General features: G+C 63.3%; 52 protein-coding genes (2 of these 52 running past the window's edge). 35 read left to right on the top strand and 17 right to left on the bottom strand.

The window, feature by feature from the left end; genetic code table 11:
• The 4 genes from ACWPM1_RS01710 to wecC form a co-directional block, all read left to right on the top strand.
• On the top strand, positions 1-280 hold the 3' portion of the coding sequence (locus ACWPM1_RS01710) for a demethoxyubiquinone hydroxylase family protein (protein WP_455695102.1). The gene continues 218 nt to the left of window position 1, outside the view; 280 of the gene's 498 nt are visible here — the last part of the coding sequence; the start codon falls outside the window, past its left edge; it ends in the stop codon at positions 278-280.
• 109 nt (positions 281-389) lie between these two features.
• A complete protein-coding gene (locus ACWPM1_RS01715; protein WP_455693115.1) occupies positions 390-968 on the top strand; it encodes a hypothetical protein in 579 nt (192 codons plus the stop codon).
• Between the two features lie 36 nt (positions 969-1,004).
• Positions 1,005-2,126, top strand: coding sequence for a non-hydrolyzing UDP-N-acetylglucosamine 2-epimerase (wecB, locus tag ACWPM1_RS01720; RefSeq protein ID WP_455693116.1), 1,122 nt, complete (start codon positions 1,005-1,007; stop codon positions 2,124-2,126).
• A 69-nt stretch (positions 2,127-2,195) separates the two neighbouring features.
• Positions 2,196-3,497 carry a UDP-N-acetyl-D-mannosamine dehydrogenase gene (wecC, locus tag ACWPM1_RS01725; RefSeq protein WP_455693117.1) on the top strand — a complete coding sequence of 434 codons (1,302 nt, stop codon included), beginning with the start codon at positions 2,196-2,198 and terminating at the stop codon, positions 3,495-3,497.
• On the opposite strand, the gene ACWPM1_RS01730 is transcribed toward wecC, so the two are convergent.
• Positions 3,494-4,507, bottom strand: coding sequence for an NAD-dependent epimerase/dehydratase family protein (locus tag ACWPM1_RS01730; protein ID WP_455693118.1), 1,014 nt, complete (start codon positions 4,505-4,507; stop codon positions 3,494-3,496). The two genes, wecC and ACWPM1_RS01730, sit on opposite strands and share 4 nt — an antisense overlap.
• A gap of 88 nt (positions 4,508-4,595) precedes the next feature.
• Positions 4,596-6,002, bottom strand: coding sequence for a hypothetical protein (locus tag ACWPM1_RS01735; RefSeq protein ID WP_455693119.1), 1,407 nt, complete (start codon positions 6,000-6,002; stop codon positions 4,596-4,598).
• 503 nt (positions 6,003-6,505) lie between these two features.
• Here ACWPM1_RS01735 and ACWPM1_RS01740 point away from each other — a divergent pair.
• From ACWPM1_RS01740 to ACWPM1_RS01845, 22 genes are all read left to right on the top strand, one after another.
• Positions 6,506-8,302, top strand: coding sequence for a polysaccharide biosynthesis protein (locus ACWPM1_RS01740; RefSeq protein WP_455693120.1), 1,797 nt, complete (start codon positions 6,506-6,508; stop codon positions 8,300-8,302).
• Positions 8,299-9,696 carry an O-antigen ligase family protein gene (locus ACWPM1_RS01745; RefSeq protein ID WP_455693121.1) on the top strand — a complete coding sequence of 466 codons (1,398 nt, stop codon included), beginning with the start codon at positions 8,299-8,301 and terminating at the stop codon, positions 9,694-9,696. Before ACWPM1_RS01740 ends, ACWPM1_RS01745 begins: the two co-directional genes overlap by 4 nt.
• Before the next feature lie 48 nt (positions 9,697-9,744).
• Entirely contained in the window at positions 9,745-10,479 is a 735-nt protein-coding gene (locus ACWPM1_RS01750; RefSeq protein ID WP_455693122.1) for a polysaccharide biosynthesis/export family protein, read from the top strand.
• A gap of 99 nt (positions 10,480-10,578) precedes the next feature.
• The gene (locus ACWPM1_RS01755; protein ID WP_455695103.1) at positions 10,579-12,693 is read left to right on the top strand and encodes a GumC family protein; all 2,115 of its coding nucleotides are present in this window, start codon (positions 10,579-10,581) and stop codon (positions 12,691-12,693) included.
• A gap of 229 nt (positions 12,694-12,922) precedes the next feature.
• The gene (locus ACWPM1_RS01760) at positions 12,923-13,942 is read left to right on the top strand and encodes a tetratricopeptide repeat protein (protein ID WP_455693123.1); all 1,020 of its coding nucleotides are present in this window, start codon (positions 12,923-12,925) and stop codon (positions 13,940-13,942) included.
• Positions 13,943-14,013: 71 nt separating this feature from the next.
• Positions 14,014-15,438 (top strand): DegT/DnrJ/EryC1/StrS family aminotransferase, encoded by a 1,425-nt coding sequence (locus ACWPM1_RS01765; RefSeq protein ID WP_455693124.1) that lies wholly within the window; start codon positions 14,014-14,016, stop codon positions 15,436-15,438.
• A 6-nt stretch (positions 15,439-15,444) separates the two neighbouring features.
• Entirely contained in the window at positions 15,445-17,277 is a 1,833-nt protein-coding gene (gene asnB / locus ACWPM1_RS01770; RefSeq protein ID WP_455693125.1) for an asparagine synthase (glutamine-hydrolyzing), read from the top strand.
• Entirely contained in the window at positions 17,277-18,599 is a 1,323-nt protein-coding gene (locus ACWPM1_RS01775) for an N-acetyl sugar amidotransferase (protein WP_455693126.1), read from the top strand. The genes asnB (ACWPM1_RS01770) and ACWPM1_RS01775 overlap by 1 nt, the downstream gene beginning before the upstream one ends.
• Positions 18,600-18,604: 5 nt before the next feature.
• Complete coding sequence (hisF, locus tag ACWPM1_RS01780) at positions 18,605-19,372, top strand: imidazole glycerol phosphate synthase subunit HisF (protein WP_455693127.1); 768 nt, start codon at positions 18,605-18,607, stop codon at positions 19,370-19,372.
• A complete protein-coding gene (locus ACWPM1_RS01785) occupies positions 19,369-20,202 on the top strand; it encodes an aldolase/citrate lyase family protein (protein WP_455693128.1) in 834 nt (277 codons plus the stop codon). Before hisF ends, ACWPM1_RS01785 begins: the two co-directional genes overlap by 4 nt.
• A 92-nt stretch (positions 20,203-20,294) precedes the next feature.
• On the top strand, positions 20,295-21,269 hold the full coding sequence (locus ACWPM1_RS01790) for an N-acetylneuraminate synthase family protein (RefSeq protein WP_455693129.1): 975 nt from the start codon (positions 20,295-20,297) through the stop codon (positions 21,267-21,269).
• Positions 21,259-21,876: an acetyltransferase gene (locus tag ACWPM1_RS01795; RefSeq protein WP_455693130.1), complete on the top strand. Its 618-nt coding sequence runs from the start codon at positions 21,259-21,261 to the stop codon at positions 21,874-21,876. Before ACWPM1_RS01790 ends, ACWPM1_RS01795 begins: the two co-directional genes overlap by 11 nt.
• 18 nt (positions 21,877-21,894) lie before the next feature.
• The gene (gene hisH / locus ACWPM1_RS01800) at positions 21,895-22,542 is read left to right on the top strand and encodes an imidazole glycerol phosphate synthase subunit HisH (RefSeq protein WP_455693131.1); all 648 of its coding nucleotides are present in this window, start codon (positions 21,895-21,897) and stop codon (positions 22,540-22,542) included.
• 3 nt (positions 22,543-22,545) lie between these two features.
• Entirely contained in the window at positions 22,546-23,766 is a 1,221-nt protein-coding gene (locus ACWPM1_RS01805; RefSeq protein ID WP_455693132.1) for a hypothetical protein, read from the top strand.
• Between the two features lie 92 nt (positions 23,767-23,858).
• Positions 23,859-25,007: a glycosyltransferase gene (locus tag ACWPM1_RS01810; protein ID WP_455693133.1), complete on the top strand. Its 1,149-nt coding sequence runs from the start codon at positions 23,859-23,861 to the stop codon at positions 25,005-25,007.
• Positions 25,008-26,885 carry an asparagine synthase (glutamine-hydrolyzing) gene (gene asnB / locus ACWPM1_RS01815; protein ID WP_455693134.1) on the top strand — a complete coding sequence of 626 codons (1,878 nt, stop codon included), beginning with the start codon at positions 25,008-25,010 and terminating at the stop codon, positions 26,883-26,885.
• Complete coding sequence (locus tag ACWPM1_RS01820; protein ID WP_455693135.1) at positions 26,882-28,231, top strand: oligosaccharide flippase family protein; 1,350 nt, start codon at positions 26,882-26,884, stop codon at positions 28,229-28,231. The genes asnB (ACWPM1_RS01815) and ACWPM1_RS01820 overlap by 4 nt, the downstream gene beginning before the upstream one ends.
• The gene (locus ACWPM1_RS01825) at positions 28,228-28,917 is read left to right on the top strand and encodes an acylneuraminate cytidylyltransferase family protein (protein WP_455693136.1); all 690 of its coding nucleotides are present in this window, start codon (positions 28,228-28,230) and stop codon (positions 28,915-28,917) included. Before ACWPM1_RS01820 ends, ACWPM1_RS01825 begins: the two co-directional genes overlap by 4 nt.
• The gene (gene neuC / locus ACWPM1_RS01830; RefSeq protein WP_455693137.1) at positions 28,914-30,044 is read left to right on the top strand and encodes a UDP-N-acetylglucosamine 2-epimerase; all 1,131 of its coding nucleotides are present in this window, start codon (positions 28,914-28,916) and stop codon (positions 30,042-30,044) included. The genes ACWPM1_RS01825 and neuC overlap by 4 nt, the downstream gene beginning before the upstream one ends.
• Complete coding sequence (locus ACWPM1_RS01835) at positions 30,044-31,288, top strand: O-antigen ligase family protein (protein ID WP_455693138.1); 1,245 nt, start codon at positions 30,044-30,046, stop codon at positions 31,286-31,288. Before neuC ends, ACWPM1_RS01835 begins: the two co-directional genes overlap by 1 nt.
• Before the next feature lie 9 nt (positions 31,289-31,297).
• Positions 31,298-32,755 (top strand): glycosyl hydrolase family 28-related protein, encoded by a 1,458-nt coding sequence (locus tag ACWPM1_RS01840; protein ID WP_455693139.1) that lies wholly within the window; start codon positions 31,298-31,300, stop codon positions 32,753-32,755.
• A gap of 4 nt (positions 32,756-32,759) precedes the next feature.
• The gene (locus ACWPM1_RS01845; RefSeq protein ID WP_455693140.1) at positions 32,760-33,374 is read left to right on the top strand and encodes a sugar transferase; all 615 of its coding nucleotides are present in this window, start codon (positions 32,760-32,762) and stop codon (positions 33,372-33,374) included.
• Between the two features lie 7 nt (positions 33,375-33,381).
• Here ACWPM1_RS01845 and fabI read toward each other — a convergent pair whose 3' ends face one another.
• From fabI to ACWPM1_RS01860, 3 genes are read right to left on the bottom strand one after another with little or no spacing between them, the layout of a single operon-like run.
• Positions 33,382-34,185: an enoyl-ACP reductase FabI gene (fabI, locus tag ACWPM1_RS01850; protein WP_455693141.1), complete on the bottom strand. Its 804-nt coding sequence runs from the start codon at positions 34,183-34,185 to the stop codon at positions 33,382-33,384.
• Positions 34,182-35,222 (bottom strand): YihY/virulence factor BrkB family protein, encoded by a 1,041-nt coding sequence (locus tag ACWPM1_RS01855; RefSeq protein ID WP_455693142.1) that lies wholly within the window; start codon positions 35,220-35,222, stop codon positions 34,182-34,184. Before ACWPM1_RS01855 ends, fabI begins: the two co-directional genes overlap by 4 nt.
• 25 nt (positions 35,223-35,247) lie before the next feature.
• The gene (locus tag ACWPM1_RS01860; protein WP_455693143.1) at positions 35,248-36,237 is read right to left on the bottom strand and encodes a DnaJ C-terminal domain-containing protein; all 990 of its coding nucleotides are present in this window, start codon (positions 36,235-36,237) and stop codon (positions 35,248-35,250) included.
• 205 nt (positions 36,238-36,442) lie between these two features.
• On the opposite strand from ACWPM1_RS01860, the gene pdxH reads away from it, so the two are divergent.
• Genes pdxH through ACWPM1_RS01875 form a run of 3 tightly spaced genes read left to right on the top strand, consistent with a single transcriptional unit; the run spans position 36,443 to position 38,774 of the window.
• On the top strand, positions 36,443-37,051 hold the full coding sequence (gene pdxH, locus ACWPM1_RS01865) for a pyridoxamine 5'-phosphate oxidase (RefSeq protein ID WP_455693144.1): 609 nt from the start codon (positions 36,443-36,445) through the stop codon (positions 37,049-37,051).
• Complete coding sequence (locus ACWPM1_RS01870) at positions 37,024-37,983, top strand: cation diffusion facilitator family transporter (RefSeq protein WP_455693145.1); 960 nt, start codon at positions 37,024-37,026, stop codon at positions 37,981-37,983. The genes pdxH and ACWPM1_RS01870 overlap by 28 nt, the downstream gene beginning before the upstream one ends.
• A complete protein-coding gene (locus ACWPM1_RS01875; protein WP_455693146.1) occupies positions 37,980-38,774 on the top strand; it encodes a PhzF family phenazine biosynthesis protein in 795 nt (264 codons plus the stop codon). Before ACWPM1_RS01870 ends, ACWPM1_RS01875 begins: the two co-directional genes overlap by 4 nt.
• On the opposite strand, the gene ACWPM1_RS01880 is transcribed toward ACWPM1_RS01875, so the two are convergent.
• Positions 38,759-39,895, bottom strand: coding sequence for a serine hydrolase domain-containing protein (locus ACWPM1_RS01880; protein ID WP_455693147.1), 1,137 nt, complete (start codon positions 39,893-39,895; stop codon positions 38,759-38,761). The two genes, ACWPM1_RS01875 and ACWPM1_RS01880, sit on opposite strands and share 16 nt — an antisense overlap.
• A 31-nt stretch (positions 39,896-39,926) precedes the next feature.
• Between ACWPM1_RS01880 and ACWPM1_RS01885 the strand changes: the two genes are divergently transcribed.
• Positions 39,927-40,259, top strand: a complete 333-nt coding sequence (locus tag ACWPM1_RS01885; RefSeq protein WP_455693148.1) for a hypothetical protein — start codon at positions 39,927-39,929, stop codon at positions 40,257-40,259.
• On the opposite strand, the gene mnmA is transcribed toward ACWPM1_RS01885, so the two are convergent.
• A complete protein-coding gene (gene mnmA / locus ACWPM1_RS01890; protein WP_455693149.1) occupies positions 40,226-41,419 on the bottom strand; it encodes a tRNA 2-thiouridine(34) synthase MnmA in 1,194 nt (397 codons plus the stop codon). The two genes, ACWPM1_RS01885 and mnmA, sit on opposite strands and share 34 nt — an antisense overlap.
• A 114-nt stretch (positions 41,420-41,533) precedes the next feature.
• Between mnmA and ACWPM1_RS01895 the strand changes: the two genes are divergently transcribed.
• The 3 genes from ACWPM1_RS01895 to ACWPM1_RS01905 all read left to right on the top strand — a co-directional run bounded on the left by ACWPM1_RS01895 (position 41,534) and on the right by ACWPM1_RS01905 (position 42,532).
• Entirely contained in the window at positions 41,534-41,821 is a 288-nt protein-coding gene (locus tag ACWPM1_RS01895) for a hypothetical protein (protein ID WP_455693150.1), read from the top strand.
• On the top strand, positions 41,818-42,117 hold the full coding sequence (sciP, locus tag ACWPM1_RS01900) for a CtrA inhibitor SciP (RefSeq protein ID WP_455693151.1): 300 nt from the start codon (positions 41,818-41,820) through the stop codon (positions 42,115-42,117). Before ACWPM1_RS01895 ends, sciP begins: the two co-directional genes overlap by 4 nt.
• A 154-nt stretch (positions 42,118-42,271) precedes the next feature.
• Entirely contained in the window at positions 42,272-42,532 is a 261-nt protein-coding gene (locus ACWPM1_RS01905) for a GlsB/YeaQ/YmgE family stress response membrane protein (RefSeq protein ID WP_455693152.1), read from the top strand.
• Between the two features lie 57 nt (positions 42,533-42,589).
• On the opposite strand, the gene msrB is transcribed toward ACWPM1_RS01905, so the two are convergent.
• The 4 genes from msrB to ACWPM1_RS01925 form a co-directional block, all read right to left on the bottom strand.
• Positions 42,590-43,087, bottom strand: a complete 498-nt coding sequence (gene msrB, locus ACWPM1_RS01910; protein WP_455693153.1) for a peptide-methionine (R)-S-oxide reductase MsrB — start codon at positions 43,085-43,087, stop codon at positions 42,590-42,592.
• A 32-nt stretch (positions 43,088-43,119) separates the two neighbouring features.
• Positions 43,120-44,448 carry a cytochrome P450 gene (locus tag ACWPM1_RS01915; protein ID WP_455693154.1) on the bottom strand — a complete coding sequence of 443 codons (1,329 nt, stop codon included), beginning with the start codon at positions 44,446-44,448 and terminating at the stop codon, positions 43,120-43,122.
• A 104-nt stretch (positions 44,449-44,552) separates the two neighbouring features.
• Positions 44,553-45,761, bottom strand: coding sequence for an ABC transporter permease (locus ACWPM1_RS01920; RefSeq protein WP_455693155.1), 1,209 nt, complete (start codon positions 45,759-45,761; stop codon positions 44,553-44,555).
• Positions 45,758-46,738, bottom strand: a complete 981-nt coding sequence (locus ACWPM1_RS01925) for an ABC transporter ATP-binding protein (protein ID WP_455693156.1) — start codon at positions 46,736-46,738, stop codon at positions 45,758-45,760. Before ACWPM1_RS01925 ends, ACWPM1_RS01920 begins: the two co-directional genes overlap by 4 nt.
• Before the next feature lie 45 nt (positions 46,739-46,783).
• Between ACWPM1_RS01925 and queG the strand changes: the two genes are divergently transcribed.
• Positions 46,784-47,845: a tRNA epoxyqueuosine(34) reductase QueG gene (queG, locus tag ACWPM1_RS01930; protein WP_455693157.1), complete on the top strand. Its 1,062-nt coding sequence runs from the start codon at positions 46,784-46,786 to the stop codon at positions 47,843-47,845.
• Here queG and ACWPM1_RS01935 read toward each other — a convergent pair.
• From ACWPM1_RS01935 to ACWPM1_RS01960, 6 genes are all read right to left on the bottom strand, one after another.
• The gene (locus ACWPM1_RS01935; protein WP_455693158.1) at positions 47,829-49,055 is read right to left on the bottom strand and encodes an NAD(P)/FAD-dependent oxidoreductase; all 1,227 of its coding nucleotides are present in this window, start codon (positions 49,053-49,055) and stop codon (positions 47,829-47,831) included. The two genes, queG and ACWPM1_RS01935, sit on opposite strands and share 17 nt — an antisense overlap.
• Positions 49,056-49,100: 45 nt before the next feature.
• Positions 49,101-53,831 (bottom strand): NAD-glutamate dehydrogenase, encoded by a 4,731-nt coding sequence (locus tag ACWPM1_RS01940; RefSeq protein WP_455693159.1) that lies wholly within the window; start codon positions 53,829-53,831, stop codon positions 49,101-49,103.
• 147 nt (positions 53,832-53,978) lie between these two features.
• On the bottom strand, positions 53,979-54,962 hold the full coding sequence (locus tag ACWPM1_RS01945) for an LLM class flavin-dependent oxidoreductase (RefSeq protein WP_455693160.1): 984 nt from the start codon (positions 54,960-54,962) through the stop codon (positions 53,979-53,981).
• Positions 54,959-55,783: a tetratricopeptide repeat protein gene (locus ACWPM1_RS01950; RefSeq protein ID WP_455693161.1), complete on the bottom strand. Its 825-nt coding sequence runs from the start codon at positions 55,781-55,783 to the stop codon at positions 54,959-54,961. The genes ACWPM1_RS01945 and ACWPM1_RS01950 overlap by 4 nt, the downstream gene beginning before the upstream one ends.
• An 8-nt stretch (positions 55,784-55,791) precedes the next feature.
• Positions 55,792-56,517 carry an alpha/beta fold hydrolase gene (locus ACWPM1_RS01955; protein ID WP_455693162.1) on the bottom strand — a complete coding sequence of 242 codons (726 nt, stop codon included), beginning with the start codon at positions 56,515-56,517 and terminating at the stop codon, positions 55,792-55,794.
• A gap of 7 nt (positions 56,518-56,524) precedes the next feature.
• Positions 56,525-56,779, bottom strand: coding sequence for a DUF6356 family protein (locus ACWPM1_RS01960; RefSeq protein ID WP_455693163.1), 255 nt, complete (start codon positions 56,777-56,779; stop codon positions 56,525-56,527).
• 126 nt (positions 56,780-56,905) lie between these two features.
• On the opposite strand from ACWPM1_RS01960, the gene ACWPM1_RS01965 reads away from it, so the two are divergent.
• On the top strand, positions 56,906-57,375 hold the beginning of the coding sequence (locus ACWPM1_RS01965; RefSeq protein WP_455693164.1) for an alkaline phosphatase D family protein. 1,189 nt of this gene lie beyond the right edge of the window; the window shows 470 of its 1,659 coding nt (coding positions 1-470); its start codon is at positions 56,906-56,908; its stop codon lies beyond the right edge, outside the window.

The following is a 57,375-nucleotide window of genomic DNA, read 5'->3' on the forward strand; positions in this document are numbered from 1 at the left end:
GGCGGCCACCGCGCTGATCGGTCCCGAAGCGGCGATGGCTTGCACCGCCGCCGTCGAGGAGGAGATCGACCGCCATTACTCGGCGCAGCTCGACGAACTGGAGAAGTCAGGCACCGACCCCGAGCTTACCGCGCTGATCGCCGAATTCCGCGACGACGAGCGTGATCACCGCGATGCCGCTCTTGCCGCGGGCGCCGAGCGTGCTCCGGCTTATCCTTTGCTGTCCGGCGCGATTCGGCTCGGTTGCCGGGTGGCGATCCGCCTGGCGGAGCGCATTTGAGGAACCTGGCGCGCGATTGAAGCGCTTCATGTGCATGCCATCGAGCGCTTCATTGCGCATTCAGTGCCACTGTGGCCGACTGTGAAATGTCACGAGAAGGATGAATTCGATGCTCCGCCTGGCTGCTCTTCCGCTCATCGTCCTTGCCGTTCTGGCAACTCCCCTCGCCGCGCAGGACGCCGGCGGCGACAAGGTGCGGATGGTCATTCTTTATGGCGAAGATGCCGCGCCGCCGGTGCAGGGCGACGAGATTCTGGTCGTCGCCCGGCTGCCGGAGAACGACCGCTACCGCATCCCCGAAGCGCTGCGCTTCAGCGAGGACCCGGCGAACATGGCCTGGGCCCGGCGGGTGGAGCGCCTCGATCTCGTCGGGCAGTCCGGCACGATGTCCTGTTCGACCGCTGGCGCAGGGGGCTTCACTGGATGCACCCAGCAATTGATTAACGCCTTCTACGCCGACAAGCGCGAGGGCGCGGACGTGCGCTTCTCGGAATTGATAGCCGCCGCGCGCGCCGAGCGCCTATCGACGATCGATGCCGACGCGGCCGAGACCCAGTCGCGGGTCGAGCAGATCGAGAAGGAATACATGGACCGCCTGAAACGCGAGAGTGAAGGCCCGCTTCCCGGTGAGGCGCCCAAGGCTCCCGGCGATGCCCCGCCGATCATGCAGCCGCCGCAGGGCCAGTAGCGCGCCCTTAATCGTTTTGCGATAGGGCCCGGCGCCATGGGGCGGCCGCGCAAAGTTCTCACCGTCTTCGGCACGCGTCCGGAAGCGATCAAGCTGTTTCCGCTGGTGCACGCGCTCGGTGCGGACCCGCGCTTCGAGAGCCGGGTCTGCGTGTCGGGACAGCACCGGGGCATGCTCGATCAGGTGCTGGAGATCGCGGGGATCGTTCAAGATCACGATCTCAACCTGATGCAGCCGGACCAGACGCTGGATTTGCTGACGGCGAACCTCCTCACCGGGATCGGCCGCGTGCTCGATAGCGAGCAACCCGACTGGGTGGTCGTCCAGGGCGACACCGCGACCGCGATGGCCGGTGCCCTGGCGGCTTACTATCGCAAGATTCCCGTCGCCCACGTCGAAGCGGGCCTGCGCAGCGGCAATATCCATCACCCTTGGCCGGAAGAGGTCAATCGCAAGATCGTGGGCGCCCTCGCCAAGCTGCACTTCGCCCCGACCGAAACGGCCGCGGCTGCGCTTCGGGGCGAGAACGTGGACCCCGCCACGATCCACGTCACCGGCAACACCGTGATCGATGCGCTCCACTGGGTGACCGAACGGATCGCCCGCGAACCGGCGTTGGCTGGCGGTCTCTCCGAACTCGAGGCACGGTTCGCGGGCAAGCGGATCATCGGTCTCACCAGCCATCGGCGAGAAAACTTCGGCGAGGGCATGGAGGCGATCGCCGATGCGGTCATCCGTTTGGCCAGGCGAGCGGATGTCGCGGTCATCTTCCCCGTTCACCTCAACCCCAACGTCCGCGCGATAATGAACGACCGGCTCGCCGGCCTCCACAACGTCGCGCTGATCGAACCGCTCGACTATCCGCACTTCGCGCGGCTGCTCGACATCTCGACGCTGATGCTGACCGACAGCGGCGGGGTGCAGGAAGAGGCGCCTGCGCTGGCCAAGCCGGTGCTGGTCATGCGCGAGACCACCGAACGGCCGGAAGGCGTCGAAGCCGGTACCGCCAGGCTGGTCGGCACCGATGCCGACCGCATCGTTACCGAAGCCGAGCGGCTACTCGATGAGCCACTCGCCTACGAAGCGATGGCGCGCGCGCACAATCCGTTCGGCGACGGCAAGGCCACGCAGCGGATTGTCGAGCTGCTGGCAGCCTGACGGCGCATCGTTACCGCTATGTTTACCCCACCGGGCTAGCCTGCCGCGAAATCCAATTGCGGGAATAACATGCGCGGCGAAAGCAAACCGGAAGTATGCGTGATCGGGCTCGGCTACATCGGGCTGCCCACAGCGGCCGTGATCGCGCGGGCGAACTGCCGGGTGACCGGGGTCGACCTGTCGCAAGCGGTGGTGGACACGATCAATCGCGGCGAAATCCACATCGAGGAGGTTGACCTCGACGGCCTTGTCCAAGGGGTGGTCCAACGGGGCATGCTGGTGGCATCGACCGAGATCGTTCCGGCCGACGTCTTCGTGATCGCCGTCCCGACGCCGTTCGAAAAGGATGGCAACCACACGCCCGACGTCAGCTACGTCATAGCGGCGGCGACCAGCGTTGCAGCGGTGCTCAAGAAAGGCGACGTCGTTATCCTGGAGTCGACCTCGCCGGTGGGGACGACCGAGATCCTCCGCGACCGCCTCTCGGCCTTGCGGCCTGATCTGGCGATGCCGGGCCTGACAGACGGGACGCCTGACGTAGCGATCGCCTACTGTCCGGAACGGGTGTTGCCAGGGCGCATCCTCGAGGAACTGACCCACAACGATCGCTCGATCGGCGGGATCACCCCGCGCTGCGCGCGCAAGGCGCTGGCGTTCTACAAGCTGTTCGTCCGCGGCACCTGCGTCACCACCGACGCGCGCAGCGCCGAGATGACCAAGCTGGTCGAAAATGCCTACCGCGACGTCAACATCGCCTTTGCCAACGAGCTGTCGATGATCGCCGACCGCATGGGTCTCGACGTGTGGGAGGTCATCCGCCTCGCCAACCGCCACCCGCGGGTCAACGTTCTCCAGCCCGGTCCGGGGGTGGGCGGACACTGCATCGCGGTCGACCCCTGGTTCATCGTCCATGGCGCACCGCAAGAGGCGCGAATCATCCGCACCGCGCGCGAGGTCAACGACGCCAAGATGCACCACGTGCTCGCGCGGGCGACGGCTCTGGTCGAGGCCAACCCGGGGGTTCCGGTAGCCTGCCTCGGCCTCGCCTTCAAAGCCAACATCGATGACTTCCGCGAAAGCCCGGCGCGCTTCGTTGCCGCCAGCCTTGCACGAAAGTTCGGAGAGCGGGTGCGGATCGTCGAGCCCTACGCGACTGCCTTGCCAATGGAGTTCGACGCCACCGGCGCCCGGCTGGTCGATATCGACACAGCACTCGAGACATGCGGGGTGCTCGTCGCACTGGTCGACCACGACGTATTTCGCGCGATCCCCCTGCAGGAGCGCAGTGCAGCCGCGATCTACGACACCCGGGGTATCTGGCCCGACGCAACGGAATGGTCACCGCCATCGGAAATGCGGCTCGCCAGCTAGACCCGGTAATACTCGCGGTACCAGGCGACAAAGCGCCGGATTCCTTCGCGGTAATCGGTCTTGGGACGATAGCCGGTCAGCCGTTTGAGCAAATCGGCGTTGGCCCAGGTGGCGGGCACGTCTCCTTTCTGCATCGGCAGGTAGTTGCGCACCGCTTCGCGGCCGCACTCCGCCTCGATCGCCTCGATGAAATCGAGCAGCCGGATCTTGTCGCTGTTGCCGATGTTGACCACGCGGAACGGTGCGACCGGGCTCAGGCTGTCGCCGGGTTCGATTTCGTCTGGTTTGTCGGGCCGCGTCGGCGGCGTATCGATCAACAAGCGGATCGCGCGCACGAGGTCGGTCACATAGGTGAAATCGCGATACATCTCGCCGTTGTTGTAGATGTCGATCGGCTCGCCGTTCAGAATACCCTTGGTGAACTTGAACAAGGCCATGTCGGGGCGCCCCCACGGCCCGTAGACCGTAAAGAAGCGGAACAAGGTCGTCGGCAGGTTCCACAAGTGCGCGTAGCTGTGGCCCATCGACTCGTTGGCCTTCTTGGTCGCGGCGTAGAGCGTCATCTGGGTCTCGACCCGTTCGAGTTCGTCGAACGGCATGTCTTCATTCGCGCCGTAGACGCTGCTGGTTGAGGCCATCAGCAGGTGCTCGACCTCTAGCTCGCGGGCGCACTCCATCACGTTGAAAGTGCCGACGATGTTCGCATCGATATACGCGCGCGGATTTTCGAGGCTGTAGCGCACCCCAGCCTGCGCGGCGAGGTGGACGATCACGTCGGGTTGCTCGGCCAGCATCAGGTCTTGGAGCGTGCCGAAGTCCTCGAGCATGCCGATGTGCGCGGAGAAATGCTGGTTCTGCAACAGCATCTGGTGCCGTCGCTCCTTGATCCGCACATCGTAGTAGTCGGTCATGCCGTCGAACCCGACGACCGCGAAACCCTCATCGAGCAGCAGCTGCGCGAGGTGGAACCCGATGAACCCGGCGGTTCCGGTGATGAGAACCTTGCGCATGACGTTGATACCCGTGGTGTGAGATCGTGCCGGGCTCTAGCGGGCGGATCCAAAAAGACAATGTGGCCGCCCGCCGACCGAGGGCATGCTAGAAGGCGTGTTCCAGTGTCAGAGTGTGTTGGAACTTCATTGAGGTCAGCATGAGAAAGCCGCCCCATTCACAAAACATCGTTACGTATCCTAGTTTGTTGTCAAGAACGCGGGCGGCGTCCGGAAAGATTTCATGGAGCAGCAGCTCGGCGGGAACGTCTTCCAAGCACTCAAACGCCAAAGTTTGCGAGGCATTTTCGCCACCCTGGCCATATAGATTGAACACGAGGTCGACACGCCCCGGATCCCCGTAAAGCCTAGAGCACTCCTGCAGAATCACGGCGGAGGCGAATTCGCCCGAAACCATCGCCCAATGAAACCGCTTGGGCGGGCGCTCGCTGTGAATGATCCCGACGGAGCACTCGAAGGGCACCTGCTGACCTGGGGCGGCACCTCGGATCGCGGTGACAAGGCGGGATGGCATTGGGCCATCTTCTCTTTCGATTGTCATGCAACCCGAGTGAGCCGCTTCCATTTGCAAAACCGCCCCACCGGCTGTTTCGACGACGCCATCGCGAGTCCGGATGGAATAGCGACCTCGCGTGCACCGCGGATAAACGACGATCTCGGAATGACCGACCTCCCGCTCAAGACCGGGAGCCGCCATGATCACAGCATCCGTATCCGCTGAAAGCATGTTGGTCTGGTGTTCGCTGTAGTCGAAATTGCTGTGTGTGACCTGCATTTCGCCGCTTCGAGCGTCATGCCAGCGGACGAGCATGCGGGGAAAGGCGGAATGGTTCTCGAAATGAAAAGCGCACCAGCCGTCATCATGGCCGAGGTGCCGGCGGAAGTCTGGCACTAGCTCCGCCAGGCGAAAGCAGACGGTTTCGAAGGGCTGGATCGAAGCCATCTCGATCTGGCGATGCAGTTCCTCCCCTGCTGCATTAGTGATGATTACCGTCCCCTTTTGAGGACCTATCGGCACCGCTCCATTGTGAAAATAAACCCGTGTTTCGACAGCTTCGGCTGCGCGAAGGCCGATGCAGGCCTCCCTCGCATCGAGAATAGCATAATCGTTTTCCAGTTCGGACCATGAGTGATTGCGAGCGTAGGAATGGACCATGCTAATGGAATGGCTAGTACGGTACAGCGCCATCACGGCCGCATAAGGTATTCGCAGGTTGCGGTTACCGAATGCTTCGATTTCGACCGAACCGTCTTTAATGGGCGGCCGATAATCGATGATGTCGCCTCGAAATTCCAATAACTCGCGCGCGACCACTTCGCCCTTCGTAGAGCGAGAAGTAGCGACCAGGCTAACATCTAGCGAATTCTTTATTTTCCAGTAATTGAGAATGCAAAGCGTAACGTCAACATCTTCGAAAAGTGCAAATATCGCGGACGAACGAAAGACGAGACCGAAATCAGCCTTAAAGTTCTGCGTCTGGTCTATGGCGCTCATATTCGACCCCGATCGATAGCCTTTTAAGCTAACTCAGGCTTACTCTTGTCGGCTTTCTTCGTAATAGTGATGCGCATGTATCGCGTGATCCTGACATTGCAATGAGGCGCGTCCGTGCGCTTTCGGCTTTGCGGTGCAACGGGCATGCCGTGCGGTGGTTTGTATAGAGCCGAAGGAACTCGCTGGCCGGATGCGGTTAAGGTTGCCCGCAAGCCCTATCTGGTTTAGCTCTTTCGGCCCCGCTCGACCCGCGCCAATGTGAGGCGCAGTACGCCGAGAGCTAAAGTGGGAATCTGGTCGCTCTGATGGTAGGATTTTCGATGAACCGCGCGCTTTTCCGGCGCACGAGCCGGCATGTGCTAAGCTTGGTAGGCCTGAGCCGGTGGCAAAAACGGGCCATCGTTCTAGCGTTGGATGTCGTTCTTTGCTCTGTCTGTGTATTCGCTGCATTCTCACTACGGGTAGGCGCGCTCGCCTTTCCCCCTGGCCCGTTCTTCCTATTCATGGCCGTCGCGATAGCGGCGTTCATTCCGCTCTTTTTCTTCTTCGGCGTCTACGCAGCCATCTTTCGTTTCGCGGGATTGGGAACGATACGCGATCTGGCGCGAGCGGTCGCCGTCTACGCCGTGGTCCTGGTAGCTGCTTTTATGATCAACAGCGTACCCGGGGTGCCGCGAACCATCGCTTTGATTCACCCTATTCTGTTCCTCGGCGCGGCGAGCCTGAGTCGGGTGGCGATAAGGCAACTGCTGAACGAACTCGCCAGCGGCGGGACCGGCCGTCCGCCAAGGCGAGGCTTGATATATGGCGCCGGAGGGGCGGGAATACAGCTGGCGCTATCGCTGCGCCACGTGCCCGAACTGACTATCGTTGGATTTGTCGATGATGATTTCCGGTTGGCCGGCCAGCGGCTAGAAGGAGTGAGGGTCTCGGCGGACAGTGAGCTCGAGAAAGTGATTGAGGCCGAGGGGGTCGATATCGTCCTGCTCGCCATTCCGAGCGCAACGCGAAAACGGCGCCGCGAGATTATCGAGAGGCTCGAGCCGCTGACGGTCGAAGTGAAGACCCTGCCCCAAGTGCAGAACATCGTGAACGGACGCGTTTCCTTCGATGACCTGCGAGAGGTGCAGATCGACGATCTGCTTGGACGGGACATGGTCGAGCCGAACGCAATCCTCTTGCAGCGGACGATCGTCGACAAGACAGTTCTCGTGACCGGCGCGGGTGGTTCGATTGGCAGCGAGCTTTGTCGCCAGATCGTGGGTTTGCGCCCAAGGCGGCTTATCCTCGCGGAAATGACCGAGCACGCGCTTTATCAGATTGAAGGCGAGCTCAACGAACTTCTGGCGTCCGGGGGATCGGTCGTGCCGATTGAGCCTGAACTCCTCAGCTTAGTTGACAAGCAAGCCACAGATCGGCTGTTCAAGCGCTGGAAGCCCGACACCGTCTTCCATGCGGCGGCTTACAAGCATGTGCCACTAGTCGAGCGCAATGTCCTCAGTGGTCTCCGCAACAACATAATGGGAACGCGCAATGCGGCGCTCGCGGCTCGAGATGCGGGGGTAGAGCGCTTTGTCCTCATCAGCACCGACAAGGCGGTACGCCCGACGAATGTCATGGGCGCCTCCAAACGGGTGTGTGAGCAAATACTTCAGAGTTTGTCGAAGGATGCCAGTGGAACTCGCTTCGCGATGGTTCGGTTTGGGAACGTCCTTGGATCGAGCGGCTCGGTCGTACCGCGCTTCAAGCGCCAGATCCGCGAAGGCGGGCCGGTAACGATCACCCATCGGGACGTCACGAGATTCTTCATGACTATACCCGAGGCAGCGCAGCTAGTAATCCAAGCAGGGGCGATGGCCCGCGGCGGGGAGGTCTATCTTCTCGATATGGGAGAATCTATTCGGATCGTCGATCTCGCCCATACGATGATCAGCCTCAGCGGATTGACGGTCCGCGACGAAGCGAATCAGGACGGAGAAATCGAGATTGTCGAGGTAGGCTTGCGGCCGGGTGAAAAGCTTTACGAAGAATTGCTCATCGACGCCGAGGCGGAAGAAACGCTGCATCCGCGAATCCGCCGGGCGCACGAGGCCGCCCTGGACGGCACCACGCTCGAGAAGCTGCTTAGTGATTTGCTAGGCGCCCTTCATGCCGGTGACAGAAGCGCGGCGCTCGATGTGCTTAAGAAACTGGTTCCGGAATATGTCTCCGAGGAGACGGTGTCCGATTCACGTTCGGTGCGAGACGACGACGGTAATGCGTTTGGCCCGATTTCAGCAGCACAGGAGCATCGTCGATGAGGGTGCGAGCCCTCGAGCGGGTGTCGCGCCGTGCCGGTCAACCCGGCTTCCGCTTTGCCATGCTAGCGGTACTGGTTGGCGTTGTCTTTCTGACCGGTGGCGGAGCGCGCTCGGACATTGTCTCGCTGGCCTTCTTGCGACCTATTGCTGCGATGTTCGCGGCTTGCGCAGTGCTTCTGATCACACGCGACCAGCTGCGATCGATCCGCATGCCGCTCATTTTCCTGGGCTTGGCCGGTTTTCTGGTCGCGCTTCAGCTGGTGCCTCTCCCGCCGGGCATGTGGGCCGAACTACCTGCTCGAGACGTCTACGCCGACGCATACCGAGCCGCCGGTATTGCCTTGCCATGGGAGCCGTTGGCGATCTCTCCCGCGCGCGCATGGAATAGCTTATTCTCGTTAATCATCCCGCTGGCCGTGCTGCTCACTTACGCAATTCAGGATGAATCCCACCGACCGGCAGTGATGAAGGTCATTTGGATTGCGGCAATCGCTTCCGTCGCATTGGGCATGCTGCAGCTTTTGGGCTCGCCGCGGGGTGCCCTTTATCTATATCGTATCACCAATAACGGCCTGCCCGTAGGCTTGTTTTCCAACAGAAATCATCAAGGCTTGATGGTCGCGGTTGGGATTCTGCTTGCCGGCATGATCCTGGCGCGCTCATTGCGCCGACCGCGGATTTCTTTTCCGCTCATTGCCTGCACAGGGGGCTCGATCCTGGTCTTCGCCCCGTTTCTCCTGCTCGCCGGCTCGCGCGCCGGGCTTCTGTTGGGACTGGTCATGACGGCGATCTCGGTCATCATGATCTCTCACGCTTCATCGCGGCGAAAGACCGAAGGAAAGGCGACTCGCAAGACTTCGCGCTTTAGCGGGCACGGTCTCATCGCGGCGGGCGCAATCCTGCTGGCCGTCGTGATGGGGGCGATGCTGTGGTTTTCTCGCTCGCTTGCGTTCGACCGGCTGGTGGAGAAGAACGTCGAGTTGGACCTGCGGCTCCAGGTGATGCCCGTAGTTGTCGACATGGGACGCGACCAGATTCCCTTCGGTTCGGGCTTCGGAAGCTTCGAATTTCTGTACCGCCAGTTCGAACCGTTTGAGTTGCTTATGCCGTCGTACCTCAACCACGCGCACAACGACTGGCTACAGGTCGTTATCGAGGGCGGACTGCCGGCCGTGGCTTTGCTCGCAGTTTTCATCGCCTGGTTCGGTCATACAGCGTTCATGCTCGCGCGACGAAACGGCTGGCGCCCTTCGGTGGACGACATGGGCGCAGTGGTTATCATTGGGGCTTTCGGCGTCTACAGCATCGTCGACTATCCCCTGCGGGCGCCTTCGCTGGCAGCTGTTTTCGCGATTTGCTGCGCGCATTTGGCAGTCAGTCGGGCCAAGGGCTAGGCTTGCGCCTAGCGAGGTCGATGTTAAAGCGCGGCAAGCCCGCGCGACTTGCAACTGGATTTCGGAATGGTGGAAGTACTCAAGCGTTTTGGGCTGGTCGTGCTCGTGCTCGCGGCGTCAGCCTGTGCCAAGCCCGAAATGGGCATGAGCCCTGACATTCAGATGCTTCGACAGACAGACTTGCCAGCGCCAACCCGCGCGGATCAGGTAGCCGTCGCCAGGCCCTACCTTGTCGGTCCCTTCGACAAGCTAAAGATCGATGTATTCGGGGTCGAAGATCTCGAAAAGGAAGTGCAGACCGACGCGAGTGGAAAGTTTTCGTTTCCACTGATTGGCACCGTCGAAGCCGCAGGTAGCACCCCGGGGGAAATATCCGACCAGATCGAAGGCCGGCTCACCCGCTATATTCGTAATCCGCAAGTTACGGTTAATCTGATCGACACGGTCAGCCAGGTGATCACGGTCGAGGGCGAGGTCAACAAGCCAGGGTTGTATCCCGTTGTCGGCAATATGACGCTGGTGAGGGCAGTGGCGACCGCCGGCGGTGTGGGCGAACTAGCCCAACTTGAGGATGTTGTCGTGTTCCGTCAGGTAAACGGCCAGCGGTATGCCGGGCTATATAGCTTGAAGGCCATTCGGGCCGGCAATTACGTCGACCCCCCCGTCTATGCGAACGATGTCGTGATTGTCGGCCAGTCATCGGCACGCCGGTTGTTCCGCGATATCCTTGCCGCCACCCCCATTCTGACGACACCTATCGTCGTCCTTGCGAACGGTAGCTGATTCTCGATCATGAATACTTCCGCCAACTTTTTCGGTCCGGGCCAAACACGCGCCCCCGCGGGGCCAACCGACCTTAAGAATGGAAGCCCGTTCGCGGCGATGCTCGATCGCTATTGGCGCGCTTTCAGGCGCCATCTGCCTATCGTGACGGCGATCCTCGTGTTCGCGCTGGTCGCCGCGGTAGTCGCGACGCTTCTAGCGGTTCCTAAATATACCGCCTCCGCGCGCATCGAGATTACGCGTGAGGCCGCCAAGATTACGCGGGTCGAGGGCGTCGAACCCGAACGTCAAAATCAGGATCTCGAGTTCTACCAGACCCAATACTCGCTGCTCACTGCGCGCTCTGTCGCCGAGCGCGTCGCAGGCCGACTGAACGCGGTGTCTAGCGATCGACTATTCGATGCCTTCGACTACGATATCGAGCAATCGATGCGCGACAAGAACGTTTCCGGAGGAGCATCGGTTGCCAAGTTCAGGGTCGATGAAGCAACCGACCTCCTGCTCGACCACGTCGCCATTCGCCCGATTCCTGGATCAAGGCTGGTCGACGTCGCGTTTACCAGCCCTTCGGCTGCATTGTCCGCGGAAGTTGCCAACCTGTGGGTCGACCAGTTCCAGGAATCCTCGATCGCAAGGCGGTTCGAATCGACATCCGATGCGCGCGACTTCTTGGAAAAGCAACTCGCCGACATGCGCGCCAAGCTTGAGGACTCGCAGCGGCGCGCGGTGAATTATGCTGCCGCCAACGAAATCGTGATCCTGTCGACCGATCAAGACAGCGATGGAAGCACGGAGACGTCGGAGACGCTGCGCACGAGCGATCTCAAAGCTCTCAATCAGTCGCTTGCGGCTGCGACGGCGCAACGGATTGCGGCGGAGAGTCAGTCCCGCCAGTCCGGGTCGCCCAACCAAATGGCGTTAAGCAATATCGCGCTCAACACCATGCGCGAGCGGCGCGCGCAGGCCGCTGCGGATTTGGCGCGGCAGAGCGCTATCTTCGAACCGGCGTATCCTGCAGTCCAGGCGCTTCAGGCGCAAGTTACCGCCCTCGACCGCAGCATTGCGGCCGAGGAGAGTCGCATTCGCCAAGCTGCGAGTTCCAGCTACCGGGAGGCGGCGCAGCGCGAGCAGCAATTGCGCGATTACGTCAATCGCCTCAAGGCTGCTTCGATCGACGAGCAACGAGCGAGCATCCAGTACGCGATCTATCAGCGCGAAGTGGATACGAACCGGGAACTCTATGAGGGGCTTCTGCAGCGCTACAAGGAAATCGGCGTTGCAGGCGTCGGGGCCAACAACATTGCAGTCGTTGATCGCGCCGTAGTCCCCGAGCGTCCGACCAGCCCCAGTATGCCGCTTAATTTGGCTCTTGGGCTGCTGTTCGGGTTGGCGCTGGCCGGTGGTTATGTTTTCGTCCGCGAGGAAATCGATCAGAGCGTAAAGGACCCGAGCGACGTTACCGAGTTGTTCGATATCCCTCTGCTCGGCGCAATTCCGCAGCAACAGGGCGCGGTCGAGATCCAGGAGGAGCTACAAGACATCAAGTCGCCGCTGTCTGAAGCCTACTTCTCCGCAGCGAGCAATTTGTCATTCCTCACCCAACATGGCGCCCCCCGGTCGTTAGCAGTTACAAGCACCCGGCCGAACGAGGGGAAATCCACGTCCGCCTTTGCCCTTGCAGTTGCCATGGCTCGAACCGGCAAGAGGGTGTTGCTCGTCGATTGCGACCTGCGGAATCCGTCGCAGCACGAAAACTTTGGCGCTCAAAAGGAGCCCGGTTTGTCCAACCTTCTGTCAGGCGGGGACTTCAGCAACATCGACACGTACATCCGTTCTACGGACCGCGAAAATCTGTCGTTCATGTCGGCCGGCCCGGTCGCGCCCAATCCGGGAACGCTGCTCATGGGCGAGGGGCTCGGCCGCCTTGTCCGCCAGGCTGGCGAGCGTTTCGACCTCGTCATTGTCGACGGGCCGCCGATGTTGGGCCTGGCGGACGCCCCGCTAATGGCCAAGGCGGTCGAGGGTGTGCTCTACACTATCGAGGCCAATGGCATTCGCACCCGCGCCATTGAGACTGGTCTCAATCGCCTGCGATTTAGCGGAGCTACTGTCTTCGGTGCACTTGTGACAAAGCTCACCGCCGCCAATAGCGCGTACGGTTACGGTTACGGTTATGGCTATGGATATAGCTACGGCGAGAAGAATGCGACTTGAGGCCTCCCCAGATGGGAGCTCACGACCGCAAGCAGCCGGACAAGCCGCCCATTCATTGGACTGGATCCGGTTTTCGATAGCCACGCTGCTCGTCATATTTGGTGCGCTAGCGGGCGCTGCGGCGTTCGCAGCCAGTCTCGGTAGGCAGATACCGGAGGCCGTTCTGGGCGTCTGGCCGCCTTCGGGCGATTCATTCGCGCGTGCAGGCACACAGGAGATAGCGCGCAGGATGGGCGGCTCCAATACGGGCATACCCACGAACCTGCCTGCTCGCGTGCGCGACCTTTCGCTGAAGGGTATGAAGCTTGAGCCGGCGAGCGGAGCTGCCATTCGCAATCTCGGCTTTTACTATTCCTCTCACGGTAACTCAAAGCGTGCGAAGGCGTTGATGGACGCTGCGTACCGCACGTCGCGCCGCGATCCGGGCGTGAATCTGTGGCAGACGGAATATTATAGCCGCCGCGGCAACACCGACGCGGCGTTACGCTTCTACGATATGACGATCCGCACCAACTCGGCCGCATCGGCTCAGTTGATGACCATGATGGCCAGGGTTCTCGATCAGCCGCAGGCACCGCGCGCGTTTGTCGCGCTATTATCGAAGTCGCCGCCTTGGCTAGACGATTTTTGGACCGAGATTCTCAGCGGCGAGGGCGATCTGGAGAATGCCTTTTTCTTGCGACGCGAGTTGCACGAGCGCGGCATCGAAATGGAACCGAGCCATGACGCACTTTTGATCGAAAAGCTCGCGAACACTGGCCGGCTAGCGGAGGCGTTCGATCTTTATGCCTATCTAGGCAAGCCGACCGCAACTGAACTTGTGGCAGACTCGGACTTTGATCAGAAGGTCACCTACCCGCCGATCGGTTGGAAGGTCGTTGCCGAAAGCAATTTCGGATCTTCCATCGACACCAAGAATGGGACTCTAAACATCACCGCAATCCCCGGAGCCGAAGGGGTTGCCGCTCAACAGCTTATTGCGGTGCGTGGAAGGCGGTCGCTCGTCTTGTCGATGCGTTACGAAGGGGCGGGCAAGATGCCGCTGACTCTCGATGTCACCTGCGCCGATAGCGGATCCTCTGGTGCTGCGGCCGGCGCAGTACCGGTTACGTCCGGGTCCAAAGTCCCTGTGCAACTTGGCCAGGACTGCCAATTTGCATGGCTTTCAATCGTCCTTCCCAAGGATAACGATCAGGCTGGTCGGTCGATCGTAGTCCACTCAGTTTCAGTCAAGCCACACGGAAGCTGATCGGACTCGCAATGGCTTCGAGTAATATTGCCTTTCAGGTTGTACGAGGCGGCACGTCTTTACGCGATGCCATGCGCGGGATCGAAACCTCGGCAATTAAGATGCTGGTCGTTACCGAGCCAAGTGGAACGCTGCTGAGGACCGTCACCGATGGCGACATTCGTAGGGGCTTGCTCGGCGGGCTCGACCTCAATGCGCCAATCGACGCATTGCCAGGGTGCGCGCCGACATCATGCCCGCAGAACTCCTCGCCCGATGAAATCGCTTCTATACTCGACAAAGGTGGCATCTCCGCTGTCGTGATAGTCAATGGCGACAATGTCCCGGTTGGCCTAGTTGACCGTACATCACTGAATGGGATGACATTGATGTCGCCCCCCCACATCGGCTCGCAGGAAATCGAGTTCGTTAGGGCCGCCTTCGAAGATAACTGGATCGCTCCGGCAGGTCCAAACCTAGTGCAGTTCGAGCGGCAATTAGCGGCAGTATCGCTCCGCCGCCATGCATTGGCGCTGTCCTCGGGCACCGCAGCCTTGCACCTTGCGCTCAGATGCCTGCGCGTGGCCTCTGGCGATAGGGTCTATGTGTCTGACCTCACGTTTGCCGCCTCCTTGCAGCCTATTTTGTACGAAAACGCCGTGCCGGTCCTGATAGATAGCGAACCAGTAAGCTGGAATATGTCCCCGGAGGCGCTAGAGCGTAAGCTGGCAATGGACGCCGCGACCGGCACGCTGCCCAGGGCCATCGTTCTGGTCCACATTTACGGCCAGTCGGCGGATGTTGCGCGCATTATACCGATAGCTGAGCGTTACGATGTCCCGATCGTAGAAGACGCGGCCGAAAGCTTAGGTGCAAGCTTTGCTAATCGGCCAAGTGGGTCGCACGGGTTGCTTGCTGCATTCTCGTTCAACGGAAACAAGATCATCACGACGTCAGGGGGGGGCGCTCTGGTCGGGGACGATCAGGAACTGATGGACTTTGCTCGGTTCTTGTCCACGCAAGGTCGCGACCCGGTCGAGCACTACCAGCACAGTAGCGTCGCCTATAACTACCGCATGTCCAATATCCTGGCGGGGATCGGCCTGGGGCAACTCGGCCTTCTCGAGTCGCGAGTGGCGGCGCGCAGGAAGGTGTTCCAGCGGTATCGGGACGGACTCGGCGATCTCGCCGGGGTCTCCTTTCAGGAAGAAATCGACGGCAGCAGCGGGAACCGCTGGTTGACGGTCGTGACGTTGGACCCGGACCGGATTGCGCTGCATCCTTTTACCATGATGCGCCAACTCCGTCAGTCTGGGATCGAAACTCGGCCCGGTTGGAAGCCGATGCACTTACAGCCGCTTTGTGCGGGCCTCGAGTTCGAGCCTCATGACGTGACGGCGCCTGTCTCCTCGCGCCTGTTTTTTCAATCTTTATGCTTGCCGTCCGGGAGCTCACTAAAAACCGAAGAGCAGGACAGAATCATTGGCCGTATCCGTAGCATGATCGAAGCGGACTGAAACGCAATGTGCGGAATTTTCGGCGCCTTCAATTTCGACCGCCGGCCGGTGGCGGACCGACTCGTGCGGGCAATGTCGCGCACAGTTGCCCATCGGGGGCCCGATGCAGACGGCTTCTTTTCCAACGAACGAGCGCTACTTGGCAATCGGCGGCTGGCGATCCTCGATCTCTCGAATGCGAGCAATCAGCCGTTGCTCTCCGAGGACGGCAGTGTCGTGGTCGTGCAGAACGGGGAAATATATAACTTTGTCGAGTTGCGGGAGGAGCTGATCGCCTGTGGGGCCAGGTTCTCGACCCACGGCGATACGGAAGTGATCCTAAGGGCCTTTGAGATTTGGGGGGATGACTTCGTATCCCGACTTAACGGGATGTTCGCGATTGCCATCTTCGATCGAAATCGCGACCGGCTGCTGATCTATCGGGATCGGCTTGGAGTAAAGCCGCTGTTTCTCGCGGGATCGCCGGCCGAAGGACGCATCTGGTTTGCATCCGAGATAAAGTCGATCTTGAGCAACGGTGGGACCTACGCTGCCGACGCGGAGAGCCTCGCTCAGTACTTTGCGCTGAATTACATTCCTTCTCCGCGGACGGCTTTCAGTGGCATTTCCCACCTGCCACCTGGTCACATGGCGGTAATGTCGAGCAACGGGCTGTCGATCACTCGATATTGGAATCTGGCGGACGTCGCATGCGAGCCAGACATCTCGGATGCCGAAGCCAGTTCTGAGTTGCTGCGCCTTCTCGATGACGCAACGCGGATACGGATGCGGTCGGATGCCGCATTTGGAGCCTTTTTGTCCGGAGGCCTCGACAGCAGCTCGGTGACTGGGTTCATGAGCATGTACCAAGCGGAAGCGATACGGACATTCTCGATCGGATTCGCCGACCCTCGCTTCGACGAAACCGCTGCCGCTCGAATGGCATCGCGCCGCTTTGGCACTCTGCACGCCACTAAGGTGATGGAACCTGACGCCGTGGCATTGTGGCCGCAGATGATATGGCACTGCGACCAGCCGCATGGCGACGTCTCATTCATGCCAATGCTGCAGGTTTCCGATCTAGCCGCCAGGGACGTCAAAATGGTTCTCACGGGAGACGGCGGTGACGAACTCTTCGCCGGCTATGAGAAGTATTTCGATCTACTGCCCGGAGGCCGGGCCGACGTTACGCGATCTGGATGGGAGGCGCAGTTCGTCCGCTCAAGCGGATTGCTCACTGGCAGTCAGCCCAGCGACTTGCTCGAAGGGCAGGTCCGCCAAGCATTCTTCGATGGTACCCCCTATTCACCGCTTGAGGATGCGATTCACGCCACACCGCATCAGGATCCCATAAACCGGGTGCTCTATGCGGAAACGACGACCTTGTTGCCCGGCAACAATCTGGTGAAACCAGACCGCATGGCGATGGCCAAGTCGCTCGAGGTGCGCTCGCCGTTCCTTGATTACCGCATGGCTGAGTTTGCCTTTCGCGTGCCAGGCCAAATGAAGCTGCGTGCGAATGAGACCAAGTCGATTTTCAAGAGAGCGATAGCGCCTTTGCTGGGCCACGAGCTCACCTACCGCAAGAAACAGATGTTTACCGTTCCGATCGGGGAATGGCTCCGGCAGGCGCTCACGGGGTATTGCCGCGACATGTTGCTCGACGGACGCCTTGCGGATCGCGGCATCGTGTCTATGGCCGCGATCGAACGACTACTTGCCGAACATGTCGAAGGAACCGGCAATCATACCCGCCAGCTACGGGCGCTGATAGCGCTCGAGATATGGTTCCGGCTTTTTATCGATAATGACGACACCCTGCGCCAGCAGGCAGGTGTGCCGATGGAGACAACGGTCTGATGTCAGTGAAAAAGAGTGCAATCGCGGAACGCGTCGACGTAGCTAAATATGCCCATGGAGCAAACAATCCGGAACGGAAGTACGGTTTGCCCCGCGATGTTGCCTTCTGCCGCAAATGCGCAGTTTCCAATCAGCGGCCCAATTCCGCGGTTGAATTCAAGCACACAGCACAGTCGGAAAAAGAAACGATTGCGTTTGATGCCGGCGGAGTGTGCGACGCTTGTCGTACGGCCGAGCGCAAGGCGTCAATCGACTGGGAGAAGCGAGAGCGTGAGCTCGTAGCCCTTTGCGACAGGTTTCGAAGCCGCAACGGCAGCTATGACTGTCTGGTGCCCGGTTCGGGTGGCAAGGACAGTTTCTACCAGTCCTGGATGCTCAAGTACAAATATGGGATGAACCCGCTGACGGTGACTTGGGCGCCGAATATATACACCCCGTGGGGACGTCATAATTTTGATGCGTGGATCCATTCCGGCATGGATAACTATCTGATGACGTCGTCAGGGCGGAGCAAGCGGCTGCTCACGAGGCTTGCGGTCGAGAATATCTTCCACCCTTTCCAACCGTTCATTATCGGCCAGAAGTGTTTCGCCCCCAAGATGGCGATCATGTTCCAAATTCCCCTCATATTCTACGGAGAAAATGAGGCCGAATACGGCAACCCGATGGCCGACAACGAGGACGCGAAGAGATCGTACGACTTCTTCGCCTCGCACGGGGACGATGAGATGTTTCTCGGCGGCGAGAGCGTCGCAAGCCTGAAGCAGGACTTCGGTATGACAACCGCTGACCTGACCCCGTTTCTCCCTTCGGACGTCGAACCGTTGAAGACTCTCGGGGCTGAAGTCCACTATCTTGGTTATTATTTGAAGTGGCATCCCCAAAGTGCCTACTATTTCGCCGTCGATAACGGCGGCTTCATGGCATCGCCCGAACGAACTGCCGGAACTTACTCGAAGTACAATTCGATCGACGACAAGATCGATGACTTTCACTATTACACAACATACATCAAGTTCGGTATCGGACGCGCGACGTATGACGCTTCACAAGAGGTGAGGTCCGGTGATCTGGAGCGCGAGGAGGCGGTTGCGTTGATAGAGCGCTACGATGGAGAGTTTCCCGAGCGGTGGGCCGATGAGATTTTCCAGTATTTGTCCATCGACGAAGCTTGTTTTCCACGCGCCCACAAGATGTTCGAGCACCCCGCGATGACACGCGAGTATTTCGACGCATTGACGACCAGGTTTCGTTCCCCGCACCTCTGGCAGCTCGAAGACGGCCAATGGTCTTTGCGCCACACCGTGACCTCATTGGACTGAGAGCAATGCGAAACCTTCGCCTTATCGCTCGCCTTGACGTGAAGATGAACTGGCTGATCAAAGGCGTGCAACTCGAGGGTTGGCGCAAGGTCGGCGACCCGGCCGAGTTTGCCGCCCGCTACGCGCGCGAAGGCGCTGACGAGTTGCTGTTCATGGATGTTGTGGCGAGCCTTTACCAGCGCAACAACCTCCACGACATCGTCGAGCGCGTGGCGGAGAACGTGTTCATTCCAATGACGGTCGGCGGTGGAATCCGGTCAGCAGATGATGTGAAGGCCCTTCTCGACCGGGGGGCGGACAAAGTAGCGCTGAATACCGCCGCAACGCAGCGGCCGGAACTAATCTCCGAAATCTCGGATAGGTACGGATCCCAGGCGACAGTTCTGTCGATCGAAGCAATCCCGAGTGGCCCCGGTTCGTGGCAGGCAATGACGGACAACGGCCGTAACCACACCGGGCGCGATGTAGTGGCGTGGGCGCGCGAGGCGCAAGAACGCGGCGCTGGCGAGATCATCCTTACTTCGATCGACCGGGATGGAACGGGGAAGGGATACGATCTTGAACTCGTTCGAGCCGTCACCGAGGCAGTCTCGATACCGGTTGTGGCGTCCGGTGGTCTCGCCAAGCCGGCCGATCTCATAGAACTGGCGCGTGGAACGAAAGTATCGGCGGCGGCCAGCGCGCAGGCGTTGCACTGGAATAAGGTAAGCCTCGGCGAACTTCGCGCCGCTCAGCTAGACGTCGGGTGCTACGTGAGACCGCTCGCGGCATGAGCGCCGAACTCCAGTTTCTGATGATCGTGGACGACTCGGCGATAGCCAAGTTTGCGAGTGATTGCGGCGTGAACACGCTGTTCGTTGACCTGGAGCACCGCGGTAAGGCGGAGCGGCAACCCAAAGCGGAAAGTTGGAAGAGTTCGCAGACGCCCGAGGATATCTCCCGGATCCGAGAAGTGGCTCCCGAGGCGGAACTCCTGGTGCGCCTCAATCCGATGTACGAAGGCTCCGCTTCCGAAGTAGAGGACGCTCTCCAGCGCGGTGCCGATTGTATCATGCTGCCGATGTTCTCGAGCGCAGACGAGGTCGCCCGATTTCAGGATCTCGTTGGGAGCCGGGCGAAGGTCGTTGCGCTCTTCGAAACTGCCCAGTCGCTAAACGAGATCACCGTTATTCTTCGTCGCGGCGCCCCCGATCGCGCCCATTTCGGACTGAATGACCTTCATCTCGACTTCGGCATGCGCTTCATGTTCGAGCCGCTTGCCGAGGGGCTGCTGGACGACGCGTGTGCCCAACTGCGCGACGCGAATGTGCCGTTCGGAATTGGTGGGGTCGCCCGCGTTGGCGAGGGAATTCTCGATCCGGCTGTCTTGCTCGGCGAGCATGTCCGGCTAGGTTCGACCTGGGCCATTCTATCGCGCTCGTTTCACCGCCAATCGACTACCCTCGAGGAGATGGTTGCTTCGACCGATGTCGCGCAGGAACTCGCCGCCCTGCGCGCCGCGTACCGGGTTTTCAGCGGCCAGGATGCTGATGAGTTGGAAGCGAATCGGATACATGTGCGGGACCGCGTTCGCGATGTCGCTAATCTGATTGCGCGAGCGTAATAAGCGTGACGGGACCAACACCAGCATTGTTTCAAATCGGCAATCGTACGATCTCGGCCGATCACCCCTGCTACATAATCGCAGAAATCGGTGTGAACCATAACGGTGATCTCGGCCTGGCCAAGGATTTGATCGATGCCGCTGTTGCCGCGGAAGCGGACGCGGTAAAGTTCCAGACTTTCCGCACGGATAATCTAGTCGTGCCTGGTGCCGAGAAAGCAACCTATCAGAAGCGAGAGACAGGGACCGGCTCGCAGGCCGATATGCTTCGGGCGCTTGAGTTGTCTTTCGAAGAGTTCGCTATTCTGCGCGATCACGCGCTGGGACGAGGGGTCGACTTTCTCTCCACCGCTTTCGATAGTGGCAGTTTGGAGGAGGTCCTTACGCTGGGGCCCAAGGCGCTCAAGTGGCCTTCCGGCGAAATTGAGAACGCCACCCTGCTGCGTCAAGCGGCTGTCAGCAAACTGCCGATCATACTGTCGACGGGAATGGCCACCCTAGAGGAAGTCGCGGCAGCCTTGCACGTTCTTGAGGAAGCGAAATCCGGTCCTGTCGCTATACTTCAATGCGTCAGCCAGTACCCTGCGCCGATGAGCGAGCAAAACTTGCGCGCGATACCGGAGATGGGACGGCGGTTCGGGCGAGTGACCGGATTCTCCGATCATACCGACGGTCCGTGGGCCGCGATCGCTGCCCGAGCATTAGGAATGGCGATCCTGGAGAAGCACCTGACCTTGGACCACCAAATGCCAGGGCCCGACCATCAAGCTTCGCTGGAGCCGACCCAATTCGCCGAGATGGTGTCCGCTTTGCGCCAAGTGGAGCAGGCGCTCGGCGATGGTGAAAAGCGGCCGATGCCTTCCGAAGTCGACACCCGGTCAGTGGCTCGCAAGAGCCTCGTCTTCACTCGAGACCTTCCTTCGGGGTCGATAATCGATGCGGCCGACGTTGCATCCATGCGCCCTGGCGGGGGTTTGTCACCGATGAATATCGACCGAATCATTGGCCGTCGCCTCGCATGCGATGTCCGCCGGTTTGCTCAGGTCGCCGTCAGCGATGTCGACTGAAGTTCGCCCTCTCTGCTGCTTCGGCGCCGGTGGGCATGGCCGGGTCGTGGCCAGCCAGTGGCGCGCGGCAACGAAGGGAACCGTGGTCTTTGCAGACGAAGGACTGCCGAAGGGCACCGTGTTGGGGAATGTCCCGGTATTATTTGGCCACTTGGAAGAGATTGTCGGTCATCCAGTGATCGTGACCGTCGGCGACAATGCGCGTCGCCGGGAACTGCAGAACGAGGCCGAAGCACGCGGCCTGGAGCTTGCGACGCTTGTAACGGATGAAGGTCGCTATTTCACGGAGCAGCCGGGGGCCGGCAGTGTCGTGCTTGCAGGCTCCGTGGTGAACAGCGGCGCCCACATCGGGCGTGGCGTGATCGTCAACAGCTCGGCAGTCGTCGAGCACGATTGCGAAGTCGGTGACTTCGCGCACATTTCGCCAGGGGCCTGCCTCGGCGGCGGTTGCACCATCGGCGAGAACGCATGGGTCGGTACCAATGCGACAATCATCCCCCAGCTTGTCATCGCTCCGGGAACTGTAATAGGGGCCGGCAGCACGGTGATCTCCTCGATCAGCGCGAGAGGTGTCTACGTCGGCTCCCCTGCGCGGCGCATCCGCTGAAGACTTGTCGGAGTTCAAATGTCCACCTCCTGTGTCGTTGTCGACTACGGTCTGGGTAACGTGTTTTCGGTCATGCAGGCGTTGCGGGATTTTCCCGTCGAGTGCCGGCTCTCGTCCGATGTTGAGGCGATCCGCCGCGCGGACCGTCTAATTCTTCCCGGCGTCGGCGCTTTCGGCCGCGCCGCTTTGCGTTTGCGGTCACTGGGGCTCGAAGAGCCGATTCTCGAATTTATCGGTACCGGCCGCCCGTTTCTCGGAATCTGCGTGGGCATGCAACTGCTCCATGACATCGGTAACGAATTTGGCGAGCATCAGGGGCTCGGTCTGATTCGCGGCCGCGTCGAACAGATCGACATGGTCGATGAAGAGGGGCAAAGGCTGCGGGTGCCGCTCATCGGCTGGCATCCCTTACTTCCTCCGGAAGGCGACTATGGTCGCTGGAATGGAACCCCGCTCGAAGGGCTGCCGCGTGATAGTGCATTCTACTTCGTCCATTCTTTTGCGGCCCGCCTCGCCGATCCATCAGCGACTTTAGCGGTGACCCGTCACGGCGGGCACGATCTGACTGCGGCCGTGTGCAAGGACAATGTGATTGGCACGCAGTTCCATCCGGAGCGAAGCGCCCACGCCGGCCGGGCGTTCCTGCAGTCGTTTCTCAGCCTCTGATCGGTGATCGGCATTGCCAGTCACGCAAGACCCTTTCTCGTCTCCTATGGCGGTGGTCATGCGCAGATTATCATCGCGATCGCCTCTGAACTCGACCGCAGAGGGCGAGCGTATTCTCTACTCGGATTGACGACGGCCCATCAGGCATTCGTCCGGGCCGGTCTGTGTCCCATGCCTATCGGCGATTTGATCGATCCGATGACACCCGATTGGGTCCGGACCCGCGCGCGAGAACTGGCTCCACGGTCCGACCATCCAGACATCACCGATCATCAGACTATCGACTATTTCACCATCGGATATGCCGATCTGTTGGGTCGTTTTGGCCGCGATGAGGCCGAATCCAGGATTACAGAGCATGGTCGGAAGGCGTTCGAGCCAGTCAGTGCGTTCCGCCATTTCTATGATCGCTCGCGGCCCTCGATAGTCGTTTCAACCACTAGCCCCAGGTTCGAAGCTGCCGCTTTGCGTGCAGCTCGCGGTGCGGGCATTCCTTCGCTCGCCATCGGCGACATGTACCTCATTGCGGAACAGGAATGGATCCTCTCGCCTGACTATGCGCGCGACCTCACGGTCATCAGCAACGGGGTCGCTGAGATGCTCCAATCCAACGGGGATTGTTCCTCGCGGATACATGTCCTGGGCAATCCGGCGTTCGACACCTTGGCGCCTTCTCCGGACGATCCTGCGACACGACTGATGGTACGTGAGCGCCTCTGCATAGGCGATCGCAAATGCATACTATGGCCGCTCGGCGGGGCGCCGGACGAAGTAGCCGGTCGCCAACTGCTCGAGCCGGCGGAAGTGGCCGCGTTCCTCGATGTGGTCTGCGATCGAACTGATGGGCTGACTTACGTCTTGCGCCCTCATCCGAACTGGCCCGTCCACGACCTCGTCACACGCCACGGTCAAGTCGATGCCGACTCGAACCTTGATCACGCCTTGCTTGCGGCCGATCTGGTCTGTGTGGAAGCTTCGACAGTCGGGTTGCAGGCGGTCCTGCGCGGTATCCCGACGATTTGCTACAATTTTGCCGACTATGTGCTCTACCCCGACTTCGGGTGGGCAGCGCGTGCGGATACACTCGACGAGATGGCCAGGCAGATCACCACAGGAGAATATTTTACCCCTCCTGCCGACCTCAGCTCGCACGTCGGTGGAGCTTCGGGGCGGGTAGTCGACCTGATCGAACGCCTTGAGCGCGAAGAGCCTTCCGCCCACTAATCGCTTGCTACCCACCGCAATCATTGGCAACGCCGCGCGCCTGCAGAGACCGATCTAAAAGCATCGGATCTGACCCTTCTAGCGAAGAAATCATGAAGATACTGACAGTTCGCTCCACTTTGCCCGACATGGGGCCGGGTACGCAGCCTTTGACTATCGCGCGCAACATGCGGGCTGAAGGTCACGAGACCATATTCGCGACCGCGGGGGGCAGCTATGCTCCGGCGGTGGAGGAAGCTGGCTTCAAGGTGCACTACATCTCCGAACTTGCCCACGACCGGCACGATCCACTCAATGCCGCGCGGGCGGTCGTCAAGCTTGCCCGGCTCATTCGACGCGAAAAGCCGGACCTAATCCATGGTCACAATGCGGCCGCGACAATCCTAGCCTATGGTGGGGGGCTGATGACGGGACGTGCCCTCCCTTGCGCGACGAGTGTGCGAGGTGTCGAGGAACGCGAGACCCACCAATGGCGCAATTCGATCTGGAAAATGACACCCGGCATACTTCTCGGAGTATGCGAGAAGACAAGAGAGCGGCTTTTATCGTTCGGATGCCCGCCCAAGAAGATTCACGTCACCTTCAACGGGATCGATCTAGAGCGGTTTGACCGAGGGCAATTCAATGGAGACTCGGTTCGCCGACAGTTCGGCCTGGAAGGAAAGTTGGTCGTTGGCACCATCGGCGCAATGACCGGTCCGGAGAACCTGGACGGGCCCGGCAAGGGGCAGCACGACCTGGTGAGGGCGGCAGCGCTTCTGCGGGACGACTTCCCTGATCTGCGGGTTTTTCTCGTTGGTGACGGGCCCCTGCGCCACAAGGTCGAGCGCACGGCGTCCGAATTGAACATGGAAGATAGGGTCGTATTCGCCGGAAGGCGCTTCGACACTCCTGAGATGCTGAGTGCCATGGACATCTATGCGCTGCCCTCGATTCATGGTGAGTTCTTCCCAAACTCAATCGTCGAGGCCATGAGCTTCGCGCTGCCATGGATCGGCTCGGACATCGCAGGCCTGTCTGAACTCACCGCCCGGGGTGAAGCGGGCTGGGTCGTCGAACCGGGAGACTACCACGCCTTGGCCGACCGGTTGCGGACGCTTGCTGCCGACCCCGCTCTCCGACGCAAGCGCGGGGAGCGCGGACTTCGCGAAGTGAAGGAGCGCTTCACAATCGCGAAAGTGACCGAACGGATATTGGACGGTTATCGCGCAGCCGGCCTCCGCGGGGCGGCGGTAGATTGAATGTGTGGTGTCTTCGGATTGGTTTGGCGCCCGGACGCGATAGCCACGAGCCAAGTGGCCCGTGCCGCAATCGATGCAATGGGCACTGCCACCGCCCACCGTGGGCCTGACGGGACCGGGCTTGCCGAACGCACGGGGGTGATGCTGGGCCATCACCGCCTCGCGATCATCGACGTCGAGGCTGGCGCGCAACCGATGTGCGCTCAAAATGGTGCGGTGGCGCTCAGCTACAACGGCGAAGTCTACAATTTCCAGGAACTGCGGCGGGATCTGGCCGACCGGGGGTGGCAGTTCACGACCCGTAGCGACAGCGAGACTGTCCTCGCGGGCTACTGCCTCGATGGAGTCGGTTTCGACGCGCGGCTCAACGGAATGTACGGATACGCCATTCTAGACGAGCGGACAGAGGACAGGTCCATCGTTCTTTCGATCGACCCCATGGGCATCAAGCCGATGTTCCTGTGGCAGGGGGACGGGATCACGCTGTTCGCCTCGGAACTCAGGGCGATCGTCCAAGGTCTGAAAGCCCTGGGCCAGACCGTCACGACCGACGCCCGCGCGGTCGCAGCGTACTTGCGATTGGGGTGGGTGCCCGGGCCGCTAAGCATGATTGAAGGAGCCAAGCGGCTACTGCCCGGCGAGCGCTGGGTCATCGACGTCAGGTCGGCTGAAGCGCGCCTTCACTCCACTCGGCCATGGCCGTCGACCGCCGAGCGCCCACGCGATGAGCGTGAGTTCGGCGCAGTGTTCTCGGCCGCTTTGAAGGAGGCCATAACCCGGCAGATGATCAGCGACGTGCCGCTGGGTTTCTTTCTGTCCGGCGGCATCGACTCAAGTTTGCTCGTGGCCGTGGCCCGAGAGCAGGGCCGTGACCCGGCTAGCTTCACCATCCGATTCTCGGGCGACGGGCATGGCGTCGAAGCGGCCAACGAAGCGGAAGTCGCGCGCGCGGTGGCGGACAAGCTGGGAACCCCGTTCAACTGCATCGACGTCGACGAGTCCACGATCCGAGGGACGCTCGAAAGAACGCTCTCGTCGATGGACCAGCCGCTGGCGGATCCCGCGTGCTTACCGCTTCTGCTGTTGTCAGAGTTTGCCCGGGAGCAGGTTAAAGTCTGCATCTCTGGTGATGGGGGCGACGAATTGTTCGCCGGCTATCCCCGACACGCTCTGGCTCCGGCGCGCGCCACCTGGAGGCGCTTGCCGCCAAGCCTCAAAGCGATTGGAGGCCGCATCGCCGGCCTCCTGCCCGAAGCTCCGTCCACGGGGTTGGCGGAAGTCTCGCGGAAGGCGAGGGTCGCCTACGCCCTTCTCGACGCCGAGGAGTACATTTCGGGGCCCTTTGCCGACAGTGTAGCTCCGGACAGGTCACTCGAACCTTGGAACTACGATGCGCGGAGTGACGCCTACGCCCTGATGCGCGCGGATTTCGACGGGCAGCTCGTGGGCCAAATGCTGCCCAAGACCGACAATATGACGATGGCCGCCAGTCTGGAATGCCGGGTGCCATTCCTCGACCTCGAACTGGTGTCGCTGGCGGCAACCGCGCCAATCGCATGGAAACGGCATGGCCGGATTGGCAAAGTGCCGCTTCGCAATGAACTCGCGCGCTACCTTCCGCGCGAAATCACGGGGCGCCCCAAGCACGGGTTCCGCGTGCCGCTTACGTCATGGTTCCGCGGCTCCATGGCGAACGAAATACAAGACCGGGTAGCCTCTCGTGAGGACATGTTCGACGAGGTTCTCGGAGAAGGGGTTGCTAGAACCACGGTAGAAACGCACCTCGCGGGGCGTGCAGAACACTCCGTTCGTATTTGGGCGTTGCTGGCATTGGATAACTGGCTGGCGCGACTTGAGTCGGGAGCGGCCCGTTCATGAAGGAAGCGAGCGCACGGTTCCTTTATCGCGGCACCTCGCTTTCGCTCATTATTCGAGTCGGCGGGGTCGCCCTGCTGTTCGTGGCCAACCTGCTGTTGGCACGCAGCATGCCGCAGGCGGACTACGGCTTGTTCGCGTACACGATCGAGCTGATCGCTCTGTCCAGCGTGATTGCAGCCCTCGGTTTCGACCAAATTGCGATCCGCGAAGTGCCTGATCGTCTTGCGGGCAACGATCGATCCGGGCTCGCGCGATTCATCGTCTTCGGTCTGTCGGCCATCGCCGCAAGCAGTCTTGTCATTGGGGGGCTGTTGTACATCGGCCGCCTGTCGGGGGCCATGCCGCCGTCGATGACAAACAGCATGTTAGCGCTGGCGGTTATAGGGCTTGCAGCCCTCTCGTCATTGCGGCTCGCACAGGAAACTATGCGAGCAGCCAAGCGCATCGGGCTATCCCAAGTCGTTGAGCAGCTGGCATGGCCGGTCCTACTCATGGCGGCAGGGGTAGCCCTCGCTGCCGGCTGGTTCGCGGCGTCGGTGCCGGCCCTATTAGTGCTGCAGATTGCGCTATTCTTCGGAAGCGCGGCGTTGCTCTTCAGGAAGGTACTGGACCTGGTATCTACTAATGGGCCGCGCGCGATGCCCGCTGGGGGACTTGCCCGTTGGCTTGGCGCGGGAGTGCCGCTTGCGTTTGCTGCAAGCCTGTCGGTCTTATTAAACCGCGGGGACATTGTGGCACTGGGGACGGTTCTTACCGCCGAGCAGTTAGCCCCCTACACGGCAGCGAGCCGCTATGCCGCGTTTCTGGTACTGGGTCTTGCTGCAGCTTCCGCCGCAACGGCCGGCGTCATGCGAGATGCTTGGCGCGACGGCGATCAGATCGAGTTGCAGCATACCGTGAGCCGAGCGACGGGCTTGGCCACGGTCTTTGCGGTTCCAGTGGCGCTCGTCTTCATCCTGTTCCCGGAGGCTATGCTGTCGCTCTATGGCCCCGGTTTCGTTGCCGGCTCGGGGCCCCTCATTTTGTTGGTGCTCGCCCAACTGCTGAATGCGCTGACCGGACCGGTCGCACTGATCGTCATCGTTTGTGACCTTGGAAAAGCCTACACTGTTGCAATGGCGGGAGCGGTTGTCCTGTTTGCGGTGACGCTGTCGGTGCTGGTTCCCCGGGCCGGCGCTAACGGTGCGGCCATGTCCGTTCTCATCGCGCTCTCGGCGCTAAACTTGTCGCTGGCGGCGGTAATTTATCAGAGAACGGGGATCCGAGCTTGGATCACGCCTCGGGGGTTCGCCGATGCCCTGCGGGATTTATCCGGGATAATCATTAGCAGATGGCGGACCGCGTGATCCTCGACCTGGCGATCATTCCCGCGCGGGGCGGCTCCAAGGGGTTGCCAGGGAAGAACCTCCGGATGCTAGGCGGTATTCCGCTTATCGGGTGGACCATCAGGTCCGCCGTCGAGTCAGGTTTGTTCCGTCGCGTGATCGTGAGCACCGACAGCACGGAGATTGCTCGTGCGGCGGAGCTCGCGGGCGCCGAGATACCGTTCATGCGCCCCGCCGAACTGGCGAACGATAATGCAGGATCTATTGAGGTCGTCGAACATGCCCTGACCACCTGCGGCGTCAGCGGGAATTTCGCGTTGCTTCAGCCGACGTCGCCATTTCGCAATGCAGAACATTTGCGGAAGGCGGCGGCGCTTTTTGCTGCCAGGGCGCCGGCCGCAGTGGTGGGCGTGCTCTCGGCAAAGCCGATCTCTTGGAACTTCGTGGTCGATGACAAAGGAAGCATGAGTCCTATTGCGAACGGGCAATTGGCTGCTCGCAGGCAGGACAGCCTGCCGATCGTCCAGCCGAACGGCTCGCTATATATCACCAGTACGGCCACGTTCGAGCAGACGAGATCGCTCATCCCGCCAGAGGCGCTCGCATTTCCAATGAGCCAGATCGCCAGCTTGGACATAGACACCATCGGCGATGCACGAATTGCGGAAGGACTGGTCGCCATCGGCGCGGCGAGTGTGGACGCATGAAGATCCACTACGTCAGCGGAAGCCGGGCAGACTTCGGGCTGATGCGGGCCACTCTGCAGACTCTCGCGCGCCAGCCGGGCTGGAATCTGTCGGTCGTTTTGGTCGGTCAGGCGCTGATTTCGGATTATGGCGACGTGGAGAGCGAGGTGCGCGAAGCAGGTCTCCGTATCGCCGCGCGGGTTCCAGCTCATTTGAGCGGCGCCGACGGGGGGGAGATGGCCCGTGCCTTTGCCACTGAGATCGCTGGCCTCACCGAGTACTGGGAGGCGAACCGTCCCGATCTGGTGCTAGTGCTGGGCGATCGGGGCGAGATGCTGGCGGCTGCCATTGTCGCCTATCACCTTGAGATTCCACTTGGCCATATCCATGGTGGAGAACGCTCGGGAACCCTCGACGACGGGTTTCGGCACGCCATCAGCAAGTTGGCCAGCTGGCATTTTCCCGCAACGGAGGAGTCAGCCAAGCGCCTCGTTCGGATGGGGGAGGACCCAGCGTCGGTGTATCGCATTGGGGCTCCCGGGCTCGTCGGCATCGGTCTCGAGCCGTTCGATCACAAGCCGTGGCTGAACGAGCGCTTCGGGATTGCCGGAGATCAAAACGTTGCCTTGGTATTGTTTCATCCAGTGGTCCAAGAAGCCGAGGAAGCCTATTGGCAGACCGACGCCCTCCTGCGCGCACTGGAGATGGAATCGCTATTTGCGATCATGCTCAAGCCCAACTCCGATGCCGGCGGTAGGCACATTGCGAGACGTCTGGGAGAATGGGCGGATTCCGGCCCCCGCGGCGTCCTGCTGGATCACCTGCCGCGCGGCGATTATTTGCGGGTTTTGGCTGCCGTCGACCTACTTGCAGGCAATTCGTCTTCCGGAATTGTCGAAAGTGCGAGCCTTGGTACAGCGTGCGTGAATATCGGTTCCCGCCAGGCCGACCGGGAGCGAAACTGCAACGTTGTCGATTGTCCCGAAGCTGACGAAAACTCCATCCGGAAAGCTTTGCGGCAGGCGATGGAGTTGAAAGGACCCTTCGAGAACGTCTACGGCGACGGCAAGTCTGACGAAAGGCTTCGGGAAATCCTGTCGCGCCTGCCGCTGACAGGCGAGGCGCCGCGAAAACGGAATGCCTATTGATGTTGGACTACTTATCCCTGGCTATCAGCGCCGTTGCCGTCCTGCTGGCGCTGCCGATCATTCCAAACATCGAGCGTGCGCGCCTCGCCATCGTCATGGTGGCGTTGGGATGCGGCCAGATCTACATCGCAATCCTCGCTTTCGGCTTTTTCATGCTGGCCGAAAGCAAGTGGCGACTGAGCCCCGGATTCTCAAACTTCGCGTATCTGTGGGGATTCATGTTGTTGCTCGGCATCGGTGTCACGACTGCGGTGGTTCCGACGACCGGGCGCACCTACAATGAACTGGCGCAGCTCGGGATGTATGTCGTGCTGACGCTGTTGACCCTGACTTACCTCCGCAGCGGCGAGCATCTCTATCGCTTCCTCAGCGCGGCTTTGATAGGGTCGATCGGGGTGGCGATGTTGGCGCTCGCCTCGGTTCTGCTCGGGATCCAGTCCCCGCCATCCATCTTCCTTGCGCGAGGAGCCAACGAGGGCTCGATATTCCTATCCTTAATGGGCGCGGTGCCTGCCGCCATTCTGTTCGTTCGCAGTCGCAACCCCTTCTACATCCTTTGCCTGCTCCTATTCGTTTACGTGCAGTACCTGGCGACGGCGCGCGGCAGTCTCATCGTGTCGGGTATCGCAGGCTTGGCTGCGGTCTTCTTTGTGACCCGCGTATTTCTTTTGCGGGCCGCGCTCATCGCGATCGGCCTATATCTGGTTATCAACTACACGCCGCTGCTGAATGCTACTTATGAGAGCAATCTGAACTTCTCGGCGCGCGAGCGTCTGGCTTTGGCACAATACGGATACTGGCTCTGGGAGCAGCGCCCCATCACTGGGTGGGGATGGGGATCGACGACTTACCTAGCTGAAAGCGCCAGTACCACCGAGCTTGTCTACCCACACTTTCACAATTCGTACATTCAACTGATGGTCGAGGCCGGCGTCATCGGGTTACTCATCATTGCGACTTTCGTGCTAGCCTGCGTCCGGCTCGGCTTCTTGGCGACGGTGCGGTACCGGCAGCCCGCAATCAGCGTTCTCGTCGTGACTAACGCGATTGCGCTTGTGGTATCCGGTATGTTCGATGCCATGCTTTACGGTGCCGACCGCGCGATCCAGGTCATCATTCTGCTCTCCTTGATGTACCGTGCCATTAAGCTCGCAAGCGAGGAACAGACCGGGTCGGGAATGCCAGCCGCGATCGAGGCGCCAGCGTCGGCTGACAACCTGCCGGCGCCGAACCCAACGGGATAGGGCGCCCCAGTGAAAGACAATCCGGTCCTCAAGGTCCGATCAGTTTCGCGGCGCATCGCACTTCAGGGAATCGGTGTGGCCGCCGCCGCCGCGGCCGGGGAGTCGGTTGCGCAGCCATCAGCAACACCTCAGCCGCGTCCGCGCTCTGGTGGCAATGGACAGGCATCGGTACTCGACTTCGGCGCCGATCCCTTGGGCCGAAACGATAGCTCCGCGGCGTTTCGCCGCGCCATGCGTGAGTTGGCGGGCGGTCACCTCAGCATACCTCCGGGACGGTTTTTAGTGGAGCGTATCGGGGGACTCGGGCCGGCGGGTCAAAAAATAGTCGGCAGTTCGCGTTGGAACACCGTGCTGCTTTCGGAAGCGGGTGGTGGGCCAATCTTCGCCAATGAGTCTTCATCGAACGGGACATCCGCTTTTCACCTGTTGAGCGATTTTCTGGTGGATCTCAACGACAACGATATCGTGGCGATCGACCTGGCGAGCGTGAACTGTGCAACGATTCAGCGTGTCCACTTTAAGGGCGGCGGCCCGCAATCGCGGCGCGGCACCGGCGTCCGCTTCGCCGCGCCGTTGCGCCGCGGCGCTTACGACAACGCCGTTCACGATTGCAGCTTCGAATATCTTCGTCACGGCATTCGCTGGGACAGCGGTTCCAATAACAATGCGGTCTACAACTGCCGGATCAGCAATTGCGAGATCGGACTCCATGCCGATCCTCCGGGTTCGGTCGACACCCCGCGGGTGTTCGGTGGGCGGGTTGAATCGTGCGCCATCGGTCTGGCGGAAGGGGCTAATTGCGGCGCGTACTTCTCGGTGCGCTTCGAAGGCAATTCGCTTGCCGACATCCGCTTCTCTGAGCGGTCAGTGAATGCGGGGGTGTGGGGTGGCCTGACCGCCTCCACTCGCCCGTCGATTGTCGGCTTCGAGAACGCATCAAGCCCTTCTATCGAATCGAGCGATCTCGGCTTTCTCGCAATTGAAGAGTCCTCAGCGCGCCCTAAGATTTCCACCGGGAGGCATGTCTTCGCCAAGGCAGGCAAGGCACCTGACGTACTCCCGCAACGCGACTTTTCCGCGCAGTTCAGCGATTATGTCTTGTTCGAGAACGATGCGGGCATCGAATTCTCGAATGCATCGGCAAACGGGTCGATCCTGGGCATGGCGGCCACTCCGAACGACATCCTCTCCATCCCTGCCTACAATCGCTTTACTCGCCGATATGCGACGATTGAGTTAGGTGGCGGCGCAGCGGTAAGGCCGGTAACGGACGGAGCGACCGATCTCGGTACGAGCAGCAACCGTTACCGCGCGCTCCACCTTTCCGGCGGGGTGCATATCCGCGGCCGGCAGGTAGTGAGCGAGCAACAGCCGGCGATAGCTGATGACGGGTCAGGCACCCCCACTGCTGCGCGTTTAAACCAGATTCTCGCCGCGCTGCGCCGCCATGGTTTGATCGAGTCCTGAGAAAATGACCACTGCTGCTATACGCCTGTTCGACATCGTTGGGGCGTTGGTTTTGCTGGCGATTTGCGCTTTGCCGATGGCGGTTATAGCGGTCGCTATCCGGGGTTACGACGGCGGGCCGGCAATGTTCCGGCAGGTCCGCGTCGGCCGGGGTGGGTCCGTATTCTCGATCTACAAGTTCCGCTCGATGCGGGTCGACACCTCCGGTATCGGAAGCGGGGCCGTGGGCGGCAATGTCGAAACATTGGCTCAGGCAAACGCGCGCTTCCAGCGCACCGTACCTGGCGACCCCCGCATTACCCCGGTCGGCCGATGGCTGCGGCCGAGTCACCTCGACGAGTTGCCGCAACTGCTCAACATCTTACGCGGCGACATGTCTTTCGTCGGGGTCCGCCCTGACACACCGGTGCAGGAAGCGGACTACGAGCCCTCGTTCTGGCGCGTCCGGCATCGTTTCAGGCCGGGGCTCACCGGCCCGGCGCAGTTGCGCACCGATCCCATGACGTTCGACCAACGCAACGCCGAGGATCTCGCCTGGATCGAAGGCTACGGGGTTGGGCTCTATGTTCGGATTCTGGCCGCGACGGCATTGAAAGTAGTCAAGCGCAGCAGCTTTTGAACCATCGTCAACCCAGCGCGATATCCGGAGCGTCCTCCTGCTTCATGCCGACGGTGTGATAACCGGCATCGACGTGGTGCACCTCACCGGTCACCCCGCTCGAGAGGTCCGACAGCAGATACAAGCCCGCGCCGCCTACGTCCTCGATGGTGACGTTGCGCCGCAGGGGGGCGTTGAGTTCGTTCCACTTGAGGATGTAGCGGAAGTCGCCGATGCCGCTCGCGGCGAGGGTCTTGATCGGGCCGGCGCTTATCGCGTTGACCCGCACGCCGCCGGGACCGAGGTCGTTGGCGAGGTACTTCACGCTGGTCTCAAGCGCGGCCTTGGCGACGCCCATCACGTTGTAGTGCGGCACCACCTTCTCCGCCCCGTAGTAGCTCAGCGTGAGGATGCTGCCGCCCGGCCTCATCATCCCGGACGCGCGCTGGGCCACCGCGACCAGGCTGTAGGCGCTGATGTTCATCGTCATCAGGAAGTTTTCGAGGCTGGTATCGAGATACTTGCCGCGCAGCTCGTTCTTGTCGGAGAAGCCGATCGCGTGAACCACGAAGTCGAGGCTGTCCCACCGCGCCCTGATCCGCCCGAACGCCGCGTCGAGCGCCGCCATGTCGGACACGTCGCAATCGAAGCAGAAGTCGCTGCCCAGCTGCTCGGCGAGCGGGATCACCCGCTTGCCCAGCGAATCGCCCTGGTAGCTGAACGCCAGCTCGGCACCATGCTCGGCAAGCTTCTGAGCGATGCCCCAGGCGAGCGACTTGTCGTTGGCGAGGCCCATGATCAGCCCGCGCTTCCCGCTCATCAATCCGGTCATCCGATGCCCTCTTTTTCCATCTTCGCCAGCGCCCGCTCCGCAGCGCGCCGCGCCCGGTCGTCGGCCTGCCCGATGCGGTTCTCCGCTTCCTCGGGGGTCTCGGCCAGCGCCGCGTTGAGCTCCGCGCCCACGACCATCCCTAGGCCGACGAGGTAGAAAAAGAAAAGCGCGATCATGATGCCGGCCAGGCTGCCGTAAGTGGCGTCGTAGCTGAAGAAGCTGCGGATTGCCGGCGGGAGGGCCACGGTGACGCCAATCCACCACAGCGCGGTCGCCAGCGCGCCGGGCCACTTGGGGTAGCGCCGCTTGCGATAGGCCTTCGGGGTCAGCGAATAGAACAGCAGGTAGAGCGAAAGATAGAGCCCGATCGCGGGCACGATGCGGCTGAAACGCAGCGCGTCGATCGCGTCCGACAGCCGCGGCATGTAGGCGTCGATCACCTCCTGCGCCGTGCCGATCAGCACCTGGGCGATGAGGCTCGCCATCAGCAGCACGACCGCCCCGAAGATCACTCCCGCCGACCACACGCGGTATTTCCAGAAGGCGTGGGTCGCCTTGGTGCCGTACGCGCGGCGAAGGATGTCGCGGATGGTCTCGATCAGGCTCGAGACGGTCCACAGGCCGACGAACCCGCCGAGCCACAGCACCCACCCGCTCTTGCCCTCGAGCACGCTGCGCGCGACCGGCTCGATCACCTCGCCGACGATAGGGGGCAGCGCATAGAGGATCGTCGTCACGGTCGAGGCGCGCTCGCTCTCCTCGCCGATCAACGAGAAGATCGCCGCGCCCAGGATGAAGAAGGGGAAAATCGCGATGATCGCCATGTAGGCAAGATTGCCGGCGTGGATGAACCCGTCGTTGTAGGCGCCGATCAGCACGCGCTTGGCGACTTCGAACGCCCGAGTGCCGGGGCCGACCTCGCTGAGCACGCGGCTGCGGAAGCCCGGGCTGTGCCGGAGCGCGTCCTTGCGCCGTTCCTCGGGCGACAAGGTGTGCACCTGGCGCTCCTCGGGTGCAGGTAGGATTTCTTCGATCATGCTCCCCCGGGGGCGGCGGACGACCTTAAACCCCGAGCTTTGCGCGAGGGTTGCGGGTGTCGCTCCAACCATCGAGGCGCTTGGCCAGTTCCGCCACGTCCTCGGGCAGGTCGATGGCGAACTTGATCAGTTGATCGCCTCTCTTGCCGTCCTTCTTCGCGAACCCCTTGCCGCCAAGGCGCATGACCGTGCCGCTGGTGGTGCCCGGCTTGATCGTAAGCATGACCGGCCCGTCGACAGTCGGCACCTTGACCTTGCCACCATTGACCGCCTCGGCGAGCGTGATCGGCAGATCGAGGCGCACGTTGTCGCCATCGCGGCGGAAGAACGGGTGGCTGTCGATCGAGATGGTGACGATGCCGTCGCCCGCACCGCCGGGACCCTGCTCGCCCTTCCCCTTGAGCCGCATCTGGGTGCCATCCTCGACGCCGGCCGGGAGCTTGAGATCGATGGTCTTGCCATCGGCCAAGGTAATCCGCTGGTCGCGCCGCGCGGCCGCATCGGTGAAAGACACGCGCAGGCGATAACCGATGTCGGCGCCCCTGCGGGGCGGAGGCGCGCGGCGCTGCTGCTGGCCGAAGCCCGCCTGACCGAATGGGCTGCCACCCCGCGAGCGCGCCCCGCCAGCGCCGCCGAACAGTCCCTCGAACAGGTCGCCGAGGTCGACGCCATCCGCGCCGCCGCCGCCCATGCCGCGCAGGTCCTCCGGGCGGAAACCGGCGCCGCCGTTGAAGCCGCCCCCGGCGAATCCCCCGCCCATCCCCGCAAACGGGTTCGCGGGATTGCCGTCGCCGTCGATCTCACCCCGGTCAAACTGCGCGCGCTTGCCGGCGTCGGACAACAGGTCGTAGGCGCGGGTAACCTCCGAAAAACGCTCCGACGCTTTCGGGTTGTCCTTGTTGCGGTCGGGATGCAGCTCCTTGGCGAGCTTGCGATACGCGCTCTTGATGTCCTTCTCGGTCGCGCCGCGCGCGACACCGAGGATTGCGTAAGGATCGGAAGGTTTCGTAGCCATTGGGCGTATTAGCTAGGTGAGACGGTTGACGCGCGCAAGAAGCGCCCGCTTTCCTACATCGGCGGTGCGCGGTAGGGGCAGGGCATGGCTTTTCGCGCACCCGCTCTGCTGCAGTTCCACCCACCGTCCACAGGGGCGCTCCCGAGTGGTGCGATTTCTTCGCCAGAACAGTGTGCCAACTGTGCCAAGTCCTACAGGACCGCCAATGGAAGCTGACCGATCCGCGCTGCCTCAATCGGACCCGCTGGGCCTGTTCGCGGCCTGGTTCGCCGAGGCACGCGAGGCCGAGCCAAACGACGCCAACGCCATGGCGCTGGCCACGGCGACACCGGCCGGCGCGCCCTCGGTGCGGATGGTGCTGCTGAAGGAGTTCGGTGAGGACGGCTTCACGTTCTACACCAATGCGCAGAGCCGCAAGGGGGGTGAGATCCTCGCCAATCCGCAGGCCGCGCTGCTATTCCACTGGAAAAACCTCCGGCGCCAGGTGCGGATCGAAGGGCCGCTGAGCGAAGTCACGCCGGAACAGGCCGACGCCTACTTCCACAGCCGGGCCTTCGTCAGCCAGGTCGGCTCGGCTGCTAGCGACCAGTCGCGCCCCTTGGCCGATCGGCGAACCTACATCGAGCGGGTCGAGGCGCTCGGCGACGCCTGCAAGAACGCCGGCGAAGTGCCGCGCCCGCCGTACTGGACCGGCTTCACGCTCGCTCCCACGGCAATCGAATTCTGGCTCGACCGGCCCAACCGCCTCCACGACCGCCGCCGCTTTACCCGTGCGCCGGAGGGCGAATGGGCCAGCACGCTGCTCTATCCGTGAGCGCGACCTCGCATCAACTCAATCGCGGCGCGGCCTACGCCTCGATTGCGATCGCCGCGTTCCTTGGCGGCCTCAAGTTGTGGGCGGTGTGGAAGTCCGGCTCGACCGCGATGCTCGGCAGCCTGGCGGACACGGGTCTCGACCTCGTCGCCAGCGTAGCCACGCTGATCGGCGTATGGATCGCCGCGCAGCCGGCGGACCGCGAGCACCGCTTCGGCCACGGCAAGGCCGAAGCGCTCGCGGCGATGTTCCAGGTAGTGCTGATCGCGGTCTCCGCGGCGGGTATCGCGGCACGCGCCATTGGGGCGCTGCTGGCCGGCGAGCGGGTCGCTTCGGCCGACGAGGGCGTTGCCGTGTCGACGATCGCGATCGTCGCCACGCTCGGCCTGCTCGCCTGGCAGCGTTACGTCATCCGCCGCACCGGCAGCCTCGCCATCCGGACCGACAACGTCCACTACAAGTCGGATCTGCTGCTCAACCTGTCGGTGATCGCCGCCCTGCTATTGGACCGCACGGTCGGCATCCCCGGTGCCGACCCGGTGTTCGGCCTCGGCATCGCCGCCTGGCTCGCATGGGGCGCCTGGCGCGCGTCGTCCGAAGCGATCGACCATTTGATGGACAAGGAATGGTCCGATGACAGGCGCGAGGCATTCGTCGCCGCGCTCGCCGATCATCCCGAGCTGCGCGGCGTCCACGACCTGCGCACGCGAACCGCCGGGGCGCGCGATTTCGTGCAGTTCCATGCGGCGGTGAACCCGCGGATGACGATCGCCGAGGCGCACCGGGTAATGGACGAGCTCGAGGCGCGGATCGAGGCGCAATTTCCCGGGGTCGAGGTGCTGATCCATCCCGATCCGGAGGGCCTCGTCGACGAAGAAGGACCGGCGGCGGAAGAGTTGCTGCCCGCCGAGGCGCAGGGAGGAAACTCGTGAAGCTACCGTACTGGCACGTCGATGCCTTCGCCGCGCGGCCGTTCGCCGGCAACCAGGCGGCGGTAATGCCGCTCGACGAATGGCTCCCGGACGAGGTGCTGCAGGCGATCGGCGAGGAGAACAACTTCGCCGAAACGGCCTTCGTGGTGCGCGACACTACCGGCGAGGCCGATTGGGAGTTGCGCTGGTTCACGCCCACGGTGGAAATCCGCCTGTGCGGCCATGCCACGCTCGCCAGCGGCCACGTGCTGCTGCAGCGCGACGGTGGCGAGCGGGTGACGTTTCGCACCCGCAAGGCAGGCGTGCTCGAAGTGCAACGGAGTGCGGCGGGCTACGAACTGGCGCTGCCGGCGATCCCGACCGAACCCGGCGAGTTCGCCGAAGCGGTGGCGCTCCTCGGCGCGAGCCCGACGGAAGTCTGGCTCAGCCCCGATCGCTACGGCGTCTACCTGTTCGCCAGCGAGGACGAGTTGCGCGCGTTGAAGCCCGACCTCAGGGGGCTCGGCGCGCTCGGTGACCACCAGTTCATCTGCACCGCGCCGGGCCGGGAGTTCGACGTCGTCAGCCGGGTGTTTGTGCCCGGCGGCGGGGTCGACGAGGATTCGGTGACCGGCTCTGCGCACGCGGTGCTGACGCACTTTTGGGCTGCCCGACTGGGTCGCGATCGCTTCACCGCCCACCAGGCCTCCAAGCGCGGCGGCGACCTGACCTGTCGGCTGGACGGGAAACGCGCGTGGCTCGGCGGCCCGTGCGCGACGGTGGTGGAGGGAAGCTTCTACCTGCCGGGATAGAGCTCGACCACGTCGGCCAGCTCCTGCACCACGCGCGGGATTTCTTCGCTGTCCGAATGGCCGAGGCGCACCACGACCAGCTTGCGGTCGGGCGCGACGAGGATGAACTGGCCCATGTGGCCGATCGCGGCGAACAGGCTTTTCGGACCGCGGTCGGCGAAAAGTGGATCGTCGTTCCCTCCAGAATCCTTTGGCGGGGGATCGCGGTTGAGCCAGGTTTGCGCCCCGTAATTGCCGCGGCGCGGGCTCGGGGTGATCATGAACTCGATCCACCGGCGGGGTACGAGCTGGGTGCCGCGATAGGAACCTTCGTTGCGCAGGAAGTCGCCGAACCGCGCCCAGTCGCGCGCGGTCCCGTGGATCAGGCTGCCGCCGATCAAGGTGCCCGCGCGGTCGAACTCGGGGACCATGGAGGTCATGCCCAGCGGGCCGAACAGCCGGGTGTGGAGGTAATCGGCCACGGCCTTGCGCCGGACATCGGGGTCGCGGCTCCTGGTCAGCACGCGCGCGGCGATGTCGGCGAGGATGACGGTGGTGTTGCTCGAGTACTCGAACTTAGCCCCCGGCTCGGCCTCCAATGGCTGGCTCTCGGCAAAAGTCGCCATGTCGTTGCGCCCGTCGAGGAAGAGCATGCGAACTTCACCCGATTCGTACGGGATCTCGCCCGATTCGACATGCCGCAATCCGCTGCGCATCTGCAGCAGTTGCCGCAAGGTGATCTCGCCGCGAGGGTCGCCCGGCCGCTGCCAGCGCGGCACCGGCGGCGATTCGTCGAGCCGCAGCCGCCCGTCCGCGACCAGCATCCCGATCATCGTCGCGGTGACGGTCTTGGCCATCGACCAGCTGACGAAGCGGGTGTCGGGGCCATAGCCTGGGGCGTAACGCTCCGCGGCGATGCGCCCGCCGTGCATGACCACCACGGCCCGTGTTTCGCCGACGCCTTCGTTGGCGAACGCCTCGTCGACCGCGCGAGCTAGTTGCTCGGTCGGCGCGCCGGGATCGGCATTGACGGCAGCGAGTGCCTCTTGGCTCAGTTGCGGCGGGGCCTCGGGCTGCGACGAGCAGGCGGAGAAGGCTGGCAGCGCCGCGAGGGCGGCGATAAGGGGCAGGCGGCGCGGCATTGGCCGGGGCATTCGCACGGGAGGAATCGGCTTGGCAACCGCGAAGACAAGAGGCCGCAACCGGCTGCTGTGGCTCGGTGCGGTAGCGGTCGGCCTGCTGGCGCTGTGGGCCGCCTTCGGCTCGACAGCGATGGGCTACGCGCACGCCGGCACCGCTTACGGCGCGCGGGTCGCCTGTTCCTGCCGCTACGTGGCCGGCCGCGGGCTGGAGGACTGCGCCAAGGACAAGCTAGCGGGGATGGAGCTGGTCTCCTTCTCGGAAAACGCCGACGAGAAGAGCGTCACCGCGACCATGGTGCTCGTGAGCGACACCGCGCGCTTGAAGCCCGGCTACGGCTGCGTGCTCGATCCCTGGGAGAGCTGAACCGCCGCCTCGGTGGAATCGATCCAGCCGCCGCCGACTACCCGGTCGCCGGCATAGATCACCGCGGCCTGCCCCGGCGCAACACCGAACTCAGGCGCGGCGAAGCGGATCGTGGCGGAGGCGCCAGCTCCGAGAATCCCTACGAGCGAAACCGGCACCTGCCGCGCCAGACTGCGCACCTTGGCCGTCAGCGGGCCTTCGGGAAGCGGGCCGATACGGTTGGTCTCGACGAGATGCGCGGCGCTTACGCCGAGCATTGCCTTGGGCCCCACTCGCACTTCCGCGGCATCGGCATCGATTTCAATGACGTAAAGCGGCTCCGGCTGTCCGCCGATTTCAAGCCCGCGCCGCTGCCCGACCGTAAAGTGGATCACCCCCCTGTGCTCGCCGAGCATTTTGCCCGTCGCCGCGTGGACGATCCGGCCAGGCCGCACGCCTTCGGGGCGCAGCTTGGTGACGATCTTGGCGTAGTCGCCGTCGGGCACGAAGCAGATGTCCTGGCTGTCGGGCTTGGCCGCATTGCGCAGCCCAGCGCACTCGGCGAGGCGACGCACGTTGCTCTTCGGCAGCCCCCCGAGCGGGAAACGCAGAAAGTCGAGCTGCGCATCGGTCGTGCCGTAGAGAAAGTACGACTGGTCGCGGGCGGGATCCGCCGCGCGGTGCAGTTCGGGCCCCGTCTCGCTGCGAACGCGGCGCACATAGTGGCCGGTCGCGAGGCAGTCTGCGCCGAGTTCGCGCGCCATGCGGAACAGGTCGGTGAATTTGGGCCCCATGTTGCAGCGGATGCAGGGGACCGGGGTGCGCCCGGCGAGGTAGTCGTAGGCGAAGCGGTCGACCACTTCCTCGCGGAAGGCGCTCTCGTGATCGAACACGTAGTGCGCGATGCCCAGGCGGTCGGATACGGCCCTGGCATCGCGAATGTCGTCGCCTGCGCAGCAGGCGCCCTTGCGGCCGGTCGCGGCGCCGTAGTCGTAGAGCTGGAGGGTGATACCGATCGTCTCGGCGCCACTCGCCGCCGCCAGCGCCGCGACCACCGAAGAGTCCACCCCGCCAGACATCGCGACGACGATCCGGCACTTGTGCGCCGGGCGCGGCAGGTCGAACAGCGCGGCGGCGGCGCCGGGCTCGTAAGCCAGCGGGAAGGCGACGGGAGCGTTCACGGCCGCGCCCTTACACCGGCCCCGGCGAAGAGGCCAGTTCGGCGGCCCAATACCCTAAGCCAGAGTAAACGCGAGTTTTACCGCTTCTTGACGCCTGACCGATAGAAGGACGTCATGTTCGAAGCCGCCATCATGCCAGCCGTTGCCCCTACCGGACACGAGCTGCGTCCCCTGGACTGGGGCGAGCTGGTGGCTCGCTTTGCCGCGGCGCGCGATTTGCGCGATCTCGTGGCGCGTCCTGCCGGCGAGGCCGGCAGCTTCGTTTCGGGCGCTGCCGCGATTCGCAACTGGGACGGCGAACGGCCCGTTAACCTTGATGCTTTAGGGCGTGGCAAAGCGCTCGCGGCGATAAACGCCGGCACCGCCGGAGAAGCGGACGTGGGCGACCAGGGAACGCGATGATCGAGAACCAGAAAATACGTCCGGCACAGGTGATCGGCCCGCTCGGCGAAGCGCTGGGCATCGACGATCTGCCGCCAGCCAATACCAAGCGCTGGGTCGTGCGCCGCAAGGCCGAAGTGGTGGCCGCGGTGAACGGCGGACTGCTGTCGATCGACGACGTCCTCGAACGGTACGGCCTCACGCTCGAGGAGTTTGCCTCGTGGCAGCGGGCGGTCGATCGCTCGGGCATGCAGGGCCTGCGCGTGACGCGGATCCAGCATTATCGCGATCTCTACGAGCGTCAGCTCAAATACTGAGCATCCGCTGCGCGCCGCGATAATGTTGCGCGATAGTCCGAAAATCGGTTACTCCTGAAACCCGGTTCATCGCAACCGGGGAACGCCTTGCGCCGCCCGCCGTTCATCTTGGCGTGTGGTGCCAAATAAGAGGCGCCGAAACAGGAGGAATGTCATGGATGGCACCGGAATTCTCGTAATGATCATCGTCGGCGGTATCGCCGGCTGGTTGGCCAGCATGGTTATGGCGCGCGATGCGTCGATGGGCATTCTGCTCAACATCGTAGTCGGCATTATCGGCGGGTTCCTGGGTGGTTTCCTCCTCGGCGGCCTGATCCCTGGTGACGGCTGGGTGCACTATCTGATCACCGCCTTCATAGGTGCGGTAATCCTGTTGCTGATCGCCAATCTGATCCAGCGCCGACGCGTTCGCTAACGCGAGCTAGCTGGAGAATGAAAGGGGCGGCGAGGCTACGGCTTCGCCGCCCTTTCCTTATGCAGTCCGCGCAGGGCGGAACTTCATCGCGCCGCCGTTCATGCAGTACCGCTTACCGGTTGGCTTGGGGCCGTCGTTGAATACGTGTCCCAAGTGCCCGCCGCAGTCGGCGCACAGCACCTCGGTACGCGGGACGCCGATCTTGTAGTCGGTATCGGTCGCGATCGCGCCGGGCAGCGGTTGCCAGAAGCTCGGCCAGCCCGTCTTGCTGTCGAACTTGGTAGCGGAGGAATAGAGCTCGTTGCCGCAGCCTGCGCACAGGAACATGCCCTTGCGCTTCTCCTTGTCGAGCGGGTCGGAAAACGGCCGCTCGGTACCGCCTTCACGCAGAATCCAGTACTGGTTCTTGGTTAGCCGGGCCTTCCACTGCGCGTCGCTGAGCCCCTTGGGCCAAGACTTGGCTTCCGCGGGCGAACTGCCGCAGGCGGCGAGCACAGGGACGGCTGCGGTAGCGCTGAGCCACGACAGGAACGAGCGTCGGTTCGGAATGGTCATACCGCGCTGTAGCATCGTTCGCCTGAACCGCCTCAGAACTCGGTAATCTCCACCTCGAGCTTGCGGAAGCCATGGACGAAGTTCGCACGGACCCGCTCGACATCGCCTGCCACGTGCACCCGCATGCGGCGCGCGTGCATCTCTTCGAGCAGTACCCGCAGCTGCAGTTCGGCAAGCCGCGCGCCGACACAGCGGTGGATGCCATAGCCGAAGGCGAGGTGTCGCCTGGCATTCTCGCGCGTGATGTCGAGCTTGTCGGCGTTTTCGAACACGCTTTCGTCGCGGTTGGCCGAAAGGTACCACAGGATCAGCTTCTCGCCAGCCTTGACGGTATGGCCGAACAGCTCGCTGTCGGCCGTCGCAGTGCGGCGCATGTGGGCGAGCGGGGTCTGATAGCGCAGGCATTCCTGCACCGCGTTGGGGATCAGCTCCGGGCGATCCTCGAACAGCTTGCGCTGGTCGGGAAACTTGTCGAACGCGTGGATGATCCCGCTCATCGTATTGCGGGTTGTGTCGTTGCCGCCGACGATCAGCAGGACCAGATTGCCCATGTATTCCTCGGGGCTCATCTGGTTCATGGCTGGTGAGTGGATCATCATCGAAATGAGATCGCCCGTCGGCTCCTTGTTCGACCGTTCCATCCATAGCTTGGTGAAATAAGCGCCCATCTCGCGCAGGATGCCCTGCCGCTGGACGTCGAGATCTCGGATCAGACCGATCTCGGTGTCACCCGCCCAGTCCGACCAGAAGGTCAACAGCCGGCGGTCCTCCCAAGGGAAGTCGAACAGCAGCGCGAGCATGCCGGTGGTGAGTTCGATCGACACGGTGTCGACCCAGTCGAACACCTCGCGCCGCGGCAGCGAATCCAGCAGCTCGCCAGTACGGAGGCGGATGTCGGCCTCCATGTCGGTCATGTTGGAGGGGGTAAACTTGGGTGCAACCGTCCTTCGCTGGCCGGTATGCTTGGGCCGGTCCATCGCGATGAACATCGGTAGCTCGAAGCGCTCGCGGCCGAGTTCGGCCAGCTGCTCGTCGCTCATCCGGTCGAGGATGGTGATCGCGCCTTCGGAAGAATAAAGCTCGGGCAGCGCCTCGACGTGCTGGATGGCCCGATGGCTGACGACATTCCAGAACGGACCGAACGGGCTCGAAGTCACCTTGTTGAGATCGTCCGCGGCGCGCATTTCGGCGAAGATCGGCTGCCAGCGATCCTCGTAATAGATGTCGGAGCGGCTGACGTCCCACTTTTCGGTGTGGGTTGGGATGACCTGCGGGTTTTCCCGCAACGCCTTCTCTAGCGCATCCACCGCGCGGGGCGAGGTGGTCCAGGCGTGAGGGGCATCCGCCAGCTGCGTAGCCATCGAAACTCTCCTGCTTAGCGACTCTAAAACTGGCCGCTTCTAGTCGGGCGCTATCCTGCGCTTGCTTACCGCAGTGTCAATAGCGAGTTGCGATTTGCGACCGATCAGGCGGGCACCTTGCGGCGGGTGAACCAGCCGCGTCGGCCGGCGGCCGCGCCCGACTTCATCACACGCCGGCGGAACAGTCGCGCGCCGAAACGGACGAAAAGCATGACCCACAAGACCTGCCAAGCCAACGCAGCGAGATGCGGCCAGAGCGCCGGCTCCTGCGCCGCGCGCGAAACCATTGCGTAAGGCGAGCTAAACGGAAATGCTACGGCCGCCAGTTCGACCGGCGATCCGATATCGCTGGTGGCGTAAGTCGCGAGGAAGAACACTCCCAGTTGCAGCATGGTCGCCGGCATCGAGAGGGTCTGCACGTCCCGCACGGTGGGGGCCATCGCGCCGATAGTCAGGAAGATCGAGCCGATGAGCAGGTAGGCCATCGCGAAGTAGACCAGGAATAGCCCGACAAAGGTCGGCCAGCCGACGGCCGGCGTCGGGAATGCGCCGACGTCGAGGCTACCGGTAGCCATGGCGACCCCCGCGAGCCCGCCCCAGACCCCAATCCCGACGAAGCTGACCGCCAACATCGCGAACAGCTTGCCCATGAATACAGCGTCCATCGGGATAGCCGCGGCCAGAATCTCGATGATCTTGTTGGCCTTCTCTTCGACGAGGTTGGACATGACCATGCCGGCGAGCAGCATCGTCAGGAGGAACATCAGGGTGACGGCCGCGGTGGCGGTGCCGGCACGCGCATTCTTGGTGCTGGCGCCACTGGTGGCCGTTGGCTGGAGCGCGACATCGGGGTAACCGGTGCCCGACCCCCTCGCGGCGGCCGCGGCTATTGCCACTTCGCCGCGCCATCGCTCGATCCGTTCCTTGGTGCCGATCAGACGCGGCGCATCCAGGGTGCCGGTAACGACCGCGCCGATGTTTCGCGACTGATCCTGGAGCAGTTTGGCGGGATCGCCACCGACCTCGACGCGGTCCATCTGCGGCATATCGGTAAGCGGCGCGAGGTTCTGGCCGGCGTGGATCAAGGCGAGCGATTCACCGAGGCTCATCGACACAGCGAGGATTGCGGGTTCGCGGTTCTCGGCTGCCCGCGAACCGATTGAGGCGGCACCCAGGCTGACCAGGCCGAAGAACACCGGGCCGAGCAGGAAGAACAGGAATGCCTTCGAAAGCAGGATTGCGAGGAAATCGCGGCGGGCGACGACGAACGCTGCTTTGTGCAGCGGCAGGCGGGCCATTTCGGTCTCGCTCATCGAACCGCCTCCGTTGGGGTTTCTTCCTCGAGTGCGCGGGCGGCCGCTTCACCGGCGATGTGAACGAACGCGTCGTGCAAGCCCGCCCGCTCGATCGACAGCGAGAGTATTCCCGCATCGCCTTCGATCAACGCGCGAAGCAGCGGTTCGATGCCGCTTTCGGGCAGCGAAAACAGCCAGAACGATCCCTCGTGGCGGGCGTCGGCCGGCAATGCCGCGCGCCACCTGCCGTCCTCGGCGGCCGTTTCGAGCCGCACCTGCGCCGGGATACGATCGCGCGCGGCATCGACGCTGCCGGCGTAGGGGACCTTGCCGCCGGCGATGATCGCAACGCCTTCGCACAGCCGCTCTGCATGGGCGATGACGTGGGTCGAGAAAATCACTGTAGTGCCGTCCGCGGCAAGCCCGCGGATCATCCGCTCCAGCTTGCCCTGGTTGAGTGCATCGAGTCCGCTAAAGGGCTCGTCCAGCACCACGAGCCGCGGTCGGTGAACAAGAGTGCCGAGGAGTTGGACGGTTTGTGCCATTCCCTTCGAAAGCTGGCGAATCTGCCGTTCAGCGGCGTGACCCAGGCCGTGCTCTTCCAGCAACTCGCGTCCGCGGCGCTTGGCCTCCGCCAGCGGCATCCCGCGCAATGCACCGAGGAACCCGATAGCCTCGTAGGCTTTCATGGACGGGTAAAGGCCACGTTCTTCCGGCAGGTAGCCGATCAGTCGGGCGATATCATGGGGCCGCTCATGGCCGAACACCTTGCGCACACCCGCGTCAGGATCGATGATTCCGAGCAACATTCGCAGGGTGGTGGTCTTGCCCGCGCCATTCGGGCCAAGCACGCCGTAGATCGCGCCTTCGGGCACCTCGAGGTCGACGCCGTCGACGGCGGTGGTCCCGTCGAAGCGCTTCACGAGGCCGCGAGCCTCGATCGCCAGCGGGCGGTCATTGTGCGGCAAGGCCGGTGCGCTTAGCGGAGCATGCATAGTCGCCGCGTTAACCGTGGCACGTGAACGGGAGCAACCCTAAGATTGGTTAACGATGCCGGCCTCGACGACTTGCGGGCGCGGCTCGTCGCTCAGGCGCGGGAGCTGGGCTTCGTGGCGGCGGGCATTGCATCAGCCGGCCCGGACCCCGAGCAGGAAGCCCTGCTCGGGCAGTGGCTTGGAGAGGAGCGCCACGGCAGCATGGAGTGGATGGCACGCCGGGTGGCCGAGCGGGCCTCGCCGCAAGGTTTGTGGCCCGAGGCCAGGAGCGTGATTGCGCTGGGCATGAGCTATGCACCCGAAGCCGATCCGCTGGCGCTGGCGGCGCAACCCGACCGAGGGCGCATCTCGGTCTATGCGCAGGGCCGCGACTACCATGACACGGTGAAGAAGGCGCTGAAGGCGCTCGCCCGCTGGCTAGTTAGCGAGGTGCCGGGTGCCGAGGTCAAGGTCTTCGTCGATACCGCGCCGGTCATGGAAAAGCCGCTTGCCGCCGCGGCGGGGCTGGGCTGGCAGGGCAAGCACACCAACGTCGTCAGCCGCGAGCATGGGAATTGGCTGTTCCTCGGCGCGATCTACACCACGCTCGAGTTCGTGCCGGACGCTTCGCACGAGGACCGTTGCGGATCTTGCGACGCCTGCCAGCGCGCTTGCCCCACTGCTGCTTTCCCTGCGCCGTTCCAGCTCGATGCGCGGCGCTGCATCTCCTACCTCACGATCGAGCACGGGGGCCCTATCCCGCACGTGTTTCGCAAGGCTATCGGCAATCGCATTTACGGCTGCGACGATTGCCTGGCGGTATGTCCGTGGAACAAGTTCGCCAGCGCGGCGGCGGCCAACCGCGCGTTCCTGCCACGCGCCGAGCTGGCTGCGCCACGGCTCGCCGAGCTCCTCGCTCTCGACGATACGGGCTTCCGGCAGCTCTTCTCGCAAAGCCCGATCAAGCGCATCGGCCGCAACCGCTTCGTGCGCAATTGCCTGATTGCGGCGGGAAACTCGGGCGACCGCTCGCTATTGCCTCAGGCCGAGCGCCTGCGGGCCGACGACGACCCGGTAGTGGCGGAAGCGGCTGGCTGGGCCTGCGACGCCCTTAGAGCAAGTCCTTGAGCGCGACCGACGGGTCGCCGAGCAAGGCCGGATCGGGCGTCGCCCGCGCTTCGACCAGCTTGCGGCCTTGGACGTAGTCCTTGACCATGTTGACCGCATCGAGCGCGATGACCCGTCCTTCCTTGAGGTAGACGACCGAGAACTTCGCCTCGCCGGGATTGCCGCGGACGACGACCTCGTCGTGCCCCAGCGAGAGACCTGCGGTCTGCAGCTTGAGATCGAACTGATTGGACCAGAACCACGGAAAGGCGCGATAGGGTTCTTCGATGCCAACAACGTGCTTGGCGACGGTGGTCGCCATGTCGTTGGCGTTCTGCACGGACTCCAGGCGCATAACGGTTCCGTCGGCCCACGCGTTGGCGTGAGCTGCGCAGTCCCCGATGGCGTAGATATCGGACAGGGCGGTGCGGCAGAACTCGTCGACGTCGACACCGTTCGCTCCGCTCGCACCCGCCGCGATCAGCGGACCGGCGGCGGGCACGATACCGATCCCGACGACGACCATGTCGCACTCGATCGCCTCGCCGCCGTCGAGGACTACACGCCGGACCCAACCGTTCCCGCCTTCCAGCCGCTCGACTTTAGCGCCGAGCCGCAGGTCGACCCCGTGCTCCCGGTGATAGGCCTGGAAGAAGTCGCTCAGCGCTTCGCCGGCCACGCGGGCCAGCACCCGCGGCAGCGCTTCGAGCAGCGTTACCTGGCAGCCGAGCTTGGTCAGCACCGCTGCGGCCTCGAGCCCGATGTAGCCGCCGCCGACGACTGCCACGCGTTTGGCGCCGTTATCGAGTTCCGCCATGATCCGGTCGACGTCGACCTTGTCCCGCACCGCGTGGACGCCCGACAGGTCGGCCCCGCTGCATGACAGCCGCCGAGGATCCCCGCCTGCGGCCCAGATCAGCTTACCGTAGATCACCTCTTCGCCGTCGGACAGCTTGAGCGTGCGAGCGTCGGCGTCGACCGCGGTCACCGCAGTGCCAAGACGCAGTGCGATATTGCGCTCATCCCAAAAGGCGGGCGGGCGGATGTAAATCCGCTCGAACTCCTTCTCGCGCGCAAGATATTCCTTCGACAGCGGCGGCCGTTCGTACGGCGGCAGCGCGTCGCGCCCGATCATCAGGATGGAGCCGTCGAAGCCCTGCTGGCGGAGTGCGATCGCCGCCTGTGCGCCGCCATGTCCGGCTCCCGCGATGACGATGTCGGCCTGCTCCATCCCCGCTCGACTTGCCGCAAACGCGGGCGTCGTCAAGCGGCAGCGCTACCGTCCCAGCAGGTTGCGCGCCTGGCTGGCTATCTGGGCGAGCATCGCTGGCGCGACCGGATTGTGCCCCTGCGCACGGCCGATCATCGAGCGGAACTGGCCGATCGCGGCCGCGTGTTCCTCAGACCAGGCGGCGACCGCCGCCGAAGGGTCTTCCTTGGCTCCCTTGCGGCGCGACAACCGCCTCAGGAACTCGAGCCGCATCTGCTGAAAGTCGCGTGACAAGCCGGAAACGAGCACCCGCTCCCATACATCGGACGGGTTCATCATGGCCGCCGTGCTCTGAGCCCAGTCAAGGCCCAGCCGTTGGCCGAGATCGGTAAACGCCGCGGTCAGGTCACGAGCGTCGATCTCGGCATCCCGCGAAAGCGAGGCAAGACCGATCGTGCCGTCGAGATCGTAGAGGTGAGCCACTTTCGCCGCGAGCTTCTCGGAAGCGCCCATCTGCACGAATTCAGCGATCAACTTGTCCGACTGATGGCGCGACGCGGTAGTCAGCAAATCGCCCGTCGCCCCGGACAGCTGCTGCACACGTTTGTCGAGTGAGGAGATCAATGCGCTCGGCGCGATGGAACCGGAGCCGGCGCGGATGACGTCCGCCATCTGGCTGCGCAGCGCGCCCGCGGTGTGGCGAAACAGATAGATGCGCGCATCTTCCGGCATCTTGGCAGACTCGAGTTCGGACCAGAGCGCACCCACGTCGAACAGCCTCTCCGCCGCCACGAAGGCGGCGCAGATATTGGCGAGGCCCACGCCTTCTTCTTCTGACAGCTCGAACGGATGGACGATGCCCATCCGGTTGACGATCAGGTTGGCAAGCGCGGTGGCGATGATCGCCCGGCGCAACTGGTGCCCCTCGATCTGTTGCCGATAAGTCCTGCGCATCGCCGACGGGAAATAGTTCACCAGCAACTCAGTGAGGGCCGGATCGTCGGGCAGCGGGGACTTCTCGATCTCGTCCTGTAACACAAGCTTGGTCGAGGAGAGAAGAATGGCCAGCTCGGGGCGGGTAAGACCCAATCCATCGGCCGCGCGACGGGCAAGGACTTCGGCCGACGCCAATCCCTCGGTTTGGCGATCAAGTGCGCCGCGTTGCTCGAGCGCCTCGATCAAGTGCATCTGCGCCGCGACTGCCGGAGCGCCCCCGGCCTTGGCGATCGACAACGCGAGTGCCTGAAGCCGATTGTTCTCCAGCACTAGGTGGCCGACTTCTTCGGTCATCGACTCGAGCAGGGCGTTGCGCTTTTTCTCGGACAACTTGGCCGCACGGGTCGCGGCGGCGAGCGCGATCTTGATGTTCACCTCGTTATCGGAGCAGTTCACCCCGGCCGAGTTGTCGATAAAGTCGGTGTTGATGCGACCGCCGCGAAGCGCGAATTCGATCCGCGCCGCCTGCGTCATGCCGAGATTGGCACCTTCCCCAATCACCTTGGCGCGCAAGTCCAGTCCATCGATGCGCAGCGCGTCGTTGGCGGGATCGCCGACCTGGGCGGTCGCTTCGTGACTGGCCTTCACATAGGTACCGATGCCGCCGAACCAAAAGAGGTCGACCGGGCTCTTGAGGATCGCGTTGATCAATGCTTCCGGTTCGAGCTCGCTCGCTTCGATGCCCAGCACCTGGCGCACCTGCTTCGATAGCGGAATGCGCTTGAGGCTGCGTGCAAAGACTCCGCCGCCCTTGCTGATGAGGCTGGGATCGTAGTCCTCCCAGCTCGAGCGAGGCAGGTCGAACATCCGCCGCCGCTCTTTCCAGCTGACTGTGGGATCGGGGTCTGGATCGAGGAAGATGTGGCGGTGATCGAACGCGGCGACCAGCTTGATCGCCTTAGACAGCAGCATGCCGTTGCCGAACACATCGCCCGACATGTCGCCGCAGCCCGCAACGCGCACCGGATCGCTCTGCACGTCGATGCCCATTTCGAGGAAATGGCGTTGGACGGAAAGCCACGCGCCCTTGGCTGTGATCCCCATCGCCTTGTGGTCATAGCCGTTCGATCCGCCGCTGGCGAAGGCGTCGTCGAGCCAGAAATCGCGGCTTTCGGCGATCGCGTTGGCCACATCGGAGAACGTGGCGGTGCCCTTGTCGGCGGCAACGACGAAGTAGGGATCGTCGCCATCGTGGATGACGACGGATTCCGGATGTACCACCCGCTCGTTCACGATGTTGTCGGTGACCGACAGGAGCGTCCGGATGAATACCTGATAGCTCGCGCGGCCTTCGGCAGCCCAGCCCTCACGGTCGCGCACGGGATCTGGCAATTGCTTGGGATAGAACCCACCCTTGGCGCCTGTCGGCACGATCACCGCGTTCTTCACGCGCTGGGCCTTCATAAGACCGAGCACTTCGGTGCGGAAGTCGTCGCGCCGGTCTGACCAGCGCAGGCCGCCGCGTGCAACGGAGCCGGCGCGCAGGTGGATACCTTCGACGCGGCGCGAATAGACGAAGATTTCCCGCCATGGCACAGGCCGGGGAAGCCCGGGCACCAGCGAGGAATCGAGCTTGAACGCGAGCGCCTCGCGCGCGGCGGGGGCAAACGCGTTGGTCCGCAGAACGGCGGCAATCACGGCCTGGTAATTGCGCAGCAAGCGGTCGTCGTTGATTGCCGCAACCTGGCCCAGACCCCGGCGGATGGCTTCTTCGTGCCGCGCCCCCTCGGCGACGCGTTCGCCGGCGAAAGAGGGATCGTGCCGCGCCGCGAACAGCTCCACCAGGGGCTTGGTCACTTGGGGCGCACGGCGCAGCGCGTCGACCACCGTGCCGATGGTGAACCCGACCCCGGCCTGGCGCAGGTAGCGATAGAAAGCACGCAGCCAGTCAGCCTCGCGCGCCGAAAGGCCGGTTCCGACGATCAGGCGGTTGAACGGATCGTCTTCCGCGACGCCGTTGAGCACATCCCCGATCGCCTGCTCGATGGCATCGCTGCGTTCGAGCACGGGGGCCGCGGCATCGCCGTCGGCCAGCTGAAGTTCGAAATCGTCGATCGTCCCTTGGCTCGCCGCACCGCCGTCGGTCGCACCGAGAATAGTCGGAACCTGCTCGAGAACCCGGAAGCCGAAGTTCTCGAGCACCGGGACCGAATCCGAAAGCGAAAGCGCGCCGTGCAGTTGCACGACCTTTAGCCGGAGGCGATCGGGCGCGTCACCATCAAGGCGATAGAGGCGCGCGTCGCGCAAGGGGGCGGTCCCGGACTCTCCGGAAAGTGCGCTGAGGCGGCGAAGCCGGCGAATGTCCTTCGCCGCTTCGCTGGCACCATAGGAGGTGCGGTATGTGGGCGGGAAAGCCTCGGCATAACGGCCCGCGAGCGCCGCCGCTCGCGCCGGGTCCTCGCCCACCGCGAGTTCGCTTTCTACTGCCTCGCCCCACCCGCGCAGCAGCGCCTCGATCGCCGCATCGAGCGCCTTGGCGTCGACCGGCCCGGTATTCTCTCGGAAGTCGAGGACGTAGCGCAGCAGCGCCAGGTTGCCGCCTTCGACCTGCAGGCTCCAGTCGAGCGCCTTGGCGCCAGCGCCTTCTTCAAGTAGGTCCTCGATCCGCATGCGCGTCTGCGTTGAAAGCATGTCGCGCGGCAGCCAGACGAACGCGAACAGGTGGCGACTCAGCGGCGCCTCGACGAGCACCAGCCGCGGGCGCGGCCGGTCCACAAGGCTCATCATCGTCGTTGCGACCCGCTCGATGTCGCGATCCGAGAAACCGATCACGAGATCGTGTGGCAGAGCGGTCAGAGCGTGGACCAGTGCCTTGCCGGCGTGTCCATGCGGATCGAACCCGAACTTGTCGTTGAGCGCGGCGAGTTGGGTGCGCAACCGAGGCACTTGCGCAGGCGGAGTGGCCAGCGAGGCGCTGGTCCACACGCCCGCGTGGATCGACAATGCAGCGACCTTCTTCCCCTCGAAGATCGGAACGATGAACAGATCGAGCGGCACGCGGCGGTGTACGTTCGACAGCCGGTTCGCCTTGATGATCAATGGAGCCCGTCCACCGTTCAGCTTGGGGTCTTCGAACCACTTAAATGCACGATCGAAGCTGGCGTCGGCGAGAATCTGGCGGGCGCTCTTGCGGCAGATGCCAAGAACGCTGGCGTTGCTTCCGTCGCGCTTGCGGGTGACGTGGCCGAGCTGCGTAAGCATACCACCCTCAAGCCAGCGAAGCAGTTCGGTTCCCTCCTGGTCGGCGAGGCCCGCCGCGTCGTCGAGTATGACCTCGCGCATCTTGGGCCAGTCGGCCACTGCGGCCCGGACGTCACCGAGCGTCGTGCGGAGCTCGGCTTTCAGCTCGCGGCGTTGCCGGGCATCGGTCCGGGGCGTCTCGATGTAGATCATCGATTCGCGGGGTGTCTTCCCGCTGCTCTTGGACAATCCGGTCAGGTCGTGTTTGCCGTCGCGCTCGACGCCGACCACGGGGTGGAGCAGGCGGTCGATCGACAGGCCGTGCGCGGCGACCGTGGCGGCGACCGAGTCGACCAGGAACGGCATGTCGTCGTTGATGACCGCGATGCGCATGAAGCGGCGCTCGTCGTTGCCCGAAGCGATCGCGATGACGGCCTCGCCGGGTTCCCGGCGCGCGGCGGCTTCGCTCACGAAACGGGCCGCCTCTTCCATCCGAGCAGTCTCGAAGGCGCGATCTCCCGGCAGGAGCGACTCGGTCAATCGGGTCGCGATTCCGCGGGCCAGCGGCGAGAGCGTGGTCGCGCGGGAGTTGCGTTGCGAATCAGCGGCTTTGGCGGCCATCCTGCGTGCTCCGTCAGCCCGTCGGTGCCACGCGGGCCGTGTTATATTGTTGCCACATGTCGCAGCATTCTGGCGCCGTTAGGCCTCTCGGCCGAGACCCGCAACCCCTGCGCGCGTTCAAGGGAGACTACGCACGAACGTCTCGGTTTATCCGCCGAGTGCCTCCATGGTAAGTTCAAGCGAACGTTCGCGGGCAGCCGGATCGAACGTCGCACCCGAGACGATAATCTCGTCCGCCGCCGTTCGCTCGACAAAGCGCCCGATCGCCTCGCGCACCGTCGCAGGTGAGCCGATCGCGCTGGCCTGCCCGATGTGCGCTAGCAGCCCCTGCGCCACTGGCGGCAGGCCGTCGCGGTAACCGGGGGCAGGTGGCGGAAGCTTGCCCGGCTCGCCGGTGCGCAAGCGGACGAAGCTCTGCTGCTGGCTCGACGACAGCAGTTCGGCCTCGGCATCGGTTTCCGCCGCGAAAACCGTCATCGCCGCCATCACATGGGGGTTTTCAAGCCATTGCGACGGCTGGAACCGCTCTCGATACAACCGCAGCGCCCCGTCGAGATGATCGGGCGCGAAGTGCGAGGCGAAGGCATAGGGCATGCCGAGCTGCGCCGCCAGCTGCGCGCCGAACAAGCTCGAACCGAGCATCCACATCTCGACGTCCGCCCCGTGCCCCGGTGTGGGCCGCACCGGCGCACCGGGTTCCCCGGTTAGCAACGCGCGCAACTCGACGACGTCTTGCGGGAAAAATTCGGCGGCCTGGTGCAGGTTCTTGCGCAAGGCACGGCTCAATTCTGGGCCGGCCCCCGGCGCCCGGCCGAGTCCGAGATCGATCCGGCCAGGGAACAGGGCGTCGAGCGTGCCGAATTGTTCGGCGATCACGAAAGGATTGTGGTTAGGCAGCATGATGCCGCCCGATCCGATACGGATGGTCGAGGTCGCGTTCCCGACGTGGGCGAGCACGACTGACGTCGCCGCGCCGCCGATACCTTCCATGGTGTGGTGCTCGGCGATCCAGAAGCGCTTGTAGCCAAGCCGTTCCGCGGCCCGGGCGAGGCTGGCGGTTGCCGCATAGGCCTGGCCGAGCGAGCCGCCCTCGCGGATCGGCACCAGGTCGAGAACGGAAAGCGGTATCATTCGCCGAGCTGCTCGAGATACTTCCGGGCGAGCGCCGAGTACGGCCCCTCGGCATCCGCTGAGACAACCGATTCGAAGGACTGGCGGGCCGCCGCGTCGCGCCCTCCGAGCGCGGCGATGAGTCCCGCTTCGAGTCCGATCGCGGGGTCACGCGGATCGAGCGTCGCGGCGTGCTCGATGAAGCCCTGTGCGCCGGTGAGGTCGTCTTGCCGGCGCGCGAGCGTCGCGGATAGCAGCCAGGCATGCGGGTCGCCGGGCGTGAGCGCGCGCGCTTCGGCGAGTGCCGCTTTGCCTTCTTCGAGGCGCTCTAGCGCCACCAGCGCGGTCGCCCGGTCGATCGCGATTGGGCCGCCGAGCGCCTCATCGCCCGCCGCGTCCGCCCGCGCCGTCTCGAGCGCGGCCAGCGCCGCCGCGGGCTGTTCCGCGGCGAGGAGGGCGGACCCGGCTAGTGCGCCCATCCGAGCGCGGAAGCCGGTGTCGTTAGCTTCGTCAGATTCGTCGCGCGCTGCGATGAAGGCGGCCGCCGCGGCCGCCCAGTCGCCCTGATTGGTCGCCGCCACGCCGAGGCAGTGGCGTCCGGTCGCGCGTTGCAGGCCATCGGTGCGGGAAACCCATTCCTCGGCAAACTGCCGCGCCTTCGCCGGGTCGGAGCGCGCGGTATCGAGGCAAAGCTCGATCGCCGGGCGGCTCTGCGGTCGGTCCAGCATCGGCGCGGTACGCGGCGGTCGGTTCTGCAGTTCGGGCGGCACCGCGGTGACCGGCGAGGTGGTCGGCGCGGGGCCGACCTGCATCAGCGCGAGAGGAAGGAGAATGGGGAGCATGATGGCCTCTAGAGCGATGCGACTGTGCGCAGCAGCAGGGTGATATCCTGCTCGCGGCTAAGCCGGTGGTCGCCGTCCTTGATCAGTGTCAGGTGAATGTCGGACGAACGCAACTCCGCCGCCAGCCGCTGCGACACTTCCCATGGCACGTCCTCGTCCCGCATCCCATGGACCAGCCTCACCGGGCAATCGAGCAATATCTCGCGGTCGAGCATCCGGTTGGCCTGGCCATCGGCCCAGAAAGAAGGATGCATCGGCCTGGGTTCCGGGCCGTAGTGGTTAGGGTCGAACACCGTCACGCCGCGGGCAAGCTGCGCCTTCTCGGCCTCGGAACGGCCCCATTCGGTAAAGTCCGGCGCGGCGGCTATCCCGACCAAAGCGTGCAGCCGGTCGCCGAGCTTCTCGCCCGCCAGCAGCATCAGCCAACCGCCCATCGAAGAGCCCACCAGGATGACCGACCCGCTTGCCTGCGCATCAATTAGGGCCAACACCTCGCCACGCCAGCGCGACAGGGTTCCGTCGGCAAACTCACCGCTCGACGACCCACAGCCCGAATAGTCCAGCAACAGGCATTCGCGGCGCTCGCGCTCCGCCCAAACGCCCAGCGCGCCCGCCTTGGAGCCCGACATGTCGGACATGTACCCCGGCAGGAATACTACGCATGGCCCTGCGCCCGGCGTATGGCGAAAGGCAATTCGCCGGCCATCCCCCATGATGTGATGGCGCAGGCCCATGTCCCGGTCAGATCACCCAGTCGACGTTTTGCATCTGCGTCACCGCCTGTCCCTTTGCGCGGCGCTGTTCCACCATGATCTTGTTGAGACGCTTGATGGTGTCGCTGCCGGTCGTCACGCACCACCCGGGCACCGCCGCATGGACCAGCGCCGACAATCCGCCGCGAATCATCGTTACGCCGAACCGCGAGGCGACGGCGAAATGCTGAAAGTAGGTCTCGTCCACACTGCGTGGATGGTCGACGAAGAGGCGGCGGAGCATGACGGGGCCCTTTTGCGGCATGATGGCGGCAGGTCCTCTAGCAAATAGCAGGTGCGGGCTCCAATCGGGCAAAAGCCGCTTGTCACTACACGGCAATCTGCGGACAGTAGTCGGCGAGGGAGGGAAATGACCATGCCTGCACGCCAACCACCTGCGCTCATCCAGCTACCGTCGGTCTCGCGGCGCGCGCTGCTGCGCGGCGGCGCGCTCGGACTCGGCCTCGCCGCCGCGCCCCTCGGAGCGCAAGTGGCGGGCGGCTATACACACGGGGTTGCCAGCGGCGAACCGTCGGCAACATCGGTCCTGCTGTGGACCCGCTTTGCCGGCAGCCGGCCGGCGAAACTTCGCTTCGAGCTGTCCGAGGATGCCGGATTCGGAAAAGTCTCCGCCGGCGGGCAAGTGACGGCCACGCCGGAGAGGGACTGGTGTGCCAAGGCCGTCGCCCGAGGCCTCAAGCCCGGCAACTGGTACCATTACCGCTTCATCGCGCCGGACGGCTCGAAATCGGTCGTCGGGCGCACGCGCACGCTTCCCGAAGGACGCGCCGATCGGTTCCGCATGGCCGTGTTCAGCTGTTCGAACCTCGGCTTCGGCTA

The organism is Tsuneonella sp. HG249 (genome assembly GCF_053819205.1).

Bases quoted from the DNA above. Each gene is read 5' to 3' on its own strand.
- ACWPM1_RS01715 (WP_455693115.1), top strand. From the start codon at position 390: ATGCTCCGCCTGGCTGCTCTTCCGCTCATCGTCCTTGCCGTTCTGGCA.
- wecB (WP_455693116.1), top strand. From the start codon at position 1,005: ATGGGGCGGCCGCGCAAAGTTCTCACCGTCTTCGGCACGCGTCCGGAA.
- wecC (WP_455693117.1), top strand. From the start codon at position 2,196: ATGCGCGGCGAAAGCAAACCGGAAGTATGCGTGATCGGGCTCGGCTAC.
- ACWPM1_RS01730 (WP_455693118.1), bottom strand. From the start codon at position 4,507: ATGCGCAAGGTTCTCATCACCGGAACCGCCGGGTTCATCGGGTTCCAC.
- ACWPM1_RS01735 (WP_455693119.1), bottom strand. From the start codon at position 6,002: ATGAGCGCCATAGACCAGACGCAGAACTTTAAGGCTGATTTCGGTCTC.
- ACWPM1_RS01740 (WP_455693120.1), top strand. From the start codon at position 6,506: ATGGCCGTCGCGATAGCGGCGTTCATTCCGCTCTTTTTCTTCTTCGGC.
- ACWPM1_RS01745 (WP_455693121.1), top strand. From the start codon at position 8,299: ATGAGGGTGCGAGCCCTCGAGCGGGTGTCGCGCCGTGCCGGTCAACCC.
- ACWPM1_RS01755 (WP_455695103.1), top strand. From the start codon at position 10,579: ATGCTCGATCGCTATTGGCGCGCTTTCAGGCGCCATCTGCCTATCGTG.
- ACWPM1_RS01760 (WP_455693123.1), top strand. From the start codon at position 12,923: ATGGGCGGCTCCAATACGGGCATACCCACGAACCTGCCTGCTCGCGTG.
- ACWPM1_RS01765 (WP_455693124.1), top strand. From the start codon at position 14,014: ATGCGCGGGATCGAAACCTCGGCAATTAAGATGCTGGTCGTTACCGAG.
- asnB (WP_455693125.1), top strand. From the start codon at position 15,445: ATGTGCGGAATTTTCGGCGCCTTCAATTTCGACCGCCGGCCGGTGGCG.
- ACWPM1_RS01775 (WP_455693126.1), top strand. From the start codon at position 17,277: ATGTCAGTGAAAAAGAGTGCAATCGCGGAACGCGTCGACGTAGCTAAA.
- hisF (WP_455693127.1), top strand. From the start codon at position 18,605: ATGCGAAACCTTCGCCTTATCGCTCGCCTTGACGTGAAGATGAACTGG.
- ACWPM1_RS01785 (WP_455693128.1), top strand. From the start codon at position 19,369: ATGAGCGCCGAACTCCAGTTTCTGATGATCGTGGACGACTCGGCGATA.
- ACWPM1_RS01795 (WP_455693130.1), top strand. From the start codon at position 21,259: ATGTCGACTGAAGTTCGCCCTCTCTGCTGCTTCGGCGCCGGTGGGCAT.
- hisH (WP_455693131.1), top strand. From the start codon at position 21,895: ATGTCCACCTCCTGTGTCGTTGTCGACTACGGTCTGGGTAACGTGTTT.
- ACWPM1_RS01810 (WP_455693133.1), top strand. From the start codon at position 23,859: ATGAAGATACTGACAGTTCGCTCCACTTTGCCCGACATGGGGCCGGGT.
- asnB (WP_455693134.1), top strand. From the start codon at position 25,008: ATGTGTGGTGTCTTCGGATTGGTTTGGCGCCCGGACGCGATAGCCACG.
- ACWPM1_RS01820 (WP_455693135.1), top strand. From the start codon at position 26,882: ATGAAGGAAGCGAGCGCACGGTTCCTTTATCGCGGCACCTCGCTTTCG.
- neuC (WP_455693137.1), top strand. From the start codon at position 28,914: ATGAAGATCCACTACGTCAGCGGAAGCCGGGCAGACTTCGGGCTGATG.
- ACWPM1_RS01835 (WP_455693138.1), top strand. From the start codon at position 30,044: ATGTTGGACTACTTATCCCTGGCTATCAGCGCCGTTGCCGTCCTGCTG.
- ACWPM1_RS01845 (WP_455693140.1), top strand. From the start codon at position 32,760: ATGACCACTGCTGCTATACGCCTGTTCGACATCGTTGGGGCGTTGGTT.
- fabI (WP_455693141.1), bottom strand. From the start codon at position 34,185: ATGACCGGATTGATGAGCGGGAAGCGCGGGCTGATCATGGGCCTCGCC.
- ACWPM1_RS01855 (WP_455693142.1), bottom strand. From the start codon at position 35,222: ATGATCGAAGAAATCCTACCTGCACCCGAGGAGCGCCAGGTGCACACC.
- ACWPM1_RS01860 (WP_455693143.1), bottom strand. From the start codon at position 36,237: ATGGCTACGAAACCTTCCGATCCTTACGCAATCCTCGGTGTCGCGCGC.
- pdxH (WP_455693144.1), top strand. From the start codon at position 36,443: ATGGAAGCTGACCGATCCGCGCTGCCTCAATCGGACCCGCTGGGCCTG.
- ACWPM1_RS01870 (WP_455693145.1), top strand. From the start codon at position 37,024: ATGGGCCAGCACGCTGCTCTATCCGTGAGCGCGACCTCGCATCAACTC.
- ACWPM1_RS01880 (WP_455693147.1), bottom strand. From the start codon at position 39,895: ATGCCGCGCCGCCTGCCCCTTATCGCCGCCCTCGCGGCGCTGCCAGCC.
- ACWPM1_RS01895 (WP_455693150.1), top strand. From the start codon at position 41,534: ATGTTCGAAGCCGCCATCATGCCAGCCGTTGCCCCTACCGGACACGAG.
- sciP (WP_455693151.1), top strand. From the start codon at position 41,818: ATGATCGAGAACCAGAAAATACGTCCGGCACAGGTGATCGGCCCGCTC.
- ACWPM1_RS01905 (WP_455693152.1), top strand. From the start codon at position 42,272: ATGGATGGCACCGGAATTCTCGTAATGATCATCGTCGGCGGTATCGCC.
- msrB (WP_455693153.1), bottom strand. From the start codon at position 43,087: ATGACCATTCCGAACCGACGCTCGTTCCTGTCGTGGCTCAGCGCTACC.
- ACWPM1_RS01915 (WP_455693154.1), bottom strand. From the start codon at position 44,448: ATGGCTACGCAGCTGGCGGATGCCCCTCACGCCTGGACCACCTCGCCC.
- ACWPM1_RS01920 (WP_455693155.1), bottom strand. From the start codon at position 45,761: ATGAGCGAGACCGAAATGGCCCGCCTGCCGCTGCACAAAGCAGCGTTC.
- ACWPM1_RS01925 (WP_455693156.1), bottom strand. From the start codon at position 46,738: ATGCATGCTCCGCTAAGCGCACCGGCCTTGCCGCACAATGACCGCCCG.
- ACWPM1_RS01935 (WP_455693158.1), bottom strand. From the start codon at position 49,055: ATGGAGCAGGCCGACATCGTCATCGCGGGAGCCGGACATGGCGGCGCA.
- ACWPM1_RS01940 (WP_455693159.1), bottom strand. From the start codon at position 53,831: ATGGCCGCCAAAGCCGCTGATTCGCAACGCAACTCCCGCGCGACCACG.
- ACWPM1_RS01945 (WP_455693160.1), bottom strand. From the start codon at position 54,962: ATGATACCGCTTTCCGTTCTCGACCTGGTGCCGATCCGCGAGGGCGGC.
- ACWPM1_RS01950 (WP_455693161.1), bottom strand. From the start codon at position 55,783: ATGCTCCCCATTCTCCTTCCTCTCGCGCTGATGCAGGTCGGCCCCGCG.
- ACWPM1_RS01955 (WP_455693162.1), bottom strand. From the start codon at position 56,517: ATGGGCCTGCGCCATCACATCATGGGGGATGGCCGGCGAATTGCCTTT.
- ACWPM1_RS01960 (WP_455693163.1), bottom strand. From the start codon at position 56,779: ATGCTCCGCCGCCTCTTCGTCGACCATCCACGCAGTGTGGACGAGACC.